This window comes from Lentilactobacillus sp. Marseille-Q4993 (assembly GCF_951230165.1).
GTDB lineage: Bacteria > Bacillota > Bacilli > Lactobacillales > Lactobacillaceae > Lentilactobacillus.
This window is the reverse complement of sequence record NZ_CATNVB010000023.1, coordinates 1-41,493: the sequence shown is the minus strand read 5'-3', so window position 1 is coordinate 41,493 and position 41,493 is coordinate 1. Positions and strand designations below refer to the sequence as shown.

The window sequence follows — 41,493 nt, the reverse complement described above, 5'->3', positions numbered from 1 at the left end:
TCGTCTATGGTGTAGCGATATTTAGTCAATATAAAAACTCCTAGTATATGAACCCGGAATTTTAATTGTTTCCGTGTCCAACATACTAGGAGTATCTCCTCCCTATCACACGATTTGACTTTGAGCCAGAATAATCAGTTATTACGGACCGATAGAGCCTATTTGGAGGCTTAACAACTTGTCGCAAGAAAATTATGCGTAATTAATTTTGGGCGAGTAACTACAGAAAAACAAGCTGCCACTATCAGGAAAATATTTGGGGAATATTTGTAAAAACTGAAGTATCAAATTACTAACAACTATTGTTGTTCGATAACAGTATAGTACTGGGGACAATTAAAACAAACAACACAATAGGGGGAAGTGTCGGATTTCGGAGGTTTTTATGAGCACGGATGTACGGGTTGCTTGCACTAAGGTAGCCATTGATAATGCGTTTTGGAAGGTAATGAGTGAAAAAGGATTCGATAAGCTCAAGGTGACTGATATTATTGAGGAAGCCGGAATTAATCGAACTACTTTTTATTCATACTACAATGACAAATTTGACGTTCTTGGTACGCAGCAAGGAAAATTTATCAGTGATTTGAGGGTATTAGCTGAGTCAGATCCACTCGCTAGCAATTGTTGCCCCGCTGAGTTAAGAAAGAGTCTAAATAATTACTTTATCAACATGCTGCAATTCATTAGAGACAATGGCTGCAAGGCTAAAGTGCTTTATTTATATCGTCACGAAACAATGTTCATGAATCAGATTGAGTTCAACGCAATGCAACTATATCCTTACTGGGAAAAAGCGTTACTCAAACGGCAAAAAGTACCAGCTAAGTACGCGTTTGCAGGTGTGATTGGGATGTTAGTTAGCATCGTTGTTGAATGGGTTAGATCTGATTATGATGAATCAGTTTGCCAAATTGCAAGTATGGCGACAGGAATTGTTCTCCAACTACTATAGAATATTTACTTTTATAGGAGCTATGAACCATGGATGGATCACAAGAAATGCCAAAAACTAAATTAGCGATTATTGATGCCTTTTTGGACTTATTAGCCGAGGAAGGCTTTTTTCAAGTTACAGTGACTGACATTATCAAGCGAGCAGACATCAATCGGACTACTTTCTACCAGTACTTCTCAGATAAGTACGACTTGCTGGGGGTAGTTCAAGGTAAAATCTTTGACGGGTTAATGGAAATTGTTGACCGGGAGTTCATCAAGGACAATCAAACCGAGCAGGAAATGGCAGCTAGTTTGAATAATTATATTCGCGATGTCTTGCTCTATTTAAAGAATCATGGGAGTGCGGTTAAGGCCCTTTATGATAACCAAAACGAAACCATGTTCCTGGATCAGGCGAAGTACCGAATCGAGGGCTTTTATCCCTCGTGGCGAGGCTTCTTCAAGAATAGTGACGAACTTTTAACCCGATACGCGGTTGAAGCAATCGTCGGAATGATGATCAGTGTAATCGTTAAGTGGTCTGAGGGCGGGTATAGTGATTCGGTCGATACGATTGTGCCACTGATTAGTAATGCCATCCTTGGGATGATTCTAGGATAGTGACGTAGCAAAATTACCGGTCGCTAAATAATTCCGTGTTACACTTTAGGCAAATAAAAAAGCCTCCCGTTTGGGGACGGGAAGCTAAAAATCAGTAATTCACATTTTCCGTAACTTTTTAGTTAAACAGCTTGACGCGCAAGATAATCTGTTTTGGGCGATCACTACAGAAAAGCAAACTGTTTTGGGCCAGAAAATGTAAGGGAATATTATATTGAACAACTGATTTAAACAACATATATCGTTGTCCACCTTAATTATATGCAGATTTGGTTATAGGTTAAACGACATTTTTTATTGAATGTTGATTTAAGGTAATAAAAGGTGATTTTAAATGACAACAAAAAAGCGAAAAACAAATACTGATGATAAAATCAAAGCTGCCTTTTGGAAGTTGATTGAAGCTAAAGGGTTCAATAATCTTCGGGTTTAGGATCTCATTGAAGAGGCTGGCATCAACAGAACAACCTTCTATGCCCATTACTCTGATAAGTATGATCTGCTAGACGGATTGCAGAACGAACTGCTAGGTGGGGTCAAAAAGATTGCGACAACCGTACCGTCAAATTTCTATTTCCCAGATGAGGAACTTCAAGAATCTATCACTAAGTATATGGAACAAGTCCTTACTTACGTTAAGGCTCATGAGCGCCAAGTTAAATTACTATTTGATAACCAGTCTGAAACGATGATCATGAGTCGAATTGGTTATCAGGTTGAGCGGTTCTTTCCGTCGTGGCAGAGGGTACTTGAGCGAAATGGAAAGTTGCCGGCTAAATACATGCATGCGGGAATCGTCGGCATGTTAGTCAATATGATTATTGAATGGACGAATGACAACTTTGATCAGGATGTTGAGACCCTGGCAATCGTCATGGCCAGAGCGGTAATGCAGTTTGTTTCGTGATTTATGCTTACAAATAATGAGTGAATTGATTGCTTTTTTAACCATAGTTGATAAACTACTCTTGAAATTAAGAGGGGGGTCTTGATTATGGTAAATGACATTTTAATAACGGTTGGAGTGCCAACCCACAATCTGGATAAGTATTTACCTGAAATGTTAGATTCTTTAGCAAATCAGAAATATCAAAACTTTGAGGTGATTGTGGTTGATGATGCTTCGACAGACGACACCGCTGATGTGATTCGCAAGTATGCAAAACTTGATTCACGATTTAGGGGTGTTTTTTTGAATACTCACGTTGGGGTTTCTGGTGCTCGTAACAGAGCAATTGATGAGGCCAAGGGTGATGTGATCACTTTTGTGGATGGTGATGATGTCGTGGACCAGAACTTTCTCGAGGTGATGGCAGTCGGAATGGCTGACCCCGAAATTAACATGGTGACGGTTGGCTACACTTGGGGGTATCGTGGAGCTGGTTTGACAGGAAAGAAGCTCGTTGAGGTTTCCAAACGAAAAACGTACGATGCTATCAATACCAGGGGCAACGGCATGGGCGGTTATGTCTGGAACAAGGCGTTTAGAACCAAGATCCTTCGGGATAAGAATATTCGGTTTGATGAGTCACTTGCCCTGGCGGAAGATTTACTATTCACGGCGGATTATGTAGCGGCAACTGAACACTTCTTGTTTTACCCTCAACCCTTGTACGATAAGGTGTCAAGACCGGGCAGTACCATTCACAGTGCTGGCTTCAAACTACGGGAAAAAGAGTACGAGGTGAGGGAGCATATTGATGAGATGGGACGCCGGTTTTAGTGGGGAGAAAAAAGGGCGTGTTGATTGAATGTTATTAACGAAAACGTTATTATAACGTCGTAAAAAAGATTTAAGATAAATAATTTCTAAGGGGGAGATTATCTTGAATAATCATTTATTGAAAAAAGCGGGGATTTCAATTGCGGTATTGGCTGGAATTGGAATAGCGTCGGTAACGACGAATAAAGTGCCACTGTTTGAGAATCAGTTGGGAGTGGTGGCGAAGGCGGATAATGAGGAAGTAACGCCGCCAGAATGGGGCGCAAATTATGATGGTTGGACCGGAGATCAAACTTACGGGCGAGTTCTTACTCCAAATACAGTTAACAACCCAATGTTATTGGATTACAAAGCTAACTGGTCTTCACAGGGAGGATCGATACAACTTTATCCAATGGCTGCAGATTTAGCTCATTATGGTTGGAAATATAAGCCTGCTGAATCTGGTGAAGCATCACCAATTTTCACGCTTCTTGATCCAACAACGGGAGTCTTTGTATCGGATTTAACGAGTATTCCAGTGGGGCAAAAAATTCACTTTACCTATACTAATAATGGTGAAACCAAAGATTTTTGGTTCCAATACCTAGACACAAATGTTAATAAGGGTAAATCTAGTGAGAAATTAGTTCCAAAGCTCAGCGATTTTGGCATTACTGATTCGAATAGTCAAGTTAAGATATACGAAGGTAGTGAGGACGTTACTAATAAAACATTAGATCCAGGTACTCATAACCTTGTACTAAAAACTTCTGATGAAAATCAGCTACCAGTCAAGTGGAGTTATGAACTCAATGCACCTGCTAAGCAGGTAACTCCAAAGAATGCCACTGTTTACGTTGGAAATGGAGCACCAAAAGATTTCATTGATAAGACTATTTTCAATACAGCTAGTGTTGAAGGGCTGACTTGGACTTATGAGGACTCAAAAGGGGATTCAGTTGACGCCGCCAACTTAACAGCAGGTAACACTTATAAAGTTATCTTTAATGTTCCTAGTGGATATGAATTTACGAAGAAAACGGTGGACCTTACCATCAATTCATTCACTTACACAGGTGCGGATGGTCAAGAGACTACAATGGCACCATCTGATGGTCAGGATAATAATGTTATCAAGCTGAAGCATTCCAATCTCAGTAACTTACCACTCCAATTAGCTGGCCCAACTTCAATCGGTAAATATGAAGTCGCACCCGAATCAACAAAGTATGTTGAGAGAATGCTTGATGATCAAAATGTGTTTACATTTAAACCGGGAGTCGATGCTGATGCAGTTCCAGAAGGAACTAAAATTCACTACATTTTCAAATATGATGATCCAAACAAGACATCTGAAGACTTCTATTTCCAATATGGTGAAGCACCAGCTAAACAGGAAATAACTGCTACTGATGGTGTTATCAAAGAAGGCGAATCTGTAACTCCTGATGTGTTTACGGCAAGCACACCTGATAAAACTCCAGTAAAGGTTTATGCGAGTGATGGAAAAACAGAGATAACTGGTCAAAAGCTTGAACCGGGATATTATCCAGATTTAGTTTTGAAGGCTAATGGATATCCAGACAAGAAAGTTAACCTAACCGTTTGGTCAGATGCTGCATACACTTATGAGCCACTTTTCGGAAGCCTGATGAATAAGTTTATTCCAATGGAAAATGGTAAAACAAATACTATTAAGGTTGATAAGGCTGATGAAAATAATTTTGCAATGAATGTTAATGCTGGTAAAACTGCAGGTGGATTTACCCTAACAAAGGATGGAGATAAGTTTGATATTGATTCGAACACTGGACTTGTAACGCCTAAGCAAAATCCGGTTGTAGATGGTGACACATTCACTGTTAGCTACACACCAAAGGACTCACAAACACCTCTAAACTTTAACTTTAAGATTGAGGTTAAAGGTGAAACACCAGTGATGAAAGACTTTAACGTCAACGATAAGACAGTCACTGAGGGCGACAAGGTTACTCCGAAAGCATTTGGCGTTGACCCAACCATTCCAGGTTTGAAATGGAAGATTGTCGATAGCAGTAATAAGGATGTAACCCCTAGTGGACTTGAAACTTCAAATCTTACTTCAGGTAAATATACTGTTTCATTCACTGCCGACGGGTACAATCCTTCTAAGACGGTTAGTTTAACTGTTAACCTAAAAGGTGATACTGCAGTTCCAGTTAAAAATGTTACTAAAAATGATAACGAAACCGTTAACCTCGCAGACTTCGGTATCAACCAGACCATTCCTGGCTTGAAATGGACGATTACCAAAGACGGTAGCCCATATATTACTAACGGCACTCCAGAAAGTCGCACATTCCCAAGTGGAAATTACACGGTTACCTTCACTGCCGATGGTTACAAATTCACCCCAGCAACTGTTGACATGAAGATAAACGCTACTAGTGTTACACCAACACCAAATCCTGGTGATAACACAGGTGGCGGCGGCTCCACCGTCATCGTCACTCCCGGTAACAACACCGGATCAACCAGCAACAACGGTAGCACTAGTACCAATGGTAACCAAACTAACACAAATACCAACAACGGTAGTGGCACAACCACTGACACTAACAAAGTACCAACCGGGGCTGTGAAGAAGAATACCGCAGTATACGCAATCAAGAAGATCTACCTTTACAAGAACACCACGTTCAATAAGAAAGATCGGATTGCCGTTTACAACAAGGCAAAACGAACTAACCGTCCAATGTTTGTCGTAACTGATTATGGTTACTCAAAGGCCGGTCGACTTCGTTACAAAGTTCGCGACGTTAACCACAAGAGCAAGACCGCTGGCAAGGTTGGGTACATCACTGCCAACAAGGGCTTCGTTCTTCCGGTTTACTACCGAGCACTACCAAAGAGCAAAGTAGTCACAGTTATCTCTAAGGGTGGCGTTAAGGCTTACAAGAACAAGAACTTAACTGGTCACGTTAAGAGTTACAAGAAGGGTACAATATTGAAAGTTAAAAAGATCGAACGTTACAACTTAACTTCAAGATTCGTTCTTTCAAACGGCTACTACATCACTGGTAACAAGAAATTAGTTATTGGTGGCAGATACTAAGATTTGCTTGGAAGACATTCCTCGATGAGGGATGTCTTTTTTGTATTTCAATAAACTCATACTAACAGCTATAACAAATAACTGATTTTATAATAATCAAGTTTGTGAAAAATGAAATTCAATTATACGTATTTGTATTGGTATATCAGTAATTGTAGAAGAAAAACATATTGTGAAAACCAAGAGCGAGTTGATTGTAATCGCATAATGAAGGCGTTATCATTTAGGCGTAACTTGGATATGAATATCAATTTCTAGGGGGAAAATGATATGGAAAAACAAAGCCATTGGAAGATGTATAAGGCTGGAAAGAAATGGGTGTTTGCAGCAGCAACGGTAATTTCAATTGCTGCGGGGGCTACTACTGTTCATGCAGACACTGCAACTGGAAGCCAAAATACAGTAACCACACAACAAGCAAGCACAGTTGATCAGTCTGGGGAGACTGCATCAACTGCAGATAGTCAAAGTGTTCCGGCAACTTCGGGAGCTAGTGATCAATCTAATGCCCCGGCAACAGATGATAATCAATCTATAGATAGTGCCAATAATCAACGGAATACTGATAATACTCAGGCTGTTGAAACAAAAACTGATACAGCAGTCACAAATACTGAGAATAGTTCAAGTACTGCAAATCAAATTAATGAGAGTACCAACGTTCAACCAACAGCTCAGCCATCAGAATCTACTCCGAACAAAACGGTTGTTTCAACCCCGGAGCAATCTAAGCAGGCTGAAACTGTAACAAGTCAGGACAATTCAGCAAACCATAGTCAGCCTCAAGCCGCTACTCAATCACTATCAACTGACAAGGTGGTTAAGGATACTGATAGCTCGGCTAAAAATGAAGCCACTGAAAGTCAAAACGATCAGACCACTAATAAGCAACAAAAAGCAAAGGTGGCAATGTTTTCTGCGAAGGCTCTTCAATCAAACCAAGATATCAATGCCTGGATGCCTGATAAGAATATGCAAAAACAAGTTCTTAGTCAGTTAATAAGTGCGGGTATTTTGAACTGGGATGCAACGGCTAACGACATTACCGAGGAAAACGTTAAGCAATTACAGAGCTTGAAACTTGGCAGTAGTATGGAGGCAGATTACATTGATCCTAACACCTCGCAGACCGCAAAGGCTCCGGAAGTGTATACAGCAGATCCAGACCTAGAGGTAGGTGACCTAAGTGGTCTCGGGTACTTTACAGGTTTGAAGGACTTAACGTTAACTGATAATACGTTTACGGAAGTACCAGACGAAATCAGCAATCTGAAAGGGCTAGAATCCCTTGTAATCACAAGAAACATCAACCTTAACAGGATTGGTGACCTTAGTGGGTTATCAAACCTCAAGACTTTAAAAATCTCGTACAATCCAGAGTTAACTGTATTGCCTGCTTCAATCAATACATTAGTTACTCTGCAGGGAAATTTAGACTTGCATGGTAACAGCTTCACTAGTTTGCCAGATATGTCTGCGCTCCAGTCGATTACCGGATTAGATTTGAATAATAATCGGTTAACTACGATTGAAGGGGCTAATCTTGGTAAACTGGTCAACTTGGAGTCACTTAATTTGGGAAGCTACGATGGTACGAACTATGCTACGTGGATTAATGGATTAGGTGGTAGTTTAAACACAGGTAATAATCCAACTCCTTATGATGCTTTTGATAAGGTACCAAACAGAGAAAGTAACGTTCATCTAAATTATGATCCTACTACTCAGGTACCCAATATGACATTGTTCAACCAACAAACTGGTAAGTACTACTATGCGTTTAGCAATGTCTTTACTCGTAAGGATTTGGAACATTACAATCACTTAACTAGTCTGCCAGATGAACTTGCTAATTTGATAAATCTAAAATCACTCAATTTAATTGGAAATGATTTGAAGGATCTGCCAGAGAACTTCAGCAACTTAAAGAGTTTGACTGATTTAAAGCTTGGAAATAATAATTTTGTTGTTATTCCAGATGCAATTAAAAAACTGGTTAAAAATGCTAACTTCTCTGTTAACTTTAATAATTACCTTAACAACTATCCATCATTTGGGACTTATCGGAACCAGAACTCAATTACTCAGAATCAAATTTGGGATCAAGCCGGAAATAAGTTTGTGATTGACGGATGGAATCCTGAAAAAGATCAAGCCCTTAGTCAGGTTATTAAGTATCCTGATCACTACGTGGTTACCTATAACTCGAAACAGTACACATTGCTCCCAGGATATAAAAATCCATTAAATGGTGAGTATGTAAATGACTCACAGGCAATCTTACTATCAAATTATTACTACACTGGACCAGGTCACCTTTCTACTGGTAATGATGATCCAGACGGGATTATCATTCAACAATTCGTTCATTATCCATCTAACTGGCCAAATGGAACTGACAAAGATGGTAAGTATACCGCTCCAAATAAGACAAGTTGGAACTATGGGCAAGGTTACTATGGTGGTATGTATGGAGCTACTAATGACATCATGACCGTTGGAAAGGCAACCACTTATGGTCCTGACGGCAAACCATTGAATCCTTATCCTTATCGAGATCCTTATGGAGTCGTAATTAATGGGGTATATCAGGACAAACAAACATTTGTCCGAGGGACTGCTAGGGATGGTAATTACTACTACGTCATCAATTTACCAAAGAACTGGGATCCTAAAGATAGTTCAAATATCAACAAAACATACACTCTAAACTTTAGTGTCGGTGGTCGATACGGTCAGAATGCCCCTGATGGTGGTGCCAGCAATGGTACCGGAGCTAACGGTGGTTTTGTTAACCCCGATGCTACGGGTTATTCAATGGTTGCTTCAACGGATGTAACCTTCTTGGAAGATGGTGCAGTTTCAATCAATGGTAAGACATCCGATGTGTACCAAGGACACGATTGGGATCCAAAGGATGGGTTTGCTGGGGCAGTAATTAATGATACAAATCAGACTAAAATTAGTGACTACTATGGACCTGATGGCAAGCCACAACAAGGACTTGGAGTAAATATTCAAGAGGTTACGCCGGATAGTCAAGGATATGCCCAAGTTGTTAAAACATACAAGGATGCTGCTGATTTTAATAAAGATGCCTCCACATATGAATATACTGATAGTACGCATACTCAATTTGCTGTAGATAATAATGGAAATTTGATTAAAAGATACTTCATGGTTAGATATCAGTACGCTGATATGATATCTAATCCTGTACTGATTAACGTTCATGATGCCTCTACACTAACGGGCCAGGATGCAACTCTTCGGGTCGATCAGACTTGGAGCTTGACTGGTAACGAACAGGATCTTGCAAGTTCTCGTGTTGTGGCCATAGATACTGATGGGTCAAAGATACTAAATGATACTGATTCAACAAATAATAAGAATCAAGTAACATTTAAAATTGTTGATAACCAAAATCCTAATATTGTTTTTACTAACGCTGCTGATTTTAACGCTGGTAAGAAACAAGGGCACACTTACAAATTGACGGTTACGACTTATGATAAGCGGTCAGAAAAAGGGTTGACTGGACTGCAATTCTTTACCAATCTCATTCAAAAGACGATTACTGTTACCGATAGAATTGCTGGTCAATCAGTAGTAATTAAGTATGTTGATGATCAAGGAGATGCTGTTACACCACCAGATGGAGCACCAATTGAAGCGACATATCCTACTGGAAAATACGCTGGTGATAGTTTCACTGTAAACCAGACCGATATTCCGGGCTACACTTTCAAAGAAGCAATTCCTGATAATGTCGAAGTTACTAAAAATGGTAAGACGTACACTGGAACTTTGAAAGATACTGCTGGTTCCGTCACGTTTGTCTACTATAAAAATGCCGGCAAAGTTACCGCTAAGTATGTGGATGAAAATAATCAGGAAATCATTCCCGATGGTAATGCTACGTATCCTGATGGTCAGTACGTCGGTAAGACATTTACTGTAGGTCAGGCGGATATTCCTGGATATACTTTCAAAGAAGTTGCAACGGGAAGTATTGAAACTACTAAGAACGGAAAGACTTACACTGGGACGTTAAAGGATACTAACAACGGTTCCGTCACGTTTGTCTACTATAAAAATGCTAGTGCAGTTAATGTTAAATATGTAGATGAGAACAATCAGGATATCAGTCCCGCTGGTAGTGCAACATATCCTGATGGTCAGTACGTTGGAAAGACTTTTAATGCTGATCAACTAGATATTCCGGGCTACACTTTCAAAGAAGCAATTCCTGATAATGTCGAAGTTACTAAGAATGGTAAGACGTACACTGGAACTTTGAAGGATACTGCTGGTTCCGTCACGTTTGTCTACTATAAAAATGCCGGTAAAGTTACCGCTAAGTATGTGGATGAAAATAATCAGGAAATCATTTCCGATGGTAATGCTACGTATCCTGATGGTCAGTACGTTGGAAAGACATTCACTGTAGATCAGGCGGATATTCCTGGATACACTTTTAAAGAAATTGCAACGGGAAGTATTGAAACTACTAAGAGCGGTAACACATACACCGGAACGCTAAAGGATACTACGAACGGTGTCGTTAAGTTTGTATACTATAAGAACGCTGGTGCGGTTAATGTTAAGTATGTAGATGAAAATAACCAAGAAATCAATCCTGGTGGAGCACCAACTAGCGCAACGTACCCTGATGGTCAGTACGCTGGTAAGACGTTTACTGTAGATCAAACGGATATTCCTGGATACACTTTCAAAGAAGTTGCTCCGGGTGGTATTGAAACTACTAAGAACGGTAAGACATACACCGGAACACTGAAGGATGGTACTGGTGCCATCACGTTTGTATACTATCAGAACGCTGGTGCAATTAATGTTAAGTATGTGGACGAAAATAACCAAGAAATCAGTCCTGTCGGCAGTCCAACGTATCCTAATGGTCAGTACGTGGGTCATGATTATACGACTCAACCAAAGGCGATTGATAACTACACGTTTGACAAACTAGCACCAGATAGTTTGCCACAAACAGGTAAGCTTACAAAAGGTGGCGGAACGGTTACATTTATGTACAAAAAGAATGCTGTTCCTACGCCACCAACTCCACCTACACCAGTCACTCCAACACCTACTCCAGAACCAAATGTTCCTAACACCCCAACACCTACTCCAGAACCTGAAAATCCAAATGTTGCTAAACAGACTAAATTCCCTAAGTATGTATATGCTAGAAAGGCAATTAGAGTTCACAAAAACGCAACGTTTAAGAAGGGTGAGGGAACTTTCTACCAAAAGAAACCAAGAATTTACTCACCGGTATTCAAGGTATTAGGAGTTGATTACTCCAAGAACGGTATCAAACGATACAAAGTCAATGGCGGCTATATCACTGCAAACTATGATTTTGTTCGTCCTGTATATTACACGACGACCCAGTCAAGAATTGAAGTAATTAGTCCTAAGGGAGTATACCTGCATGAATCACCTAAGTTTACCCAGGCAGGCAGAAAGAAAGTTAAGTTCTTGAAACAGGGAACGGTGGTTAAGAATATTGTTAAAGTCGTTCCCCATGGTAAACATTTAACCAGGTTCTACTTGAAAGACGGATCGTATATTACAACTAATAAGTTGTTTGTTTCGACCGTTGCCCCATATATTCCTTACAAGGTTTACAACATCAAGGCAATCAACAAGTACAAGACCGTAAATCTAAAGGGTAAGGTTCAACACTATAAGAATATGCCTAGAACGAAGAGAACGGTATTCACTGTTAACCTTTGGGATTACTCACGGATGAATTCAAGGACGATGACCGGGGTTAAGAGGTATAAGGTCAAAGGTGGTTACATCACAGCTAACTTCAAGTTTGTTCGACCTCTTTACTATCTTGGCAGTCATAAGAGTGTCAGCGTAATCTCGAAGAAGGGAATCTACCTGCATCCTGCGAAGAAGTTTGCGGATAAAAAGAAGAATCTTCATCTTCGTAAAGGCACTAAGGTCAAAATCAAAGGGATTGAAAAGCACGGCAGAATTACCAGATTTGTTACGACAAATGGTTACTACATCACTAGTAACAAAAAGTTTGTAAAAGCGAACGATTAATCACCCCCCACGGTGCTAATAAGATAGCTTTTAGTTGAATAGTAAATGCCTTATCTTAGCAAATCAGCTTCAGGGATAATTTCACTTTATTGGAATTATCGTTGGAGCTTTTTTGTATTTGCCAAACTTTTTATACACTTTTCCTCGTCTGTCCGTTTTCTCAGTTCTTATTCTTGAAACCGCTTTTATATCACATATACTAGGAGTTGAACCTATTATTCAAGGAGGGACTTTTATGACTGATCGATTAAAGGATAAAGTTGCAATTATCACCGGTGCCGGTTCCGGAATGGGGGCCGCAATGGCCAAGCTGTTTGCTAAGGAAGGCGCAAAGATTATTGCTGCTGATCTTAACTTCGAACGGCTTGAGACCGTGGTTGCTGAAATCAAATCTGATGGGGCGATGCTGCTCCAATCAAAGTGGATGTTTCGAGTGAAAGTGATATTAAGGCAATGTTTGACCTTGCTCAAACAGAGTATGGCAAATTAGACATTGTGGTTAATAACGCAGGTATCATGGATAACATGGCTGCAGTGGGGGATGTTACCGATGATATGTGGAAGAAAGTATTCGCAGTTAATACCGATAGCGTGATGTATTCGACTAGAGAAGCGATTAATGCGTTCTTGCCTCAAAAGAGTGGGACTATTTTGAACATCGCTTCCGTTGGTGGAACAAATGGTGGCCGGGCAGGGGCTGCCTACACGGCTTCTAAGCATGCCGTTGTCGGACTTACTAAGAATACTGCTTATATGTATGAGCCAGATGGTATTCGGGTAAACGCAATTGCTCCTGGTGGCATCAAGACTAACATTTCTGAATCAATGAAGGGTGTTGACGAGCACGGGATGCAACGACAAATGGTCAGAATGGGTCTATCCCCAGAACCAGGATCTGCTGAGGAGATTGCAAACGCTGCGTTATTCTTAGTTTCAGATGAGGCAAGCTACGTAAATGGTGTTGTTTTACCAGTTGATGGCGGTTGGACTGTGTACTAAAATGACCTCCCCGGGTTAAAAATTATAGTTAGTAAATAAAATCGGAGACTCTCAAGCTGTTCTTGAAAGTCTCCGATTTTAATTTTTAGCAATAAAGCGCTAAATATTTTACTTGAATCCAGCCGGATGTTTTGCCGTTTTTAATATAAGCAAAGCGAGTATTTTTGCCATCCCGCTTCACAATCTGGCATTTGATTACTCTGAATTTCTTACCAAGATAATTGTTAACTTTAATTGTGGCCTTTTTTGAAGTTGGCTTCTTATAGAGAGAACTTTTGGTCAACTCCACGACTTGTTTGGTGTCTTGTCTGTTTGGAAACGTGACTACTGATTTCCCAGAATCGATTGAGCTACCGGCAACTGAAACTGTAGTAAAGGAAAGGCAAGCAAGAAGTGATACTACACTTGCCAGGAGATAATTTCGTTTCATTTTTCGTCCCTCCTCACCTTTATTATAACTGAATGGGAATTTTATTCCCATTCAGTTATACTTAATTGTCGAAGTTGTTTGAGTTATTATGTAATTCATTTTATAATAAAGATGTAAATAGAGGATGTTTATTTTGAGGTGGATGGAGGAATAATTCTAGCCGAAAGTCATGGAAATGGGGTGGTTTACATGACTTTCAGAGTCGCAAATTTAACAAAATTAACTAGTTTTGTCTTTACAACAATGACACTAACACCCTTGCACGCACTGGTTACTCCGAGTGTGACGCCGGGGTTTGCTCGGTTTCCAGAACCAACTGCATCGATAAATATTAATTCCAATTCAGATGCTTATAAAAAGGTTTGGAAAACGGCAATCAATGACTGGAACCGAACGGAAACTTTTAAATTTCAACTTACCAATTCGATGGAAGCTGACGTGATAGCCGGGACAAGTAGTTCTTATGGCAATAACTATAGTGGCATGACATATAGCAAATTCACCAGCTTGGGGTCAATTCAACATGTTGACGCATATATTAATCCAAAGGCTTTCAAGATATACAGTTATTCGACCAAGGAAAAGGTAATTGTGGCACAGCATGAATTGGGCCATGCCTTAGGTTTATCGCATAATCAGGCCAGAAAAAGTGTGATGTATAAAGCCAATAGGAATGTGATTATTCAAGATGTTGATATTAAGGGAGTTCATGTTCTGTACTCATCACATGGTAATCGGGTAATTGGGCCAAGAAGCCAAAAGTTCTATGATCCAATCGTAGTTAAAACTGATGTTCATAAGACGCCGGCGGTTAAGAGATAGAAACCAGTATGTAGGCAGAGTGATAAAATTGCAGCGATAATTTCCGGAATATGAAATTATCGCTTTTTGATTGTTTAAATAAATGGTGAAACAAGAATGGTTATTGGCTACTAAGTAACCCTAATAGGGGCTATCAGGGGATCTTTGGGTTTGCTACATTTCCAAAACGTGTTCATCTAATCTGATCTCTACGTTTAATTACAAAAGTTGGCTTGCACACTACGTTTGCTCAACCGTGTTTGCTACATAGCCAAAATCTGCTCGTCAAACCTGATTCCTACATTTAAAAAAATAAGTGCAATTATGGTAAATCGCCATAATCACACTTATTCCCTTAAGCCTCGGGATCACCCGATTAGATTCACACTCTGCTACAAATCATCATTCTCCTACTTCCCGCTTATGTTTGTTATAATTCAGGCAGTAAATAATCCATTTTGGGGGAAATGCGATGAAAAAATTCAGTCTATTATTCGGTACCGCCGCTCTTGCACTTATGGCCGGTGGTCAGCTTAGCGCCAACGCTGCCAGCAACGACACCACTTCAATCAGCGTCGTACTCAAATCCCGCGATTCTGCAGGGCTTCAAAACTACGTCTATAACACGGTTGATCCTTCCTCACCAGACTACAAGCAGTACTTAACACCAACTCAGTTCGCCACCAAGTTTGGTCAACCTGACTCGGTCGTTGATCAGTACAAAAAATTATTTTCTAAGTATAAGGTAAAGACTACAGCCCGACCAGGTAACTTAACGATTAAAGTGACTGGTAAGTATTCAAATATCGTAAAGGCTTTGAAGGCTAAACCAAGTCACAAAACCGGGAAGTATAAGACAGTCTATACTCTGCCAAAGAGCCTGAAAAGTAAGACTGCTGCGGTTATTGGCTTGTACACCCAACAGCCAAAGAAAAAGAAGGCAACTACCACTAAACCTAAATCCAAGCTGCAAATTCATTCTCACGCAGATTTGAATACTGAAACAAAACCGGATACAAGTCTCAGTGACAATGAGTTTTCAAAACAATATGGAGCCGCTAAGTTTACTAATCGGTACCATCTTGATGATCTTTACAAACAAGGTCATGAGGGCCAAGGCCAATCAGTTGGGGTCATCACTCTAGTTGACTTCCATAATAGCGATGTTAAACATTACCTGGACCAAATTGGCGTTAATGACGACATGAGTCGGGTGACTAAGTACTATGCTAATGAGTCTAAGACTATTGTAGCCAAAGACCTTAACAAGAAGAAAACTGGGGCTAAAATTGCCGCCCAGGGTGAAGCCACCCTTGATGTGAACCAAGCAACATCAGTTGCGCCTAAGGCTCACGTGAATGTTTACGTTGGGGCCGACCCTAAAAATAAGAACCAAAATGACCATAATTACTTCAACACGTTTGCTCAAGCAGTAACGGGAAATCGAGACCGGCAAATTACTACTAGTTTTGCAGTGCTTAACGAAATCGTTGGTAACCCATCTGGTTTCTCAGAAACACCAAAGCAGTATACTGATGCGTTCAATATTTTATTCCAACAAGCTGCTGCCCAAGGAATTACTATCTTCAATGCCTCTGGTGATAATGGGGCTCGCGATAAACCAAGCAGTAAGGTTAACTTGGGAATCGTTTCACCATTCGCTGTTCAAGTCGGTGGTACCACATTGCCATACCAACGAATCATTAATGGCAAACTGATTAACGTTACTAAGGAACGGGCATGGGGCGATGATTACACGATGAGTGCCAAGGAAGTCAAGAACCAACAGTTTGGTGCAAGTGGTGGTGGTTTCTCAGTTCTTAACCCGCTTCCTCGATTCCAACAGGGTGTTTCTGGAATTGGGACTTTCCGAGCAGCCAACTTTGTTAAGTATGACAAGTCAGGCAAGGGTAGCCTGAATAAGAATGCTGCGGTATTCTTCGGGACCCATACTGGATATAACGTTCCTGACGTGGCTGCCAATGCTGATCCTAAGACGGGCTACGCAATCTACGTTACCTCTGGAAATCCAAGTGGCAAACATGAATCTAAGTGGTATGGCCCTTCAGGCGGTACCAGCTTTGCGGCACCTCAAGTGGCGGCTGCCAACGCTGTTATGAACAGTGGCTTGAGTAGCTCAACTGGATTCTGGGGTCCTCAAATTTACAAGTACGCGCAACAGGATGATTCACCATTTACCCCACTTGATGACGCGGATAACAACAATAATCTCTACTATACAGGTCAGCCTGGCAAACTTTATAACCAAGCAACCGGTTTAGGAACGATTGATTTTGGTAAACTGTTTACTAAGTTTTCAAATAAGTAATTATAAGGCGGTGACGACTACCAAAGCCGGCACCGCTTTTTTGTACCAAATCCGTAGTTACAACCAAACTTTTCCTTTATAAATGTAACGCGTTAGTTACATTCCAATTACATTCTTTCAATTAGTTAAAAAAGTACTCAAAAACTTGTACAACGGTTGATTTACCGAGTACACTAGGTCTTGTAATATCAATTATATTGAGGTGGGATTATGAAGATGAATTTTAAGAAGGCAACATTGATTGCTGTTCTTTTAGCATCATTTGGGGTAGCCGGCGCTACTAAAGCTAACGCCGACGTCATTGATGCGCCAGGCTCTGCCGGCAGTATTAAGACTGTCGATGCTGGTAATGTTTTAACTGATTATAACGACAATAGCCTAAATCAAGTTGAAAACGATTCGCCAACTGGTAACAAGGACAGAAAATATAGTAAATACAAGTTGGACTCAACTGGCTATAACTACGCCAACACTTACAAGACCATTGATGGTAGTTCTCAAACTAATAGTTTCTCAACTAAGTGGTTCTTGCCAGATGGCTTCAACGTTTCTAACTACCAACACGGAAACTTCCAAAGTGTTGCGTTGGATAACGAGAACAACATTTACTTTGTTGAATCAAACGGAACTAACACTAATAAGGGTGCCATCGTTAAGTTTGACCGAGCAAAGCTAGATAGTCTCGGTGTTAACGCTGATGTCACTCTCCTCTGGAAAGCATTTGATTACTTTGATCCATACACCGCTGATGGATTAGCTCATAACCAAGAGTATGACAAGTATTACTTCTCAATGCAGGATGACTTTGATGCGATTAAGTCGTTAACGAATACTTTGAACAAACAAAAGTCATACCAAAACAACCAGTTGAACTGGCAAAAGAACGCCCAGAAGTGGTACTACTACTGGAAGAACAAGAAAAAGACATACCAAAAGAAGGTTACAAGCAAGAAGACTTCAGTTAAGACCAAGACTGCCGCTAAGAAGGTTGTTAAACAAGCAACTACTAAGATGGCAAGTTGGATGAAGTCATACCAAGGCCACAAGACTAAGGTTAAGAACTACGATACTAAGATTGCTGGCATTCAAAGTCAAATCGACGATCACCAAAGCAAGGTTGACGCTGTTAAGAGCCAAAACCCTGAAATGTTCAAGTACGTTGATATTGCCCAATCTGCAACCTTATCACCACAAGTTACGATTGGTCATGGTCAAACATTGACGTTTAACCCAGAAAACCAACACTTGTACCTCGCTGAAGATAACACTTTATCTGATTTGAAGAGTGATGAAAACAACGTCGTTATGGAAATTGATCCTAACACGTTGAAGCCAATTCGCCAGTATGAATTCAAGATGCTTCACAACACTGATAGTGGTCAAAAGAACCTTCAACTTCATACGTTGGCGTTTGACGAGGACGGTAACGCATACTGGGGTCGTAAGAACGGTAAGGGTTACATGTTCTTCTATGGTCGCTTGGATGAACACTCAGTTAAGTTTAGTGCTTCATCATCAATTGTTGCTAACCGTGGTGGGGATGCCAACCAATTCGTTGCTGTTAACCCAGCCACTAACCGTTTGACATTCGTTTCTGATGATATCTTGACTTCCGTTCCGGTTGATAAGATTCAAAAAGGTAACTTCAAGGCAAGCGACATCAACTATCAGGTCTTTGATTCTAAACGGGAATTTGAAGGATTAGCCTTCGATCAAGATGGTTACGGCTACTTGTTAGCATTGTGGCCACCTGAGTTATTAGTTTCAGACCAACCATTGAACTAAAAATTCACAATTAAGCAAAAGCAACGAAAAATGAACAGACTTTTTTGGAATTTAGTCAAATCGTATTGATGAGGTTTCTGAAGCATCGCCGAAAGGTGATGCTTTTTATATCTTGAATTTACAATTTAAGTGCAACAGTGACTAAAAAAGGACCCATAGCTGGATTCCTGTAAAATGATGTTTGCGAAAACAATCATGAAAGGAATCTAGCTATGAGCCACTACAAGCATCTTACCATAGAAGAACGTGAAACTATATTCTTAATGAATCATCGAGGTTATTCATTACACTTGATAGCTAACACTATCGATAGAAGTCCGGCAACAATTTCCCGCGAATTACGCCGTAATACCACTAACAAGCGCTACTCACCTTCCCGGGCGCAATCGAAATATCAGCTTCGAAAGCGCAAATGTGGTCGAAAGCGGTTGATTGATAACCCTAAAGTATTCGAAACCATTCGAGAACTGTTCTGCGAAGACCAATGGTCTCCAGAACAAATCAGTAATCGCCTAAAAATTGAAAACCACAAAGTCCAGTTAAGCTCAAACACCATTTATCGTGCGGTTTACTCAGGTAAACTAGATGGCCACTTTAAGCTCGGCAGTAAGGCTGCAATCCGCCATCTTCGACACCATGGAAAATCACGGCATACCAAAGACTATCAAAAAAAGCGTGGCAAAATTAGGATCACAAACCGAATTTATGATCGTCCCTCCGAAGCAGACAATCGGATACAACGAGGCCACTGAGAAGGCGATACAGTACAGGGGAAGAATGGTAAGGCTTGTGTTTTAACCCTAGTTGACCGCAAAACCCGCTACCTTCTCATTGAAAAAGTAGCCAAGCGCATGTCACCGGAGGTGACAAAGGGATTAAATCATGCGATCCAACAGTGGCCTGGTTTGATCCTCAGTATTACTCCTGATTGAGGAAAAGAATTTGCAAATGTACAAAGCATCACCGAAGAAAAAGCTATTCCCTTTTATTTTCCGGATCCTAATTCCCCTTGGCAACGCGGAACCAATGAAAATACCAATGGTTTATTGAGAGAATACATGCCTAAGGGAGTGGATATCAGTACCATCAATGATAAAGAAATTCAGGGCTATGCCACTAAGTTGAACAAGCGTCCTCGTAAATGTCTAGGCTGGAAAACACCATACGAATCATTCTTTACGTTGCGTTGCACTTAATTTGACAATTCAAGATAAAAAAACTGCCATTGATGATGCTCATTAATACCAGAAGGTATAGTTTCATTTAATCTAACTTGAAAATATCCAATGAAGAAGGAATGAGCACTGAGAGGCTCGTTCCTTTTTTATTTTGTCAAAATGCTTCTATGGAGCTAATTAATGATATAATTTTGTCATAATATTAGTTTATTAATAGATTTGGGGGAGACAAAAATGTCTTATTTTAAAAAATGGGTCAAAGTGGCGTTAATTGCAACGCTAGGATTGTTGGGGGTAATGGCAATTGGTGAAACTAAGGCCAATGCTGATACAACTGCATATAAATATGTGTTAGTCGGAGGTGACGCTCAATTCAAAGCCCCAAGTGGAGTTTCAAATCCAGTGGGAACGAACTATATTTCTGTCAATCCACAAACGGTTGCGAGTTCAATTCAAGGAAATCAAATCTCACGTTATGAATTGGGAGCTGACACCAACAAGACTGGTAACGCGTTTGTGTACAACCAATCAACTGGAACTATTGGGTTGAAAGCTTCAACTGATAGTGAAACGGTACTTAGTGCAATCGCCGGCAATAGCTTGTCAATTGAAAGAATGAACTATCTTCAACCAAACAATCAGTTGAAATACAACACGGTGGCTGATGCTCAACAATGGACACCAATGAGCAGCGTTGCCTTCATTATTAGTGGTGGGGTTAACGACGATAACTCATTGAGTGTATTGAAGCCAAGTGTTGGTGGTACTGATGAGGTTTCTCAGTCGATCACTAATGATTACAATGTAACTTTAAAAGATGCTAATGGTAATGTGGTTACAAAACCAGACAAGGAAGGCACCTACACGGTTGAGTTTGCATTCAAACCTTCAAGTTATGATGGCTACTTCTCACAACTTGAATATAAAAAGAATGCTGACGGCTACTATTACGATACCGGTGATTCAGACAACGGTAAGATTACTGAAGTATTTGTCCCAGGATCAGTTACTGCCAAATTCCAAGTAGGTAGTGGGTCAGCAACTTCGACCACCAAGCCTGACACGAATAACCAATCTTCAAGTAATCAATCAAGCGCAACAAGTGATCAGACTAGCAAACCTAGCACAACAAATACAAATAAAGAAACTACTGTCAGCAACTCACGCAAGGTGGTTTATGCAATTAAACCACTCTACATGTATAAAAACAGCAATTTCAAAAAGTCAGAACGGATTGCAATGTATGCTAACAAGCCACGGGTAAAGCGACCAATGTTTGTTGTTCTCAAGACGGTTAAGTCAGCAACCGGGAACACGCGGTATTACGTGCGCGATGTGAACCACAATGGCAAGTATGATAACAAACGTGGATACATCACTGCCAGATCAAATCGGGTAGTCGGAGCATACAACAGAACCACCAATAAGACGATTACGATTATCAATCCCACCGGGGTTAACAAATATCGAAAGATTAGCTTACAGGATAAGGTTGGTCATTTGAAACAGGGCACAACTCTGAAGGTAAAGGGCTACATTACCCACAATCTAACGACTAGGTTTGTGCTTAGTGACGGTAGCTATATCACTGGTAACAAGAAATTAGTTTTGAGTGGTAAATTAACTCAACCAAAGAAAGTAAAATTGATGACAAATGCCAAGCTAACATCTGATGTTAATTTGAATCATACAAAGCGAATTTTGAAAAAGGGTACTGTATTACGGGTTAAGAATTGGGATTATTCATATGGTGACAATTTGAATGTGTCTGGGACTAAGCGTTACGCAGTTACTGGGGGCTATATCTCCGCTAATAGTAAGTACTTAAAAGTAGTTGCTTAATATTTCCTTAATACAAAAAAGAGGCCAGAACATAACTAGGCACAGCGAAAAAACAATGATAATTTCATTTTTATGAAATTACTTTTGTTTTTTTGCTCATATCCAAATTCTTGTTACACCCTTTTGTAAACCAAACTACCCTTATCATTAAGTAGTCATTATGGTATATTCAGCTACGTATATAATTTTATTCTTAAGGAGATTACTTAATGCCAACACGTCAAGAATTAAAGGCAAGTGCTAAAGAATGGATTAACCATTACTTTGGCCAGTACTTCGCATTATTTTTGCCATACTTTTTAGCAAACATTGGTAACTTAATCGTTAGTTATTGGGAGCGAGACAGTAGTTTTTCATGGAGCTTGCTGTTCCAAATAGTAGCGATGCTATTACTAGATGGAGTGATGTTTGTCTGTATTGATCTTTCACGGGAAAGAATCGGCCACGATGGTGTCGGTCAGAAATCACTGTTCATTTTTTCAAACGGAAACTATTTTATTGGATCGCTATTAATTGAAATCATCATGGGAATATTCACATTCTTGTGGATGTTGCTTTTGGTTATTCCTGGTGTTATTAAGTCATACTCATACTCTCAGGCCGTATATATTTACCGAGATGCAATTGATGACGGTAATAAGATAAGCTTTTTGGATGCAATTTCAAAAAGTGAAGAAATGATGGCTGGCCACAAAGCGGACCTGTTTATCATGGATCTTTCCTTCATTGGTTGGGAACTAGTTGGACTTATAACAATTGGAATTGGGATGATCAGGGTCGTTCCTTACATTCAACAAACTAAAGCTAACTTCTATGTGGAATTAAAAGAAGCTTATGAGAATCCAAATATGATTGATCAAGAACAACCGACTGAATAGCAAAGAAGTCGACATATAATTAAATCCATCAAAAAAGGGCGGTGATAATTTCGTTTTATTGAAATTATCGCTGCCCTTTTGGTTTATCCGCCAAATACAATCGGATTTCCCATTAAATTTAGTACGTACAGAAAGATCAAAGGAATGTTGATGATGAAGGAAGCCATAATGACGGAGTACCTTAAAGTCGGAACGTCGTTTTTGGCTAGTGGAATGTTTAAATTCTTTTGACCCTTGTAGGTAATCGCAAATAATAGCAGAGTGATTGCAATTACCGCCTGAATTCCGATACCAACGTAAAAAATAAAGTCAAAGTGCTTTCCAATTTGATATTGGAGAACGTAATTGAGAACGGTAATGATGTCTAAAACAATTGAAATTAATACCATGTTTCTACCCCTTTAACATGCTTGTTAAAGTTATGATAGCAGGATTTGGTAAATTGTACCAATTCTATTCATAGATTAACTTAAGGGCATTTATATCTGGGGTGGAGATTTTTTGGTCAACAACTGTTGGACTCATGATGGAACGGGGATTTTTGCTATGAGCAAGGCCTAAGATATGACCAATTTCATGTTCTGCGATACCAACTTTTTCTAGATAGGTATAACCGTTCTTATCAATCTTGTTAAGCAGTAACTGCGAGTTGGCGGAGGTGATAGTATTACCGTCGCGGTGGTAGTGAGTAAAAGCACCCGTTTCCGAAGATAGGTCAGACGGAGGCGTACTGCTTTCGCCTAACTGGATTGGGGCATTGGCTGACTCTGTTAAACTGACCACCCCTAGCTTGTTCCAGGCCAGCACCGCTTCTCGCCAAATTATGGTCACTTCGGGATCGGTACTAGTGATTGAGTAGTCGAGATTAGCGGTTGGCCATTTAACCCCTTCTGTTGGGGTGTTCTTAGGTGTTTTATGAGAGTTACAGATTTTAAATGAAATCGCCTTAGCGTTGATCCAAGCGTGCTTTGTTTTTGTATATTTAAACCGAACGTAGGTTGTGTGGCCATTTTTTGCCTTTTCGTCGAAGTGAAGAATGGCACTTTTATTAATGTGACCAAGTTTCTTAGTTTTACGAGTTGGAATTTTTTGTAGTAATAATACTTATTGTTTATGGCCTTACCAGTTCGATTGATTTTCGTAATGTTCCCTTTGGCATAAGTTGGAACGGGAACCATTAGCATGAAAGTTATGGTAACAAGGACAAGGGGGTTAGCAATTTTCATAATGTTACCTCGGGGGATGTTTTTTTATTCAAGGTAATATTAGACTATCTGGTTCACTATTAAAAGAATACTTTTGTAATAATGTTGGAATAAGCTACATAGTTTTTGCGGAATTTGATAGGATAGCTATATTACAACAATTGAAGGAGTAATCATGAATATTAATTTTTCCCATCCCAAACCTGATCAAATCAACCAAATAATGATAATTGAAAATAGCGGATTTACCCCCGATGAAGCTGCGAGTTTTGATAGTATGCTCGAACGAATCAAAGTGATCAACGATACTTTTATTACCGCTGTTGAGGACGGCAAGCTTGCTGGGTACATTGTTGGCCCCGCTTCGAACAAACGGTATATTGATGACGAACTATACGAAAAATCGGTCGCAAATGATCCCAACGATGACTATCAAACCGTTCTGAGTTTAGTAGTTCACCCAGACTTCAAACACCACGGGATTGCCAGTGCATTACTGACTGAATTAAAGCGAGTGGCAAGTGATCAAGGGCGAAAGGCGATTACCTTGACCTGTTTGGAACGACTAGTATCTTTCTATGAAGATAACGGGTATCAAAATGAGGGCGTGTCGGATTCATCTCACGCTGGCGAAACTTGGTATAACATGGTTTTGACGCTTTAGTTATCCATAAATTACGGATAAATAAAAAATATTGTGACATTTCGAATTATAACCTTGAAATAATGCTCTATATTGCTTAATCTAGTGATATAGAGCATCTTTATTTTTTAAAGGGGGGGAACAATGTATGAAAAAGAAACATTTTAGAGTTTTATTAGGCATGATTGCGACATTTACGTTGTTTGCATTGATGGGGGTAAGTGCGAAGGCGAATGTTACAACTTACAAAATACTTGGTGGTACTGAAGCTACGTTCCAGGCAAATCCAGGTCTAGTATCGGCAGATGGAGAAGGGACAATTGTCACAATGACTAAAAGTGCTATTGATAGCACTGCACCCTCAAATCCTAATCCAGTTCCAATCCCTACTGAATCTAAAGTTGGTAAAATCAACGGAATCTATACTAATGATGGTAAAGCAACGGTGAACTATAAATCCCCATATCAAGGTACTGTCATGTCTAAAGTTACGGCAGATAATTTTAAAGCATATTTGGGAGATTTTACCTTTGCAGCTAATCCAGATACGAAAGTTGTTTATGATTCATTAAATGATGCATCTAAAAATTTTACCATCAGTGATTTCGTATCAAAATCAATTCAATATGGATTTATGGGAAATGGAACCGATACTGGTAAGATGGACGATGCTACTAAAATAGCTATTTTTAATAGTTTGTTTAATGTCACTATACTTCGAGATGGCAAAGTGGTTCTGCCAACAACCCCTGTTAGCTCGGCAAAGTATACGCCTGATAGCTCAGGAACGTATGAAGTTATTTTCGACTTAAACACTAGCAATCAAACTGTTAAGTCATCTTTAGATAATTACAATGGTCCTAGTGAGGTTCAGGTTGGAAAAGCAGCCGTGTATACCAACAAGAATAATTCAAACGATAATATTGTGTTAGCTCCAATTCGCACAAGTTTCACTGTTAAAGCACCTTCTACTCCAACTCCAACCCCAACTCCAGAACAACCAAAGCCCAATCCTGAGCCAACTCCTGAACCCACACCCGAACCAAAGCCAGATCTAAATGACGGTTTAGTTCCAGTTAAGGGCGAAGCAGTGTACTCAATGAAGCCAATCTATTTATACAAGAACGCCAACTTTAAGAAGTTTGAAAGAAAGGTGTTCTACGCAAAGAAGCCAAGAATCAACCGGCCAATGTTTGTTGTTATTAACTATGTTCGTGATAACAATGGTAGATTGAGATACTACGTTAAGGATGTTAACCACAACAGTAAGACTGCTGGTAAAGTGGGTTACATCACTGCAAAAAGTAGCTATGTTCGACCAGTATACTATCGCGGAGCTCATTCATCATTAACCGTTATCAACCCAACTGGTGTTAATGAATACAAAAACAAAAACTTGACTGGTAAGGTTAAGAACTACAAACAAGGAACAGTGCTTAAGACCAAGGATATCGTTCGTCACAACTTAACATCACGGTACATTTTGCTTGCCAACGGTAATTACATCACTGGTAACCGGAAGTTCGTCAACATGACTAAGGTAAAGCAACCTAAGCAAATTACTGTTAAAAAGACGATTAAGTTATACAAGGATGTTAATTTCAAACACGCAAAGAAGTACATCCGCAAGGGTGCTAAATTGACTGTTAAACGATATGAATACTCACGTAAGAACGATATGAACAAGACTGGCGCACTTCGTTACGCCGTTGCTGGTGGCTATGTCACAGGTAATAGTAGTTTTGTTAAGGTAACTAAATAGTTTCAAATAAAAAAGACTCGAATCGAGTCTTTTTTTGGTCTGAAATTTAATCAACGTCGGATTGGTTAACCGTCCAGCGTGAGTTTGGATTGGATGGTAGTAGTAATAGAACAAACAACCAGATGTCCCCGATAAGTGGAATAATTCCAATCAATAACCACCAATTGCTGTGATCCGAATCGTGTAGCCGTCTTGCTCTGATGGTGAAGTTAGCGACCCAAACTAATAATGTAAAAATTGCAAAGGTAAACGAATTATTTGGAAAGTCACCATTATAGTTGGCGTAGTTGCCAATCTCGTTATACTGACCAGTCAGAAGCGCTACGATAAAAACAAATAAAATATTAATCAAATATGCTGGCCAGTATTGAGTCCGGGTTGCGGTTGCATTGAAAACAAACATCTTGCTCCAGAATTCACGATATGCATGCATTTTGAAATCCCCCTTACTTTTTAATAGCTTCATTTTGCCATAATCAACATGGAAAGAGAAATAACGTGCTCAATTAATTGACCCAAGAGATAATCAACGTTTTTACAAAATGGCACAATAACTCGATATAGCATTAACAAATTGACACAGAGTGATAAAGTGGGGGTAGTATCACGTAGTATACATATGGGGGGACAATTATGGATAGTAGCAGAACGTTAGCTAAAAGTTTTAGGATACTGCTAATGACGTTGGGAGTATTTCTTGTTGCGTTTATTGCGACGGGACTGAACTCCAAAGCAGCAACCGTTACGACAAATTTTGAAAAAAATACTGGATTAGTAAGTACCCAGGATTCAGCCAATTTTACGTTTAGTATTCCGAAGTCTGAAATCAAAGGCTTTACCAAGGATAAACCAATTCAGATCACCTTTGGCGACAACGATGGTAGTTTAGTTGGTGATTTAAATAGTGACAACGTTGACATTGATGCTAAAAAAACGGGCAATGTGGTCACAATTACGCCAGAACTAGATCTATCAACAGTAGTTGGTGACCCAGTCACGTTTACCGTCCGGGTAGGATTATCAAATCCCAGCGGTAAAGAAGTGACATCTAATGTCAGTGTTAAGGGGTTAAACATCAATTACCAACATAAATTAACGGTTGATAAGACGGACCCCAACCCGACTCCGGGAGGTGACACGCCCTCAACTGAGGTGTTTGGGCTTAAAACTAATCAGACTTTTATTTCTCTGAATAATATTCCTGCTGATATGCAGGATGCCTTTACAGATACGCAGTACTTCTTTATTAATCGCAGAATGACGGCCTATGCTCAAGCTAATGTTAAGGGAATGGATAAATACAGTAATCAAAAACTATATGTGCAGTCAAATTATCCAATTGATAAGAACAGCGTTAAGGTTTTTGATAGTTGGAATAATGTTATTGATAGTAAAGACTACACAATTAGCGCGCCGGCAAATGTTGATGGTGGCTTTGTCATCACGATGAAGAATTGGCCCGCAGCGAATAAAGGGGTTGATGGAATTAGTGCAACATTCTCTGTTGAAATCCCAAGCCAAGAGGGTAGGGATGCTAAAGCTAACATCACACCCTGGTTTGAAGGAAATCACGGAACCAGTGGTCAGGTGACATCTTCTAAAAATACAACGGCATTATCATATTTTCCTAAGGAGAAATTTGCGTTCTCACCAATTCTTGATACTCGGAACGTCACTATCAGTACTGCGGACAAAAACTATCCATTGGAGGCAAAGTCGTTTGTAACTAAGGCCTATCATTTTGATGCCCCTAATACACCACTGCTACTAGATAATTTTGCCCAGTATAGTATTGGTCACCGATATGTGGATGGAAAAGAGACTAATGAATCGTTTGATCCTAAGAATCCACAACCTGGGGTGTATCCAGTAACAGTTCAATTCACGGATAGTAAGGGCTATAATTCGATGACTTACACTGGTCACGGCAATGATACGGCGATTACCCCTGATTTGATTGTTAAGGCAGCAACAAGTCCTGAGCCAACTCCAAATCATGGCGGCAATAACACACCTGCTGTTACCCCACCAAGTGGCAACGTTACGCCAACCCACACAGAGATGCAGGGTGGGTTGATTGCTGTTGAAGGCGACGTCGTTTACTCAACAAATCACATTTACATGTATGCCGGCAAAACCTTCAATAAGAAAGAACGCCTGCAATTCTATACTAAAAAGCCACGTGTTTACCGGCCAATGTTTGTCGTAAAGGGTTATGAGCGTTCCAAACAGGGACGGTTGCGTTATTACGTTCGGGATGTGAACCACCACAGCAGTACGTATGGGATGAGGGGCTACATCACCGCCAACACCAAGTACGTCCTTCCTGTATATTACCGGTCAATGCACAAACAGTTCACAGTTATCAGCCCACTTGGTGTGAATGAGTACAAGAACAAGAACCTGACTGGCAAGGTAAAGAATCACAAACAGGGAACGACTCTCAAGGTAAAGGGCATCACTTCTCACAATTTGGCTAGTCGCTACATTCTGCTTAGTGATGGCAACTACATCACTGGTAACCGCAAGCTCATTCAAATGGGCAAGGTAAAGCAACCTAAGCAGATTACTGTCAAACGGACAATCAAACTTTATAGCGATGTTAACTTTAAGTACGTTAAGAAATATATCCGTAAAGGAACTCGATTAACTGTTAAGAAATATGATTATTCTCACAAATATAGTACAAAGTATACTGGTGCAAAACGTTACTTCGTTGCCGGTGGTTACGTCACTGCAAACAGCAATTTCGTTAAAGTAACGCATACAAAATAATAGAGTAGGAGGCCCTCATCGGGAACGGTGGGGGCCTTTTTGAAATACTAAACACGAACCACTTTGACCTTGGAACGCCGTGGGGATAGATTTGAGCCTGTAGTCTCAAATACTACCCTGAGGCCGGGACATAAGTCCCGCCAATAAATAAACTGGATCATATTTTTCATGACTTTTTGAAAAATATGATCCAGTTTTTCTTTTATCAGTAAAAAATAAGAAAAATTGGCCATCATCAAGGCCAATTTATTCATATTTGCTGCCATTAGGATAATCCCTAATCCATTATTTACTTGTCTTAATCCACGTACCGATAATCGACGGAAACGCAAATTAGCCTTCAAATTTCCGAAGGCTGGCTCATCTTCTAATTTTCGCTTAGCGAAAATAGCCTTTCCTTCAGGACTTGAAAGCTGTTCACGTACATATTTCTTTTGTGATTCCCATTTGGGGTTGATCTTGATTCTTCGTTGGTTACCGGATTGGGTTGTTGACCAGTAGTAACCCTCTGGATCATCATACTCATCGGCTTGATATACTTTAAAATCACGTTCAAATCCGCTCGTATCTTTTCGATGACTACGACCATAATATGAAAAACGAATATTGTGATTATCCACATAGTAATCTTCGTCTGAGTGATATTCCCAGTTCATCACTTTACTAGAATCAGTTTGATATTTTGTTGATTGCTCCTTTAAGTACATCGTGTACGGAATTAATGGCACTTTTCCTAACTCATCTTCGATAAATTTATAATTTTGTTCACTTCCGTATCCTGCATCGGCGACAATATATTTAACTGGAGTTTGAGTAAAGTTCATTGCTTTTAAAAATGAAATTAAAGTGCGTTGGTCCGTAGGACGTTGATTAACTTGATAGTAGAGGATAAATTGTGATTGGGTAGCGATTTGCAGATTGCACCCCGGCTTCAACTGGCCATTTTGCATCGGATCTTCTTTCATCCGCATAAAAGTTGCATCATGGTCCGTTTTAGAGAAAATGGTCCGATTACCGAACCACTTATGATATTGGCGATATTTTTGTTTACGGGGTAAGTATTCATCTCGTACTAGATGACGAAAATGTTTTAACTTACGACGACGTTGTTTCCTGGCTGATCCGCCAGGAATCACCTTTTCGGTTTTGATTTGTTGATCTAATTCATTAATCTCGGTGTCCAGTGCAGTCACTTCAGCTTCAAGTGTTTTGGGATCCGTCGGATCCATTTCACTTTCTACTGCTAGATTGACTTTATTTTGAATCAACTCGTTAAACAAGTTCTGTGTTTTCTGGTCCAACTTACTTTCAAATTTTTCCGTGCTTTTTCGCCAAACAAAAGAATACTTATTGGCATCGGAGAGGATTTTGGTGCCATCGATAAAGATCGCTTCGTCACTTAACAGACTGTTATCAATCAACCATTTCATTGGAATGTTTTCTTCGGCCATTTGTTGAATTTTTCGCCCAGAAAACACTTTCCGTGAGTAGGCAAATAACATCATTTTGAGCATCGTTAACGGTGAATATTGGGGTCGGCCAAAGGCTGACTCTTCACCATAAACTAATTTATATGGAATAGTATCCACAAACGCGCTAATGGCGCGGACGATGTGCGTTTCTGAAATTGAAATTTCCAATGGCAATGTTAAACTGGTCTGGTTATTGTTATAATGTCTATACATAGAGATTCGCTCCTATCCTTGGGCTTTCGTCGATTTAAGAATAGCAGAGTTGAATTCTCTGTGCTACATAGAATTCAAAAAAGCTTCGGAAAAATTAATTTCCGAAGTTTTTTTGCGTTAGCTGGGACTTATGTCCCAGCCTCATTTCACGGCTGAAGGTCTAGTGTTTCTTTGTGATTAGCAATGAAAACGTCTATGTATGTTGTTTGTTCAATCATTGTTGTATTATAGGTTAAAGAAACTGATTAGTGTGTTTGAGAAACCAGTGAAAAAACAATACTTATCAGTGGTGAAATTATCGTTAGGAGTTTACTCCTTACGATAAGGTCAGGTTTTGAAATTTTCGAATTTTAGAAAAGTTCAAAGCTGTGCCCACCACGTTCCATAAGTACTGTAAAAGAACTGGTTTCGTTACTTAATCAAAAAATTAGTTCCGTATCGTCAACTTAATCATTAATTTACAATTAACCATTGACATCATATTCTAATTTTGTTTTAATGTATTCAACATACAAATGAAAGGATGACTGTCATGCGACAATTCACTTTAAACTTAAACACTTATTATTATGGCTATCTATATTGGTTTAGATAGCGTCCGTTTGTCGCGGGCGCCTCACAAGCGTTCGCGTCTGATGGGTAAGTGCATTAGTTTACTACCAGCTAGACGTAACGATCCAGCTGGGTGAAATGGATAGTCTCCGTGAATTTCTTTTACCACGAAGGGCCAGCTGGATTTACCAGCTGGCTTTTTTATTAGGAGGAGAGAATTATGGAGCATATCGAAAAACGCAAACTATCAATTAGCCTGTACCTTAATTACCTAGTTCACGGCATTGGGCTAATCATTTTGACTCAAAACATGCAAGAACTCGAGAAGTTTTGGCACTCACCATTAGCCACTGTATCGTACGTCATTTCAGGAATTGGAATTGGTAAGCTGATTGCTTACTCCCTGTTTGGCTACCTATCCGACCGAATTGGCCGCAAGACGATCATCATGGTTGGAATGGCCAGCTACACGGGGTTCTTTATTGGGATTCCACTGACCAAGAGCATCATCGTTGCCTTTCTCTTCGCTGTTTTAGCCGGAATTGCCAACTCTGCCTTGGATTCAGGGACTTACCCAACATTCGTTGAAATGGGTGGTAGTTCCAGTGCATCGAATGTGTTCATTAAGGCATTCATGTCGATGGGTGAATTCATTCTCCCCCTAATCGTTGCAACGTTGGAAACTCGTAATTTATGGTTCGGTTGGTCATTCGTCTTGCCCCTCATCTTGTTGGTTATTAACTTCCTCCTCATTCGGAAAATTCACTTCCCAACGATGAAGCAGGCAGAAGAATCAGAGGAACAAGCAGTAACTATCTCCAAACCACGTAAAGTCATCTCTGCCATTGCTTTATCACTTTACGGTTTCACCTCAATGGCCATCATGATTTTGTTTACCCAGTGGATCACGATTTTTGCTCACCAAAAGCTGCACTTATTGATGGTCACTTCTCACGGCCTGTTGTCACTCTACAGTATCGGGTCAATCATGGGCGTTGTTGTAACCTTCATTATCCTGAAGATGGGGGTTGCTGAGGCGAAGGTCTTACTTACAAACACTGCCATTTCTTTAGTTGCTATCCTTTCAATCAGTGTTCTGACAAACCAGCTGTTGATTACCATCGCTTGCTGGGCATTTGGTTTTACCGCAGCGGGTGGGGTTCTCCAAGTGGCGTTGAACATGCTATTGAAGGTGTTGCCGGTTCAAAAGGGAGTCATCACTGGCCTGTACATGACGTTTGGAAGTATTGCGACCTTTACGGTTCCCGTAGTGACGGGCTGGTTGGCTAACAATATCCAGATGATTATGAATCTTGACGTGTTTATTGGTATTTTTGTAACCGGATTGGCGTTAGTTGCAGCGCTTTGTGCCCAAAAGGTTCCTGCTGCCAACCCTAAACTTGTCATGGATCACGTATCATCCGCAAAAATAAAATAAGGAGCCATCTAAATGACAGAATTAGACGATTTTCGGAACCAGATTGACGAACTTGATAATATGCTCACCCTGTTGCTTGAAAAACGGTTTGAGGTCGTTAATCAGGTCGGCGATTATAAACAAAAAAACGGTATTGCGATTTTCAATTCCAATCGCGAGGACGCAGTAATCGATAAAGTCCTGAGCAGAATTAAGGATCCTGCCAAACAGGCATATATCGCTAATGTTTTTCGAGAAATTATGGATGAATCAAAGGAATACCAAAATGAAATTACTGGAGGCAAACAATGAACTACTTAACTGCAGGAGAATCACACGGACCCCAACTAACCGGGATAATTGAAGGCATTCCCGCTGGACTAACGATTGATGTTGATGAGGTCAACGCAATGTTGGCAGCAAGACAAGGTGGCTACGGCCGGGGCAATCGGCAAAAGATCGAGCATGACACGGTTCAATTTGTTGGTGGGCTTAGGCACGGCAAAACCCTTGGTTCACCGATAGCGATGGTTGTTAATAACCGAGATCACGCTCATTGGAGTCAAATTATGGACCCAACTTCACCTGAAACTGCTGAAAACACCTTGCGCAAGGTGGAACGTCCTCGACCGGGTCATGCTGACTTGGTTGGGGGAATGAAGTACAACCACCGGGACCTTCGGAACGTTTTGGAACGGTCATCTGCCAGAGAAACCGCGATGAGAGTTGTAGTGGGAGCGGTTTGCAAACAACTGCTGAATCAGCTTGACATTCAAATTGTCGGGTTTGTCGACACGATTGGTAATCAACCAGCCGATACCGCCAAAAACCTGACCGTTAGTGAGATTGAAGAAGCGATCACCCAAAACGATCTGCGAATCACTGACCAGAATAAAGTTGATGAGATTCACGACTTGATTGATGAAACCAAAAAAGAGGGGAATACCCTTGGCGGCATCGTAAAAGTAGTTGCCACCAACGTTCCTGCTGGTTTAGGAAGCTACATCAGCTGGGACACCAAGCTAGACGCAAAGATTGCGGCGGCCGTAGTTGGCGTTAACGCATTTAAGGGGGTCGAGTTTGGTGATGGCTTTAAAGCTGCGATGAGCAAGGGTAGCGACGTAATGGACGAAATTGATTGGCATGAAGGCCAGGGGTTTGATCGCTTGACCGACCACTTGGGTGGCTTTGAGGGTGGAATGACCAACGGGATGCCGATTATTGTTCGGGGGGCTATGAAGCCAATCCCTACTTTATACAAACCACTTCAAAGTGTTGATGTTGAAACTAAGGAAGTTAAGAAAGCCAGCGTTGAGCGTTCCGACACCACGGCAATCGTGCCAGCATCAATCGTGATTGAGAGCGTTGTTGCTATTGAACTGGCAAAAGCCATTACCGACACGTTTGATGGTAGTAACATTGAGCGCCTTCAACGCCAGATTGCTGACTACCGACAGGAAATTGAGAACTTTTAAGGTGGGGATAAGATGAGAAAACTAATTAGTTCAATCAGCACAGGGGTCCAGGGAACAATTGAGGTTCCTGGCGATAAAAGTATTTCCCACCGCTCGGTAATGTTTGGGGCAATCAGTCATGGCACGACGGTGGCTCACCACTTCTTGATGTCCGATGATTGCAAGTCGACCATTCGGGCATTCAGGGATATGGGCGTTGCCATCGCCGTCAGTAATGACACGGTTACCATCAAAGGGGCTGGGTTTGCCGGCCTTAAGCAACCATCTCATGAGCTAGACATGGGTAACTCCGGGACCACCACAAGACTGATGATGGGAATTCTTAGTGGGCTGCCATTTACTACCAAACTGATTGGGGATGACTCGCTGTCTAAACGACCAATGAAACGGGTGAGTGAACCACTGGCTACAATGGGGGCTACCATTTCCACAACTAATGGTCATTTACCAGCCACGGTCACGGGAACCAAGCTCAACGCCGTTAGCTATCAACTTCAAACCGCGTCAGCTCAAGTGAAAAGTGCGATGATCTTAGCGGCTTTGCAGGCCGATGGTCCAAGCACTATCACGGAAAAACTCCCTACCCGAAATCATACCGAAATTATGTTGCGGGCGTTTGGTGCAGATGTTAAGACAGCCAGTGACCAACTAACGATTACCGTTGAACCCAACCCTGAACTACACGGTATCGAGCTGACGGTTCCCGGCGACATTTCCTCAGCTGCTTACTTTTTGGCTGCTGGCCTAATCGTTCCTAACTCAAAAGTCACTCTCAAGGGCGTGGGGGTCAATCCCACCCGAACTGGTTTGTTGAAGGTTATCCAACGCATGGGTGGCAACATAGCCTTCAGCAACCAAGATGACAAAACGGAGCCAATTGCGGACATTACGGTGAGCACGTCTGCTCTCCAACCAATCGAAGTGACCGAAGCCGAAATTCCTTCAATGGTCGACGAGCTACCAGTAGTGGCGCTACTTTGTGCTTGTGCTAATGGCGTTAGTCACATCACTGGGGCCAGTGAACTTCGAGTCAAGGAAACCGACCGCATCGCTGTGATTACTGAGGAATTCAAAAAGCTAGGCATTGCCATTGAAGAGCTACCCGATGGGTTCGTAATTGATGGCACCAAACCCTGGCACGCCACCGGCGAATCACTTGATAGTCATGGCGATCACCGGGTGGGAATGGTGCTAGCAATCGCCGCTTTGATTGCCGATAAAGATATGACGTTGATTGGTGACGAAAGTGTGGCCATTTCCTACCCAAACTTCTTTGAAGATTTAGCTAGCTTAGTAAGGGGATGAGTGAATGACAACGGTATTTATTTCTGGATTAGGGCTGATTGGCAGTTCGATTGCCAGGATAATCAAGCAAACTGACCAAACAGTCACCATCACTGGTTTTGACCCAAATCCCATCAATGGCAATTTTCTTGAAGAGGCAGGGGTCATTGACCAGACTCTAGATTTTAAGGCTGGAGCTGAGATGGCTGACATTATTTTCCTAGCCGCCCCAGTGGAACAGATCAAAGACCAGATTCAACAACTCACCACTTTGCCGCTTAAAACAGGAGTAATCGTCACTGATGCCGGCAGTACCAAACGGGATGTTATTGAGGCATCTCACGATTTACCCGATACCGTTCACTTCATCGGTGGTCACCCGATGGCCGGTTCCCATAAGTCTGGCGCACCAGCTGGTACAGCCACGCTTTTCAATAATGCGACGTACTTTTTGGTTCCGGGCGTAGATGACCAGACGGGGACGACCACGATTCAACGGCTGCTCGCATCTGCCGGCTGTCACTGGCAAATCGTCAGTCCTGATGAGCACGACATGATTGTTGCCGAACTGAGCCATGTTCCTCACGTTGCGGCGTTTGCGTTGGCTAATTCAGTTGCTAACAAACTACACCCAATTCCAGATGTAATCCAAGCCGCTGCTGGTGGGTTCAAAGACACGACAAGAATTGCGGCTTCGAACCCCCAAGTATGGACGGATATCTTGTTGACGAACCGAGATCAGGTCCTTGATGGGTTAAAGGATTACCAACAAGAGCTTGCAAAATTATCGCAATTAATTGAGGATGGTAACGAAATTGAACTAACAAAGTACCTCGACCAAGCCAAAACCATTAGACAAGAAATTGATTAGGAGATGATCAGGATGAATTTTATTTTAATTGGCTTTATGGGATGTGGAAAATCAACAGTCGGCCAAGCACTAGCTGAAATACTTCACGCTGGTTACCATGACCTTGACCGCATGATTGAACAGAACAACGGCATGACGATTCCTGACATCTTCGCCACCAAGGGAGAGGATTTCTTTCGGCAGTCTGAAAGAGAGGCTTTGTTTGGTGCTCTGCAAACTGGTGGAATTCTGGCCACTGGTGGTGGCACCCCAATGATGACCGATAACCAGGTGATTTTGAAGCAGACTTCAACGCCAATCATCTGGCTTGATGCGGACATCAACACCGTAATGAACAGAGTTGGCCAGCAAACTAATCGTCCCTTAGTCAAAAAGTTGGGTCGGGATGGGTTGGCTGACTTAAAGCGCCAACGTGAGTTTACATATAGTTTGGTTGCGGATATTAAGATATCAACCGATGGGAAGACCCCCGAGGCAATCGCAACGGAAATTATTCACCAAATGGGGGCGAAAGTTAGCAATGATTGATGGTAATACAAAATTATACGGATTGCTGGCCCACCCAGCCCATCACAGCCTGTCGCCACTGATTCATAGTGAGGCTTTTAAGCAACTGGGAATCAATGGGGCCTACTTGGCGTTTGATACGGAAACTGACGACCTTAGTTCAGTCTTTAATAGTATGAAACAGATGAAAATTGGCGGCTTCAACCTGTCAATGCCTTACAAGCGCGAGGCTTTACGCCACATGGACGAAGTGACACCCGATGCCCAAAAATTAGGGGCAATCAATACTGTGGTAAATCGTAACGGCAAACTCTTTGGGACAAGTACTGATGGGGTTGGCTTCATTCAGGCGTTAGCCGATGAGCAAGTTGCGGTAGCAGGCAAACGGGCGGTGGTTTTAGGAGCTGGTGGTGCCGCTCGGGCAATCATTTTGGCATTGATCCGGAATAATGCGGCTCAGATTGACGTATTCAAACGGCAAAACGCAACGTTTGCGACTACTAAGCAGGAACTTGAAGGCTGGTCTGATCTAATATCAGTTCACCCGTTTGGTAATCAAAATTCAATGAAGGCTATCCTTGGAGAAAGCGATATTCTGGTCAACGCCACTAACGTTGGCATGGCGGGGGATGACCACACTCCAATCGACCCAGCCCTCTTATCCCCACAAACAGTAGTGTTCGACTCCATCTACTTCCCACTAGCAACGCCACTAATAAGTCAAGCAAAACAGAATGGTAATTTGGCAATCAACGGGATTGGGATGCTGATCAATCAAGCAGCGGAATCTTTCAGATTGTGGACTGGTAATAAAATGCCAACGGCAGAGATTAAAAAAGTTGTTTATCGGGAGATCATGGCTCGAAAACAAGACTGATATAAGAAAATTCTTTTAGAATCATATCGTTTTCAAATGCCACCGTAGCAATAATTGAGCGACTTATGTAACCTTTAGTTTACTTGTAAACAATCTAATTTCATGGCATAGTAATATGAAGAAGCGGGGGAGTTTAAGGAGCTACTGTATGTCGAGTCATAAAAAGCGACTGTTACTATCAATTTTGTTTGGAGTTATTGTGTTGATTGCCGCGGGTGTTATTTATTCTGTTAAACGGAACGCTTCCGCTGATCAGGCTCTCACAAAGGTGTCCACAAAGTATAAGGAAAAAGTGGAACCTGGAGATTCAGTGTCATTAAAAGCTGATGATCACGGTAACCGCATTTATTTTGGGACGACCAAGGATAGACTAATTGTTTTATTCATGAAGAAGGAAACGATTGGTTATCGGCCAGTTGCCACTAAAGTTGAAACGTTAACCCAGATTGATACGGATGAGATTGGCCACTTTTGGCCAGTTAGGAACACCCGCTATTTCGCGTTTGGCAAGATGAAGCCGGGCAAAAAAGTGGTCTCCGTCAATGGTAAGAAGCCATTGTATATAAAAACAAAGAACGCTGATTTTTGGTACAGCTTTTCCAAGAAGAATTCAGGAATCACGGTCGAGTATAAAGAAAAATAAGCGGTATAACTACTCCTATGTAAAGAAAAATGCTACACTTCTGTTAGTGCAAGCACACTTTACATAGGAGTTTTGAATATGAAAAATAATAAACGAACTATTTCAATTGTATTAGCTACGGTCTTAGTGATTTTGATCGCATGGGGCGGAATTCACATGTACACTCACAACCGGTCAGCGGAGTATAACTTGAACCAGACTGCGAAGAAGTATAAGCAGTCAGTGGGCAAGGGCGATTTTACTGAGGTTAAGGTTGATAAGAATGGCAACGAGGTTCTGATGGGGGTTGCTAAGAATATCGTCATTGTTCAGTACATGAAGAAGGGCATCCTGGGTTATAACAACATCTCAACCAAGGTGCAGCCAATTGGTCAAATGCAGGCCAACACGGTTTATGACTTCGTGCCAATCAAAAAGACTGGTTACTTTGCCTACGGAATTTTGACGACGGATTCGAACGTTCCCCGATTTAATGGCAAACGAGCTAAGACGCTGAATACTCAGTATGGCTCGTTCTGGTACGGCGTATCTTCAAGTAAGGAAAACGCCACGATTCAAATCCTGGCTTAAGATCCAAATAAAAAGAATGGTTGTGGGACAGAACTAACTACATCGAAAAAATGCAATGATAATTCATTTTCATGAAATTATCGTTGCATTTTTGCTTTTATCCAAATTCTTGCTACATACAGCAACCAATAATAACTGAGAACCATGAATAATGGGTCTCAGTTATTATTGGTTGGCAATAAACATCAAGAGTGAATCCCGCTTTTCGCAGAATTCACTAATTGTTGTTCTTGCTGGGGCACTAAGACGAAATCAAAGATTTCTGTAGTGCTCTTTGCGGGGAACGACGAAAGCATCTTCGTATGCTTTCTGTCCCACTCCCTAGCCGTTATTCTTGTAATTTAGCCTAGATATGATTTACTTAACTCTAGATACTCTTACTAAAACAAAGGGGGAAACTAACCCATGAATCAGGTACTTCTGATTGCCATCATTCTGGCCGCCGTGGTTGGCGCCACGATTGTTTCCCGGCATATTACCTTTATCCCACTGCCATTCTTTCTGATTGCAGCGGGGCTGATTCTTGCTATTATTCCGGTTTACCGGGACTTTCAGCTAAATCCATCCACGTTTGCACTGGCGATTATTGCACCGTTGCTGTTCAATGAGGCTCAAAACAGTTCCCGTCTGTGGATAGGAAGATCAATTCTGAATATTATTTCCTTAGCGGTTGGGCTGGTCTTCGTTACCGTCCTGCTGATTGGTAGTGGGTTGCACTTTCTGTACCCAATCCTGCCGTTCAGCTTGACCTTTGCCTTGATGGCGGTCGTTACGCCAACCGACGCCTCAGCGGTTAATTCGATTTTCGAGGCAAACCCAATTGCCAGAGAACAGATGGGGATTCTGAAAAACGAGTCACTGTTCAACGATGCTGCTGGTATCGTCCTCTTTGACGTTGCCCTAGCCGCCTACATCTCTGGTGACTTTTCCGTTGGGGAGGCCACCACACTATTCATCTGGGAGTTCCTAGGTGGAATTATCTTTGGTGCTGCGATGGGGATGCTGATCGTCAGTGCCCGTTCTGTTTTAATTAGATATCACGACGACACTCCACTGATTATGGTCACGATTCAGATTCTCACTCCATTCTTGGTGTACTTGTTAGCTGAAAAACTAGAAATGTCTGGAATTTTGGCCGTAGTTGCCGCTGGGCTTGCTCAAAGTTCTGAGCGGAACAAACTCCGACTGAACTCATCACGGATGCAAATCGTTACTAGCAACGTCTGGGAAATCGTTTCGGGGATGTTAACTGGGACGGTGTTTGTCCTCCTAGGCCTTTCCTTGCCTGACGTTGTTGAATACATGCGAGCATCTACCAACCCCGACTTCGCAATTTACCGCTTAGTAATTCTAGGGATTATTCTCTACATCGCTCAAACCCTGGTTCGGATGGTGTGGAGCCATTACCTGATTAGAACGAACAGCAATCACGAGCGGTCTTGGCGGGACAGCTTGATCATGGCCCTAAGTGGTGCTCACGGAACCATTACCTTGTCACTGGCTTTCTCAATGCCAAACTTCATCCGCCACGAACCTTTTGCTTACCGGGGGCCACTGATCTTCATCGCGGCAGTCATTATTCTGGTCAGCTTGATAACGCCAACTATCCTGATTCCAATCATCCTCCCAACCAAGGCGGAGAAGTCGCCACGGTATCGTTGGGTCAAACGGATGATTCAAGCTGCTATTAGTGATTTATCCAAGGAAAAGGAACACCAAGCCGAAGCTCAAATCGTAATCGATTCCCTTCAGCAACAATTAGTTCTTGATGGAACGCCAAACTTACGAGTTCAGCGCCAAATCATGAACGAGGCTCATCAGGTTGAACAGAAGGCGATTCGGAAGCTTCACGCTGATGGTAAGATCACCGATGATGAAATGACCTACTACTTGCAGTTTCTCAAACTGAACAACTTCTCAGCCGACGATAAGATTTGGAAAAACATCATGTTGAGAATTAGATTCGGCCTGCATATCGGTCGGTTGTACAAAAATCTTCACCAGGCTCAAGAGGCATTCTTAACTGCCCCAGTTGCCCTCGAGGAAATTTACTGGCGTGATCAGTTCGAAAAACATGGTGAAGATATTCTCCCAATCGAACAAGCTGGCTTCGACGCTGTGATGGAATTCCTAAAGAACTATGACGCTAAAAACGGGGTGGAAATCAACTTTGTTCGTCGTTTCTACCGGACTCGTCACCGGCGAATCCATTTGAGCCGAGTTGACCCCGATATTATCTACCAAATGTTTATGCGGGCGTTCCACGCCGAGTACGAGTTGATCCAGGACGCATTGGTTTCTGGGCAAATTAGTTCGGAGCTTGCCGAACGACTGCAACAACGAATATCCTTCGATGAGATTACCTACATTCAAAACGTGGAAGTATTCCGGGAATAACAAAAAGGTCAGTGAGAAATCATGGAGCTACTCCGTGTCAAGCGGACAGTTAAATAATTAAAATTAGGCAATCTTATTTGAGGCATGATTTCGATATTCTATCGGAGTCATGCCTTTTAGTGTTAATTGGCGGCGATTGAAGTTATAC

29 protein-coding genes and 2 pseudogenes are annotated in these 41,493 nt (G+C 41.3%); 26 read left to right on the top strand and 5 right to left on the bottom strand.

The window, feature by feature from the left end; genetic code table 11:
- Nucleotides 1-385 precede the first annotated feature (385 nt).
- The 7 genes and pseudogenes from QOW94_RS07935 to QOW94_RS07905 all read left to right on the top strand — a co-directional run bounded on the left by QOW94_RS07935 (nt 386) and on the right by QOW94_RS07905 (nt 13,439).
- Complete coding sequence (locus QOW94_RS07935) at nt 386-955, top strand: TetR/AcrR family transcriptional regulator (RefSeq protein ID WP_283679831.1); 570 nt, start codon at nt 386-388, stop codon at nt 953-955.
- 29 nt (nt 956-984) lie between these two features.
- The gene (locus QOW94_RS07930) at nt 985-1,560 is read left to right on the top strand and encodes a TetR/AcrR family transcriptional regulator (protein WP_283679830.1); all 576 of its coding nucleotides are present in this window, start codon (nt 985-987) and stop codon (nt 1,558-1,560) included.
- A 511-nt stretch (nt 1,561-2,071) separates the two neighbouring features.
- A complete protein-coding gene (locus QOW94_RS07925; RefSeq protein ID WP_283679829.1) occupies nt 2,072-2,467 on the top strand; it encodes a hypothetical protein in 396 nt (131 codons plus the stop codon).
- An 87-nt stretch (nt 2,468-2,554) separates the two neighbouring features.
- Nucleotides 2,555-3,283 (top strand): glycosyltransferase family A protein, encoded by a 729-nt coding sequence (locus QOW94_RS07920; protein WP_283679828.1) that lies wholly within the window; start codon nt 2,555-2,557, stop codon nt 3,281-3,283.
- 103 nt (nt 3,284-3,386) lie between these two features.
- On the top strand, nt 3,387-6,359 hold the full coding sequence (locus QOW94_RS07915) for a DUF5776 domain-containing protein (protein ID WP_283679827.1): 2,973 nt from the start codon (nt 3,387-3,389) through the stop codon (nt 6,357-6,359).
- A 270-nt stretch (nt 6,360-6,629) separates the two neighbouring features.
- Nucleotides 6,630-12,440: a MucBP domain-containing protein gene (locus QOW94_RS07910; RefSeq protein ID WP_283679826.1), complete on the top strand. Its 5,811-nt coding sequence runs from the start codon at nt 6,630-6,632 to the stop codon at nt 12,438-12,440.
- Between the two features lie 235 nt (nt 12,441-12,675).
- Nucleotides 12,676-13,439, top strand: a pseudogene (locus QOW94_RS07905) (glucose 1-dehydrogenase).
- 85 nt (nt 13,440-13,524) lie between these two features.
- On the opposite strand, the gene QOW94_RS07900 reads toward QOW94_RS07905, so the two are convergent.
- Entirely contained in the window at nt 13,525-13,869 is a 345-nt protein-coding gene (locus QOW94_RS07900; RefSeq protein ID WP_283679825.1) for a GW dipeptide domain-containing protein, read from the bottom strand.
- Between the two features lie 189 nt (nt 13,870-14,058).
- Between QOW94_RS07900 and QOW94_RS07895 the strand changes: the two genes are divergently transcribed.
- The 6 genes and pseudogenes from QOW94_RS07895 to QOW94_RS07870 all read left to right on the top strand — a co-directional run bounded on the left by QOW94_RS07895 (nt 14,059) and on the right by QOW94_RS07870 (nt 22,682).
- Nucleotides 14,059-14,691, top strand: coding sequence for a M57 family metalloprotease (locus QOW94_RS07895; RefSeq protein WP_283679824.1), 633 nt, complete (start codon nt 14,059-14,061; stop codon nt 14,689-14,691).
- 451 nt (nt 14,692-15,142) lie between these two features.
- On the top strand, nt 15,143-16,999 hold the full coding sequence (locus tag QOW94_RS07890) for a S53 family peptidase (protein WP_283679823.1): 1,857 nt from the start codon (nt 15,143-15,145) through the stop codon (nt 16,997-16,999).
- Nucleotides 17,000-17,209: 210 nt separating this feature from the next.
- Nucleotides 17,210-18,784, top strand: a complete 1,575-nt coding sequence (locus QOW94_RS07885; protein ID WP_283679821.1) for a hypothetical protein — start codon at nt 17,210-17,212, stop codon at nt 18,782-18,784.
- A 212-nt stretch (nt 18,785-18,996) separates the two neighbouring features.
- Nucleotides 18,997-19,985 (top strand): annotated as a pseudogene (locus QOW94_RS11110) (IS30 family transposase).
- Nucleotides 19,986-20,196: 211 nt separating this feature from the next.
- A complete protein-coding gene (locus tag QOW94_RS07875; RefSeq protein WP_283679820.1) occupies nt 20,197-21,804 on the top strand; it encodes a DUF5776 domain-containing protein in 1,608 nt (535 codons plus the stop codon).
- Nucleotides 21,805-22,013: 209 nt separating this feature from the next.
- Nucleotides 22,014-22,682 (top strand): DUF975 family protein, encoded by a 669-nt coding sequence (locus QOW94_RS07870; protein ID WP_283679819.1) that lies wholly within the window; start codon nt 22,014-22,016, stop codon nt 22,680-22,682.
- Between the two features lie 83 nt (nt 22,683-22,765).
- Here the strand turns inward: QOW94_RS07870 and QOW94_RS07865 are convergent, their stop codons facing one another.
- Nucleotides 22,766-23,071, bottom strand: coding sequence for a hypothetical protein (locus QOW94_RS07865; RefSeq protein WP_283679818.1), 306 nt, complete (start codon nt 23,069-23,071; stop codon nt 22,766-22,768).
- A gap of 64 nt (nt 23,072-23,135) precedes the next feature.
- A complete protein-coding gene (locus QOW94_RS07860; RefSeq protein ID WP_283679817.1) occupies nt 23,136-23,465 on the bottom strand; it encodes a matrixin family metalloprotease in 330 nt (109 codons plus the stop codon).
- Between the two features lie 597 nt (nt 23,466-24,062).
- Here QOW94_RS07860 and QOW94_RS07855 point away from each other — a divergent pair.
- On the top strand, nt 24,063-24,551 hold the full coding sequence (locus tag QOW94_RS07855; protein WP_283679815.1) for a GNAT family N-acetyltransferase: 489 nt from the start codon (nt 24,063-24,065) through the stop codon (nt 24,549-24,551).
- A 127-nt stretch (nt 24,552-24,678) separates the two neighbouring features.
- Complete coding sequence (locus tag QOW94_RS07850; protein ID WP_283679814.1) at nt 24,679-26,292, top strand: DUF5776 domain-containing protein; 1,614 nt, start codon at nt 24,679-24,681, stop codon at nt 26,290-26,292.
- 46 nt (nt 26,293-26,338) lie between these two features.
- On the opposite strand, the gene QOW94_RS07845 is transcribed toward QOW94_RS07850, so the two are convergent.
- Complete coding sequence (locus tag QOW94_RS07845) at nt 26,339-26,725, bottom strand: DUF805 domain-containing protein (protein ID WP_283679813.1); 387 nt, start codon at nt 26,723-26,725, stop codon at nt 26,339-26,341.
- Between the two features lie 200 nt (nt 26,726-26,925).
- Between QOW94_RS07845 and QOW94_RS07840 the strand changes: the two genes are divergently transcribed.
- Entirely contained in the window at nt 26,926-29,067 is a 2,142-nt protein-coding gene (locus QOW94_RS07840; RefSeq protein ID WP_283679812.1) for a DUF5776 domain-containing protein, read from the top strand.
- 47 nt (nt 29,068-29,114) lie between these two features.
- On the opposite strand, the gene QOW94_RS07835 is transcribed toward QOW94_RS07840, so the two are convergent.
- On the bottom strand, nt 29,115-30,752 hold the full coding sequence (locus tag QOW94_RS07835) for a transposase (protein WP_283679811.1): 1,638 nt from the start codon (nt 30,750-30,752) through the stop codon (nt 29,115-29,117).
- 772 nt (nt 30,753-31,524) lie between these two features.
- On the opposite strand from QOW94_RS07835, the gene QOW94_RS07830 reads away from it, so the two are divergent.
- From QOW94_RS07830 to QOW94_RS07785, 10 genes are all read left to right on the top strand, one after another.
- A complete protein-coding gene (locus QOW94_RS07830; RefSeq protein ID WP_283679808.1) occupies nt 31,525-32,742 on the top strand; it encodes an MFS transporter in 1,218 nt (405 codons plus the stop codon).
- A gap of 12 nt (nt 32,743-32,754) precedes the next feature.
- Complete coding sequence (locus tag QOW94_RS07825; RefSeq protein WP_283679807.1) at nt 32,755-33,033, top strand: chorismate mutase; 279 nt, start codon at nt 32,755-32,757, stop codon at nt 33,031-33,033.
- Nucleotides 33,030-34,196 carry a chorismate synthase gene (aroC, locus tag QOW94_RS07820; RefSeq protein WP_283679805.1) on the top strand — a complete coding sequence of 389 codons (1,167 nt, stop codon included), beginning with the start codon at nt 33,030-33,032 and terminating at the stop codon, nt 34,194-34,196. Before QOW94_RS07825 ends, aroC begins: the two co-directional genes overlap by 4 nt.
- Nucleotides 34,197-34,208: 12 nt before the next feature.
- Nucleotides 34,209-35,501, top strand: coding sequence for a 3-phosphoshikimate 1-carboxyvinyltransferase (gene aroA, locus QOW94_RS07815; protein WP_283679804.1), 1,293 nt, complete (start codon nt 34,209-34,211; stop codon nt 35,499-35,501).
- A 4-nt stretch (nt 35,502-35,505) separates the two neighbouring features.
- Nucleotides 35,506-36,351, top strand: coding sequence for a prephenate dehydrogenase (locus QOW94_RS07810; RefSeq protein WP_283679803.1), 846 nt, complete (start codon nt 35,506-35,508; stop codon nt 36,349-36,351).
- Nucleotides 36,352-36,363: 12 nt separating this feature from the next.
- Entirely contained in the window at nt 36,364-36,879 is a 516-nt protein-coding gene (locus tag QOW94_RS07805) for a shikimate kinase (protein WP_283679802.1), read from the top strand.
- Nucleotides 36,872-37,735 carry a shikimate dehydrogenase gene (locus tag QOW94_RS07800; protein ID WP_283679801.1) on the top strand — a complete coding sequence of 288 codons (864 nt, stop codon included), beginning with the start codon at nt 36,872-36,874 and terminating at the stop codon, nt 37,733-37,735. Before QOW94_RS07805 ends, QOW94_RS07800 begins: the two co-directional genes overlap by 8 nt.
- A gap of 148 nt (nt 37,736-37,883) precedes the next feature.
- Entirely contained in the window at nt 37,884-38,378 is a 495-nt protein-coding gene (locus tag QOW94_RS07795) for a hypothetical protein (protein WP_283679800.1), read from the top strand.
- 78 nt (nt 38,379-38,456) lie between these two features.
- On the top strand, nt 38,457-38,948 hold the full coding sequence (locus tag QOW94_RS07790; RefSeq protein WP_283679799.1) for a hypothetical protein: 492 nt from the start codon (nt 38,457-38,459) through the stop codon (nt 38,946-38,948).
- Nucleotides 38,949-39,353: 405 nt separating this feature from the next.
- Nucleotides 39,354-41,345, top strand: a complete 1,992-nt coding sequence (locus tag QOW94_RS07785; protein WP_283679798.1) for a cation:proton antiporter — start codon at nt 39,354-39,356, stop codon at nt 41,343-41,345.
- Nucleotides 41,346-41,493: the final 148 nt, after the last annotated feature.

Excerpts from the sequence above, each read along its gene's own strand:
- QOW94_RS07935 (WP_283679831.1), top strand. The coding sequence starts at position 386 with ATGAGCACGGATGTACGGGTTGCTTGCACTAAGGTAGCCATTGATAAT.
- QOW94_RS07930 (WP_283679830.1), top strand. The coding sequence starts at position 985 with ATGGATGGATCACAAGAAATGCCAAAAACTAAATTAGCGATTATTGAT.
- QOW94_RS07920 (WP_283679828.1), top strand. The coding sequence starts at position 2,555 with ATGGTAAATGACATTTTAATAACGGTTGGAGTGCCAACCCACAATCTG.
- QOW94_RS07910 (WP_283679826.1), top strand. The coding sequence starts at position 6,630 with ATGGAAAAACAAAGCCATTGGAAGATGTATAAGGCTGGAAAGAAATGG.
- QOW94_RS07900 (WP_283679825.1), bottom strand. The coding sequence starts at position 13,869 with ATGAAACGAAATTATCTCCTGGCAAGTGTAGTATCACTTCTTGCTTGC.
- QOW94_RS07895 (WP_283679824.1), top strand. The coding sequence starts at position 14,059 with ATGACTTTCAGAGTCGCAAATTTAACAAAATTAACTAGTTTTGTCTTT.
- QOW94_RS07890 (WP_283679823.1), top strand. The coding sequence starts at position 15,143 with ATGAAAAAATTCAGTCTATTATTCGGTACCGCCGCTCTTGCACTTATG.
- QOW94_RS07885 (WP_283679821.1), top strand. The coding sequence starts at position 17,210 with ATGAAGATGAATTTTAAGAAGGCAACATTGATTGCTGTTCTTTTAGCA.
- QOW94_RS07875 (WP_283679820.1), top strand. The coding sequence starts at position 20,197 with ATGTCTTATTTTAAAAAATGGGTCAAAGTGGCGTTAATTGCAACGCTA.
- QOW94_RS07870 (WP_283679819.1), top strand. The coding sequence starts at position 22,014 with ATGCCAACACGTCAAGAATTAAAGGCAAGTGCTAAAGAATGGATTAAC.
- QOW94_RS07865 (WP_283679818.1), bottom strand. The coding sequence starts at position 23,071 with ATGGTATTAATTTCAATTGTTTTAGACATCATTACCGTTCTCAATTAC.
- QOW94_RS07855 (WP_283679815.1), top strand. The coding sequence starts at position 24,063 with ATGAATATTAATTTTTCCCATCCCAAACCTGATCAAATCAACCAAATA.
- QOW94_RS07850 (WP_283679814.1), top strand. The coding sequence starts at position 24,679 with ATGAAAAAGAAACATTTTAGAGTTTTATTAGGCATGATTGCGACATTT.
- QOW94_RS07845 (WP_283679813.1), bottom strand. The coding sequence starts at position 26,725 with ATGCATGCATATCGTGAATTCTGGAGCAAGATGTTTGTTTTCAATGCA.
- QOW94_RS07840 (WP_283679812.1), top strand. The coding sequence starts at position 26,926 with ATGGATAGTAGCAGAACGTTAGCTAAAAGTTTTAGGATACTGCTAATG.
- QOW94_RS07835 (WP_283679811.1), bottom strand. The coding sequence starts at position 30,752 with ATGTATAGACATTATAACAATAACCAGACCAGTTTAACATTGCCATTG.
- QOW94_RS07830 (WP_283679808.1), top strand. The coding sequence starts at position 31,525 with ATGGAGCATATCGAAAAACGCAAACTATCAATTAGCCTGTACCTTAAT.
- QOW94_RS07825 (WP_283679807.1), top strand. The coding sequence starts at position 32,755 with ATGACAGAATTAGACGATTTTCGGAACCAGATTGACGAACTTGATAAT.
- aroC (WP_283679805.1), top strand. The coding sequence starts at position 33,030 with ATGAACTACTTAACTGCAGGAGAATCACACGGACCCCAACTAACCGGG.
- aroA (WP_283679804.1), top strand. The coding sequence starts at position 34,209 with ATGAGAAAACTAATTAGTTCAATCAGCACAGGGGTCCAGGGAACAATT.
- QOW94_RS07810 (WP_283679803.1), top strand. The coding sequence starts at position 35,506 with ATGACAACGGTATTTATTTCTGGATTAGGGCTGATTGGCAGTTCGATT.
- QOW94_RS07805 (WP_283679802.1), top strand. The coding sequence starts at position 36,364 with ATGAATTTTATTTTAATTGGCTTTATGGGATGTGGAAAATCAACAGTC.
- QOW94_RS07800 (WP_283679801.1), top strand. The coding sequence starts at position 36,872 with ATGATTGATGGTAATACAAAATTATACGGATTGCTGGCCCACCCAGCC.
- QOW94_RS07795 (WP_283679800.1), top strand. The coding sequence starts at position 37,884 with ATGTCGAGTCATAAAAAGCGACTGTTACTATCAATTTTGTTTGGAGTT.
- QOW94_RS07790 (WP_283679799.1), top strand. The coding sequence starts at position 38,457 with ATGAAAAATAATAAACGAACTATTTCAATTGTATTAGCTACGGTCTTA.
- QOW94_RS07785 (WP_283679798.1), top strand. The coding sequence starts at position 39,354 with ATGAATCAGGTACTTCTGATTGCCATCATTCTGGCCGCCGTGGTTGGC.